The sequence below is a fragment of the Paraliobacillus sediminis genome (genome assembly GCF_003426055.1).
Genome location: NZ_QJSI01000003.1, coordinates 1153189 through 1210859, shown reverse-complemented (window position 1 = coordinate 1210859; position 57671 = coordinate 1153189). Strand labels below are relative to the sequence as shown.

The window sequence follows — 57671 nt, the reverse complement described above, 5'->3', positions numbered from 1 at the left end:
TTATCTTCATCTGAAAAATCAGCAGCACTGATTACGTCTTTTAAGTTATTGATTTTATTGTCTATTTCATCTTCAGCATTTTCCGTTTGGTTAAAATAGGCCTGTTCCAGAATTTTCACTTCTAATAATGCACGCATAAGTTCTGGGTTGTCTTTTTCAGTAACCAATTGATAGAATTGGTCATAGTAATCGTTAATGGTTTTCATTAAACCTTCTTCATCAGAAAAACCAATTGTACGATACATACCAACCATTGAATCTAATTGATCAACATATGTAGTAGCATTTTCAGAAATTGCAGCATAATCACTAGCTATTTCCGGAAAAGCTGCATACGAACTGGAAAGTTGAACAGCCTCTGATTGAATCGTAGTAATAGATTGCTTGATCAATTCAGCGTGTTCTTCGGATGGATCAGCATAAAATTGCTCTTCAGCGTACCTGGTTAAAGCAACTTGATAGTTTATTCTCTCACTATCAAGTAAGACGCTTTGAAGCTCTTCACTCTCATTTGAAGCTTGATTTTGTTGATTAAAAAAATAAAGTGTTAAACCGCTTAATACAATGATACCTATTATAGATATAACAATAATAGCTTGCATGCGACCTCGTATTGTTTTCAATATGACTCCCCCTAGAAATTTCTATAATTTTCACATAAATTATATTATAGCTATAGATAATTGATATTACAACTAGTTATAATGACCTAGTATTGAATCTGCTTAATCTTGAGTTTAATGCAAGGTTTGTGTAAGATAACAAATAAAGGATGTGGAGAGTATGAAAGATTTTTTGGCTAAAAAAGGTGTGACATTATCAGCTCGTACCTATTTTATTACTACACTTAGTTATATGGCATTAGGACTATTTTCTTCTCTTATTATTGGTTTGATCATTAACACATTAGGACAACAGTTAGAAAGTGCATTAGGTAGCATGGCATTAACAGCATCGTTACAAGAAATTGGAGCGTTTGCAATGGAAAATAAAGTTGTTGGTGGAGCGATAGGTGTAGCCATAGCCTACGGACTAAAAGCACCACCATTAGTCTTATTTTCTGCAGTTTTTAGCGGGGCATTTGGATATGAACTGGGTGGACCAGTTGGAAGTTATATCAGTGCAATATTTGCTGTTGAATTTGGGAAACTAATTTATAAAGAAACAAAGATAGACATTTTGTTAACACCTCTTTTAACAATTATGATAGGGTATTTAATGGGTAAGTTTATTGGACCACCGATAGATTCCTTTATGACAGGAATTGGGAATGTGATTAATTGGTCTACGGCACAACAACCGTTTATAATGGGGATTATTGTCGCAGTAATTATGGGCTTAGCATTAACTGCTCCTATTTCTAGCGTTGCTATTTCGCTTATGCTTTCTTTAGATGGATTGGCAGCAGGTGCAGCTGTCGTAGGCTGTGCTGCCCAAATGGTTGGTTTTGCAGTTTCAAGCTATCGTGACAATGGAGTTGGCGGATTAATTGCACAGGGAATCGGAACATCTATGTTACAAGTAGCCAATATTATTAAAAAACCGATTATTTTATTACCACCAACCTTAGCAGGCGCAATTATGGCACCTTTTGCTTCGGTTTGGTTTGAAATGACAAATAACGCTTCAGGAGCTGGAATGGGTACGGCTGGATTTGTTGGTCAGATTATGGCTTTTAATACGATGGGCTTTTCAATGGAAGTATTTTGGATGGTATTAGGCATACATATTATCGGTCCTGCAGTTATAAGCTTACTTATCTCAGAGTACCTTCGAAATAGAGGCTTAATTAAACCAGGTGATATGCGGATTGACTATGATTGAATAACCATAAAGTGTCTAGGAGGAATATGAAATGAGAGCACTTGAATCAGAAAAAGAACTATCAAATATAATAGCAGAAGAGAAAGGTAAAACAGTCCTGTTTTTTTCAGCAGACTGGTGTCCAGATTGTCGTTTTATTGAACCTATTTTACCAGAAATAGAAGAGGAATATCAGAATATCACATTTATTTATATAGATCGTGATAAGTTTATCGATATATGCGTGCAGTATGATATTTTTGGAATACCAAGCTTCTTAGCATTCGAAGATGGAGCGGAAGTTAGTCGTTTTGTTAGCAAGGATCGAAAAACCAAGGAAGAGATTGAATCATTCTTAGATAAAATTTAAAAAAATGACATAAAGACAACTATGATTAAGAACTCCTTGAAGGAGGAATAACAAATGGCAATGAATAGTATTAAAATGAAAAAGCTATTAGATGACAGATTTAATAATCCTGAATGGCGCACGTCATTTAATCGAGATAAAGATGTGTATCGAGTGGAATGGCAAGACACGCATCAAGGTATTTCCATTACAATTCCAAATGTTATCGCTAAGTATGAACAAAGTGGTGACAATGCAATTGATGAATTGGTATATCATGTTGAAGAATCACTGAAAATGATGCATGTTAAACAAGAATTAGAAGGAAAAGAAAAACAAATATATCCAGTTATTCGATCGACCTCTTTTCCGAAGAAAACGAAAGCTGGTGTGAAAATGGTATATTCAGATCACACAGCAGAAACGCGTATCTACTATGCACTTGATTTGGGACATACGTATCAATTAATTGATCAGAATATGTTAGATACAGAAGGCTGGACTTTGGAACGATTAAAAGAAATTTCTATGTTTAATGTGCGTTCTTTATCAACGGAGACAAAAGTGGATCAAGTTGCTGGTAATAATTTTTACTTTATAGCAACAAAAGATGGCTATGATGCAAGTCGGATTTTAAATGAAGCATTTTTGGAAGAAATGCGTTTAAATGCGGTAGGAGACCTAGCAGTTGCAGTTCCACATCAAGATGTTTTAATTTTGGTTGATGTACAAAATGAAATGGGTTATGATATATTAGCACAAATGACGATGCAATATTTTGCTGAGGGGCGTGTCCCGATTACGTCGCTATCATTTATATACGAGAATAAACACCTAGAACCTATCTTTATTTTAGCAAAAAATAAACCTACTAATAAAAATGAAACAAAAAAGGATGAATAAATATGAACGTTTTTTATAATGAAAAAGGGATAGGTGATTGCTTATTAATTCCTTTTAAACAGGGTGATCGTTATCAAACATCATTTGAAAAGTTTGGTGATGTCGTACGTATAATAGATACTAAAACAGAAGAAGTTTTAGGTTATAATATATTTCAAGCATCAACATACTTTACGTTGGGAAATGGTAAAATTCCTTTAACAGAAGAACTTCTAAAGACTATCAAAGATGTTTTTGCGAAAAATAATCTGACGGATTCCTTAGATATTGACCTTTCTCCTAAATTTGTCGTAGGCTATGTGAAAGAAAAATCACCACATGAAAATGCAGATAAATTAAATGTATGTCAAGTAGATATCGGTGGTGTAACAACTCAAATTGTCTGTGGTGCACCAAACGTTGAAGCAGATCAATATGTTGTCGTGGCGAAGGTTGGAGCGATTATGCCGAGTGGTATGGAAATAAAAGAAGCTAACCTAAGAGGCGTTGATTCTTTTGGAATGATTTGTTCTCAAAAAGAACTTGGCCTTCCGGATGCACCGAAAGAAAAAGGTATCTACGTATTAACAGAAGATGTAAAAGCTGGACAAGCTTTCATATTTTAAATAAGAAAAACGCAAAAGAGGATTTACTCTTTTGCGTTTTTCTTTTACGTAAAGTATTCAATTTTGATGAAAACCTGTTAAAATGAGAAATAACTAATGATATGGAAGTGTGAAAATAATATGTGGGAACAAATGAAAAACAAAATAAAACAACTTTTAGATACGGAAGAAACAATTGAGCAGCCTCAAACAAGACGGAATCATACTATTAATAATCAGGTGGAAACAAAGGTATCGTATGAATATCCTAACAACAGGAAATTTGATTTTCCTATTATTCCTGATAAACCTAAACGTGAATTTTCAAAACGTTCGTATGTTTCAGAGCCTGAAGTAAGTATAGAAAAGTATAAAGGGAAAGAGAAACAATTACCAATAGAGAAACATTTGCCAAAAGAACAAAATTTCAAGAAAAAATTCTCAGCTACAGAGGTACCTTCTCCAATCTATGGTTTTGGTAAAAGACCAGGGAAAGCAGCTGAAACAGATACACCAGCATTTTTACGTAAAGAAACAATTCATGAACAATCTAATTTAATATTTTCAACTACTGAAGATTTGATAGAAGACACCGTAGCTGATGATAAATTGTTGCATAAGGAAAAGGAAAGTATGGTGAAAGAAGAGAAACCCTATATTAAGCCTATCCCTAAAGAAGAACTTACGGGAAATCCTGATCAATTTGAACAAGTAAATGAGATAGAAGTGAACAATATTGCAGCTACAACAATTGAAAAGAAACAAGAACCAGTTGAAATCAGTGAAATTAAAAAGGTGAAAGAACGTAATTCAATACCATTCAATGTAAGAATGCGTCCGAGTGATAAAAAACGTTATCACGAAAAAAACAACCAGATGCAGCAACATACTCAAAAAAATTCGGTCCCACCACTTTATCTTTTAAACGATCCTATTAAAAGATCTGCAGATAATCAACAGTGGATTGAAGATCAAGCAGCATTATTGGAAACAACATTAAAACAATTTCATGTTAATGCAAAAGTTATTAATACAATGCAGGGACCGTCTGTCACAAGGTTTGAAATTCAACCTGAAGCTGGGGTCAAAGTAAGTAAAATAAAGAATTTAAGCGATGATATTAAACTAAACATGGCTGCTAAAGATATACGTATGGAAGCGCCAATTCCAGGTAAACATGCAATTGGAATCGAGATACCAAACGCTGATCCACAAGCTGTTGGCTTACAGGAAATATTTGAAAATCAAGCTTTTAACAATAGTTCGTCTGCATTAAGTGTTGCGTTAGGATTAGATATTGCAGGTAGTCCGGTTATTACTGATATAAAGAAAATGCCGCATGGTTTGATTGCTGGTGCAACTGGATCAGGAAAAAGTGTTTGTATAAACTCCATATTGATTAGTCTTTTGTATAAAGCAAGTCATAAAGACGTTCGTTTTCTTTTAATTGATCCTAAAATGGTTGAATTAGCACCGTATAACGGAATTCCACATTTAGTTTCACCTGTGATTACAGATGTAAAAGCAGCTACACATGCACTTAAGTGGGCAGTAGCTGAAATGGAAGAGAGATATCAAAAATTCGCACAAGAAGGTGCACGTGATATTGATCGTTATAATCAGAAAATGAAGGCACAAGAAAGAGACGAAAAAATGCCATATCTCGTCATTGTTATTGATGAGTTAGCTGATCTAATGATGGCTTCACCGCAAGATGTAGAGGATGCCATTTGTAGAATCGCTCAAAAAGCGAGGGCATGTGGAATTCATCTTTTATTAGCAACGCAACGACCATCGGTGGATGTTATTACAGGCTTGATCAAGGCAAATGTACCAACAAGAATTGCTTTTAGTGTCTCATCTCAAGTAGATTCTCGGACAATCATTGATACAAATGGGGCAGACCGTTTACTTGGTAAAGGGGATATGTTATTTGTTGAAAATGGTGCACGTAATCCTGTCAGAATTCAAGGTGCCTTTGTTTCTGATGATGAGATTGAACGTGTGACAAGTTATGTTAAACAAGTAGCACCACCAAATTATTTATTTGAACAAGAACAGCTATTGAAACAAATTGATACGGAAGAAACAGAGGATGATCTTTATCCAGAAGTATTATCTTTTGTACTGGAACAAAACGGAGCAAGTGCATCTTTGGTACAAAGACGGTTTAAGGTTGGCTATAATCGTGCTGCACGATTAATTGATTCTCTAGAGCATAATGGAATTATTTCAGCGCCAAAGGGAAGCAAACCACGCGATGTGCTAGTATCAGCAAATGATATGGACACGGAGCGTATATAATAAATCCAGTTAATCAATCTAAATAACTTGTGGAAGTTATCTTAATCTTATATGATAGAAATTGGTATATAAACTTATTAGAATGCAACGAGGGGTTAGTATCATGAAAAAAGAAATTACAAGAAAACTTAATGGTGAGATAGAAAGATTAACAAATCAGACATTTAAATTCGATGATCGTATTAAAGATGGTTGGTTTTCAGCGGTTTATTTTTTGAAAACAAAAGAAATTGCAGAAAAACTTATTCCAAATAATCAAGTAACAATGCAGTTTTTCCAGAAAAGTAATGCAGTACTCTGTGGTTCTGACGAAGCAATTGCATTAATACATACTTTTGCTGATAACCCAGAAGAGCTAGAGATCTTTTCGTTAAAAGATGGTGATAAGATAACACCTTATGAGACGGTATTAACTGTTAAAGGCCCCTATCAATCTTTTGGTTTTTTAGAAGGAATTATAGATGGCGTTTTTGCTAGACGAACATCCGTAGCAACAAATGTATATAATGTGGTAAAAGCCGCAAGAACCTCTGGTAAACAGAAACCAGTTATTTTTATGGGTGACCGTGATGATCATTATACACAACAAGCGGGTGACGGCTATGCGGCCTTTATTGGCGGATCCACTGCACAAGCAACACACGCGATGAATGAATGGTGGGGTAAGACAGGAATGGGTACGATGCCACATGCAATGATTCAAATGTTTGAAGGGGATATTGTAACGGCAGCTATCGCATACAAGGAGACGTATCCTGAAGATGAATTAATGGTGCTAGTGGATTACAATAACGATGTCATTACAGATGCTTTGAAGGTGGCGCGCGAATTTGGCAAGGAGTTAAAAGGTGTTCGTTTAGATACTTCGAATCATATGGTCGATAAATATTTTCTTAGAAATCAACATCTTATGGGAACATTTGATCCAAGAGGTGTTAATCCTGAATTGATTTTTGCATTACGACATGCTTTGGACGAAGAAGGTTATCAACATGTTAAAATTATCGCTAGTGGTGGTTTTACAGAGGAACGGATTCGTACATTTGAAAAACAAAATGTACCAGTCGACATGTATGGAATTGGTAGAAGTTTATTAAATGTCCATATTGGATTCACTGGAGATAACGTTTTATTAAACGGTAAGCACGAGTCAAAGGACGGTAGAAAATACCATCCGAATCCAAGATTAGAAAAAGTAGCTTATATTAAATAAAGTTACTACTTTTTAGTTTTCTATGGTAAAGTACAAAGTTGAGGAAATAATAAATATATACAGATTAAGCTTTTTGGAGGTTCAATTTATGACTATCTACCATTTTATTGGTATTAAAGGAACAGGAATGAGTGCATTGGCACAAATTCTACATGACTCAGGTGAGACGGTTCAAGGTTCTGATGTAGATAGCGTCTTTTTTACACAGACAGCGTTAGAAAATAAAAATATTCCAATCTATTCTTTTTCAAAGGACAATATAAAAGAAGGCTTAACTATTATAGCTGGTAATGCCTTTTCGGATGACCATGAAGAAGTTAAAACTGCACATGAAATGGGTTTAACGTTTTATCGCTATCACGAATTTCTTAGCGAATGGTTAAAACAATATACTAGTATTGCAGTTACAGGTGCACACGGTAAAACCTCAACGACAGGCCTGTTGGCACATGTATTAAAGCAAACATATCCTATTTCATATTTAATTGGTGACGGAACTGGTTTAGGACATGTTGATAGCAGTTATTTTGTTTTTGAAGCATGTGAATATCGCCGACACTTTTTAGCGTACGAACCGGATTATGCAATCATGACAAATATTGATTTTGATCATCCAGATTATTTTTCCGATGTAAATGATGTCGTTAACGCTTTTGAAGAAATGGCTAAAAACGTAAAAAAAGGAATTATAGCTTGTGGTGATGATGAATATCTTCAAGCAATACATGCTAAAGTTCCAATTCTTTATTATGGATTTTCTGAAAATAATGATTTCCAAGCTAAAAATGTTACAGATACATCAGATGGTACACGTTTTGACGTATTTGTTCGAAATAATTACTATGATACGTTTTCAATTCCGATGTATGGTGATCACAACATATTAAATGCGTTAGCAGTGATTACTATTTGTCATTATGAAGGAATGCAAGCTGAAGATATTAAAAAAATGAATACATTTTCTGGTGTCAAACGTCGGTTTACTGAGAAGAAAGTAGGCAATCAAATTTTAATTGATGATTATGCACATCATCCTAAGGAAGTTGAAGCCACCTTGAATTCCGTTCGTAAAAAGTATCCAAACAAAACTGTCACTGCTATTTTTCAACCACACACATTCACCCGAACGAAAATGTTCTTACATGAGTTTGCGGAGACACTTCAGGCTGCAGATCATGTTTACCTGTGTGATATTTTTGGTTCAGCCCGAGAAGGAACAGGGAAGTTAACTATTGAAGATTTACAAGCACTCATTACCAATAGTGAATTATTAGATATTGAAAATACAGAAGTCTTAAAACAATATCAAGATGGTGTCTTAGTCTTTATGGGTGCTGGAGATATTCAGAAATTCCAAGATGTTTATGAAAACAAACTTTAAAATTACAGGTATATTTTGATTTATATCGAATAAGTAAAGAGAAGGATTTTTTTGCCTTCTCTTTATTTATTAATTTGATAGGAATAATTTTGATGTTTATTGTGAAATTTATATAATATGTTTATAAGAATATATTTCGGGTAAATAAATATATAGACATGGTAATAGTACACAAAGAAATACATACAAAGGAGATGACAGTAGCATATGATTATTTTACTTTATATCGCAGCACTAATATTTGCAGTTGCATTTGCAGTACTTGTTGTTTATTTAGTTAAAGTATTAAAAGAAACGCAACGTACAATGTCAAATGTAGCAGATACCTTAGAAGGTTTAGAAAAACAAATGGAGGGTATAACAACAGAAACGACTCAATTGTTAAATAAAACTAATAAGCTTGCAGAAGATGTGAATGATAAGTCACAACGACTAAATACATTAGTTGATGGAATTAAAGGTATTGGTGAGACAGTACAAGGTTTTAATCAGTCCATTCGCAATGTTTCCACTAGTATTACAAGAGTTGCTGAAGAAAATAAAGAAGAAACTGCTCAAGCAGTTAAGTGGGGAACAATTGTAATGGAAATGTTCAAAAAGCGAAAAAGGGAATAATGTAATTTATATAGATTAGATAATATTTATTAGGGAGGAATTGGAATGAGTAATCAAGAAGAACAGAATAAAGGACAACAAAATGAAAATATTAACAGTAAAGATTTTTTAATCGGTTCATTAATCGGGGGTATTGTAGGTGCTTCTGTCGCATTATTATTTGCACCTAAGGCTGGTAAAGAACTGAGAGGTGAATTAAACCAAGGTGCTAGTACTTTAAAAGAACGTGCGAGCGATTGGAAAGATGTTGCATATGAAAAGGGTACTGAATGGAAAGACTATGCAAAAGAGACATCTGCACAGGTACAAAAGAACGTTACCGAAAAGTCACATGAATTAGGCGATAAATTTAAAGAAACAACTAAAACAATTCAAGAAAAGATAAATACAGCACAAGAAGATGCTGATGTTGTAAAAGAAACTGCAGAAGAAGCGGCTGAAGAAGTTGCAGAAGCAATTGATGCAGCAGCAAAAGACGTTAAAAACCAAGGTTAATATATTTAAAAAAGGGTTGTAACTAAAAAATAGTTACAACCCTTTTTTTGATGGAATAGATATATTCTTACATAATTCCAAGCTGATTTTCTCTCGGGCAATCACTTTCAACAGCGACAGATCAACACTGCAATTATAAAGAATAAAACGAGTACGACTTAATCTAACTTGCTTATCACGCTCTAAAAATCCACTACGCTTTCCGCAGGCACGTCTTCAGCTAACTTGGAAGAAATACACTTCCAAGTGGATCTTCAGATCGCGCTGTTCCTGCAGGAGTCGTAGTGGATTTTCATCGCTAGTCAGTAATTTGTTTATTGATGAAGTTGCAACATCAACAAAACAGTATCAGGCCTTTTCGAATAATATTCATATAACTAAATGCTGTCATAAGCGTAATAAAACTTTAGGAGCCAATAGGAAAGCGTATTGTGTATTACTTTTATGTTCTGTCCAGCGAAGAAAGCAAATGGTCGACTCTCCAGTGGGAACAGCACGGGCTGAAGATCCACTTAGTAAAGCGTTTTTACTAAGTTAGCTGAAGTCGTGCCCACGGAAAGGGAGACCATTGGCTTACGTAGCGTGTCTAAAGTAATTGATTTTTGTTTGTGATAAGAATGGTACGTCGCAGTTTTCAACTACTGCGACGTTTTAAAAGTGAAAACTGTAAAAGTGCTTTAATAATTAATTGTAATCTCGTCATTTGGTTCTAGTGGTTCAAAGAAGGTTGTTGCTTGACCATTCTTCTTAATATCCACACTACCTTTTACTTTTGATAAATCTATAGAAATATGCCGAAATATATCTTGGAATATAAAGGCGCTTTCTTCTGTTGGTTTAAGTTCTAATTTGTCCCCGTGATGCAGAAGGTCATCTATATCTCGTTCTTTGTGTTGTTGGAAAATGCGAAGTGCTTGTTTTTTTAATAGGACAGATTCACCATTATATGTTACCGACATTGAGTTATATAATTCAATCGATAATGCATGCAATACATTTTCTATAGTGGGAACTTGTCTCTTCACAACTTCGAGTTTACTTTCAGATTGTAACACTGTCTTGCTCTTTGCTACTTTACCATTAAGAAGTATCTTGGTTGAGAAATCCGGCAACTCTTTTGCTTTCCCATCAATGTAGATTTTAAAAGTATATAGTTCACTTAAAATATCTTGTTTATTGTGCTTAATTAAAAATTCTTCTACGGTTTTTGATTCAATCACATTTACTTTATCGTGATCTTTTAATATATAATCTAGATTTTTTCTATCCTTATTAACTTCAATTGACGGTTTTATCTGATGTTTTTGTTCATTTAAGTAGACAGTAAAAGTATTTATTTCACCAACTAATTCTTCAATTGTAACAATAGGTTCCTTTCCATCTTCACCTTTTTCAACATACAGTGTATCGCCATGTTTAATTGGTTCTTCTATCGTGATAACTTGTCCATTTAATAAAATAGATGGTGCTTTGCCATAGGTACCTGGCAAGGTAATGCTCTGACCATTAAAGCTGATGATATATGCCATACCAGGCCGACCGTATAATTTATCAATGTGAATTCCAGCAGCTAGCAAACAATCACCGACAGTCAGCTGTTTCATGTCAAATAAACGAACGGCTCGATCATTAACGGTTACACTAATATAATGAACCGGATTTTGTTTTGCCGCAATTGCAATTCCAATTGGCGTAATGAAAGCAGGGCCAGCAGGAACTTTATCCGCGAATTTTAAAGTAGGAATAGCGTCAGTTCCCCGAATAGCAATCCGGTTTTCTGGTAATTGTAATTTTTCTGCTAATTTATATGTCAAATTTGGTGTTAAACTACCACCTCCAACTAACATCACTGCTTTAGGTGCTCGTGTATTTAATTCTAAAATTTCTTGTGCGATTGCATCCGCGAGTTTTTCAATTGCACCATCTATTGCTAATGCAAGTTCATCAAAAAGAATTGTTTCTTCAAAACCTAAAATATTAGTAATAGTGGATTCCCTTTTCTCAGTAATTTCCTTTTTAACACGTTCTGCTTCTTTAAAGTCTAATAAATAGTGATCACTAATTGCTTCTGTTATCTCATCACCTGCACGTGGAACCATTCCAAAAGCTGCTATAGTACCACTATCAGTCAGAGCGATGTCACTTGTACCAGCTCCAATGTCAACTAAAGCTACGTTAAGTCTTCGCATAGAATTGGGAATTAGCACATTAATCGCAGCAATTGGTTCAAGGGTTAGTGCTTCCATCTCTAAATCTGCACGCTGTAAGGCCGATATTAATGATTCAACTACTACTTTAGGTAAGAATGTAGCGATAATGTCAACTTCAGCCTTATTCCCTTGTTGGTCGATAAGCGAGCCTATAATATCATTATCTAATTTATACTGTATTACGGAGTATCCAACACAATAATAATGTGTGCTTAAATTATCGGCTTCTTCCAAAGCTAAATCATATTGAGCTTGTTGAACAGCACTGAGCTCCAAAAATAGAATATCTTCTTTTTCTATTAGAGGGTGCTGATCGATATTTTTAGTAATTGTAGTACGTTTTGTTTTAAGCGCTCTCCCAGCAGCCGCAACGCATGCTTTAGTAAGCTTAATATTATGCTTTGTTTCTAGTGTTTCTTTGACTTCATGGATTACTTTTGCAACAGCTACAACATCGTGTATTTGTCCATCTAACATCGAACGTTCCTCATGTTCTTGCATGACATAATCAATTAGTTTGTATTGCTCGTCTGTTTGTTCTAAAATTAATCCAACTACAGAACGCGTTCCAATATCTAATGCAAAAATATACTCATTCATAAATTTAATCCTTTCTATCATGGTTACATGTGTTAAAAGATAAAGAATATACTAAATATTTAATCATAATAATGACAAGTATTAAAATATTAGCTATAATTGTCTCTAATTACAAAATTACTTATATCTATTATAACGCGAAATTAAAACAGGGGGTAGTCCAATTGAGTAATCAAGAACTCGACCAATTAAGACAGGAGCTTGATCAAGTAAATTTAGAAATACTTAATTTGATCAATAAACGTGCAAAACTTGTTCAAAAGTCTGGACAGGTGAAGGAAATACAGGGTGCAAATCATAGTTATGATCCAGTTCGTGAACGTGATATGCTTGAATTAATTAAAGAAAATAATAAGGGACCTTTTGAAAATGCAACCATAATTCATCTTTTTAAAGAAATTTTTAAAGCCGGTTTAGATTTGCAAGAAGATAATCATAGTAAAGCGCTACTAGTTTCTAGAAAGAAGAAACCTGAAGATACTATAATTGATATTAACGGTGAAAAATTTGGGGATGGTAAGCAACATTTCATCTTTGGTCCTTGTGCGGTAGAAAGTTATGAGCAAGTTGCCCAAGTTGCAGAACAGATTAAACAGAAGGGTTTAAAGCTAATACGCGGGGGTGCATTTAAACCGAGAACATCTCCATACGATTTCCAAGGTCTAGGTTTTGAAGGGTTAGAGATCCTAAAGCGTGTAGCAGATGAGTATGGTTTAGCAGTTGTAAGTGAAATTGTAAATCCAGCAGATATTGAAAAGGCGTTAGACTATATTGATGTTATCCAAATCGGTGCACGTAACATGCAGAACTTTGAATTATTAAAGGCAGCAGGTGAAGTTAATAAACCTGTCTTATTAAAACGAGGAATGTCTGCTACGATTGCGGACTTCATTAATGCAGCAGAATACATTAACTCTAGAGGTAATGGGAATATTATTCTATGTGAGAGAGGTATCAGAACTTATGAGACAGCAACTCGTAATACGTTGGATATAACGGCTGTTCCCATTTTAAAACAAGAAACACATTTACCGGTTATGGTTGATGTAACACATTCGACAGGGAGACGGGATCTATTAATTCCTGCTGCAAAAGCTGCTCTAGCAATTGGAGCTGATGGTGTGATGGCAGAAGTACACCCTGATCCAGCTGTTGCGTTATCCGACGCAGCACAACAAATGGACTTTGAAATGTTTGATCGCTTTATGAAAGAAGTAGCGAATTATAAATAATAAAATGGCCCTCTTGTTATATTTTAATCAAGAGGGCCAAACTTTGTTAAGAAGAGCTATTTTTTTCATAACAAAATAACTAAAAATTTGATATAATGTAACATATACATGTGATAAATATTTAATACATAGTGTATCATTGCGCAATAACATATAGTAACGTATGATTAAATGAAAAGAGTCAAGCTAATCAAAAGGAATATACGGAGGTAGATTTTAGATGAATATAACAATATATGATGTAGCAAGAGAAGCGAATGTATCTATGGCAACTGTTTCACGGGTGGTTAATGGTAATCCGAATGTAAAGCCAGCGACACGAAAAAAGGTATTGAACACAATTAAAGAATTAGGATACCGACCTAATGCAGTAGCTAGAGGTCTCGCAAGTAAGAAGACAACAACTGTAGGCGTTATTATTCCTGATATCTCAAGTATTTTCTTTTCTGAGTTAGCAAGAGGTATTGACGATATAGCAAATATGTATAAATACAATATAATTTTAAGTAACTCTGATCAAAACGTAGATAAAGAAATAAAACTAATTAACACAATGTTAGAAAAGCAAGTAGACGGTATTGTATTTATGGGTGGAAAAATCACAGAAGAACATGTAGAGCAATTTAAAACATCTCCAGTACCGGTAACGTTGGCAGCTACAATAGATCCAACAGAAACAATCTCTTCGGTAAACATTGATTATGAACAAGCTGCTTATGAGGCAACTAAATTTTTAATTGATAATGGACATGCTAAACCCGCTTTTGTCTCTGCTCTTGAGGAAACACCAATAAATGAATTGAAGTATAAAGGGTATGAACGAGCATTAATAGAATCAAAACAAGAAGTAGATCTATCATTTGTAATTAAAGGTGATTATACCTATGATTCTGGAATAGAAGCAGCAGAACAATTTGTTGCTATGAAAGTTAAGCCAACTGCAATCTTTGTCGCTTCTGATGAAATGGCATTAGGTGTTATTCATGGTATTCAAGATAAGGGCTTAAGTGTGCCAGAAGATATTGAAGTAGTTGGTTTTGATAATACACGTCTTGCGACAATGGTCCGACCTACTTTGTCTACAATCGTCCAACCAATGTATGATATTGGAGCTGTTGCAATGCGTTTGTTAACGAAATTTATGAATAAAGAAGAAGTTCAAGAAACGAATGTAATTTTACCACACCAAATTATCGAAAGAAACTCAACAAAATCAAAATAATGCCGATATATAAAATATCAAAATGCAAATCCTTGGCATGAGGTTAATTCATCCAAGTTTGTACGTAAGTTAGGGAGAGAGCATATGAAAAAAAGAGATATTTTAACCCCAATTGGCATAACTTTAGGTTTTATGATGATAATTTTTGGTATAATTTCGAGTGGTGGAACTAGTGGATTTGTTTCGTTTATCCAGGTTGCCTCTATTATCATTGTGTTAGGTGGTTTAGTTGCTGCTTTATTGATTAATTTCAATTTGGATCAAATAAAACTCACTGGTAGTGTATTAAAAGAAACTTTCAACAGGAATGAACAGAATCTCGGTGATCTAATTCAGCTATTTGAACGATTATCGGAAAGAGCAAGACGTGAAGGATTGCTAGCACTTGAGAATGAGCTAGAAAGTGTAGATGATCCTTTCATTAAAAAAGGTGTTCTATTAGCGATAGATGGTATTGAGCCAGAAGTAATTAATGATATTATGAATGCAGAGATTACTGCAATGGAAGATCGGCATTTAAAGGGACGAATTATTCTTGAAAAGGCCGGAGAATATGCACCAGCTTGGGGAATGATAGGTACATTAATTGGTTTAGTGCTAATGTTAAATAACTTAACCGATCCGACAACACTGGGCCCTAATATGGCTGTAGCTTTATTAACAACTTTTTATGGATCTGTTTTAGCGAATCTAGTTTTCATACCAATGGCAGGTAAACTAGAAATAAAAACGGATGAAGAAATATTCATGAAACAAATTGTTATAGAAGGTGTAATCGGTGTTCAATCTGGTCAGAATCCACGGATTCTAAAAGAGAAACTAAGTGCATTTCTATCTGAAAATATGAAGAAAAAACAAGAAGAAGGAACAGATGAGGGTGCGGAGGATGTAGCTAATGAAGCGTCGTAAAAAACGGATAGATAAAGGCTCACCGAAGTGGATGGTAACCTATGCCGATTTGGTAACGCTCATCCTTGTATTTTTTATTTTACTATTCTCCATGTCACAAATTGATCTAGTTAAATTTGAAGCTGTTGCAGAATCTTTTCGTAACCGTATGATTTTTGATACATTTCCATCTACTCTAGAAATGGATAATCCGACGGAAAATTCTGAACCTCGAATTGAAGATGAAGGTGCTGAGGATACTAAAAATAATTTATCTGAATCAGAAACGGAAGTAATTGATACGAATGAGCAAACCAACAGTGAAATTATCGAAAATCAAGATACACTGGATGAATTATTAGCTGAAATTCAATCCTTTTTAAACGAGAATGATTTACAGAATACGATCACAGCAAATAGAACGGATCAAGGTGTTGTTTTGATTTTACAAGAAAGATTTTTATTTGACTCAGCTGAAGCGGAAATTAAATCCACAGGTGAACCGTTTCTAGATAAAGTAGGTATATTACTTGAAAATATACCTAATAATGTAAGAGTCGAAGGTCATACAGATAATCGTCCAATATCGACTTTACAGTATCCTTCAAATTGGGAACTTTCTGGTGCGCGAGCAAGTAGTGTCATTCGCAATATCATTGCATCGAGTGGTTCAGATGAGAGCAGATTTATGGCAGTTGGCTATGGAGATACAAGACCAATTGTTGAAAATAATTCTGAGGAAAACTGGAGTAGAAACAGGCGTGTTGAAATGGTTATCTTAGAATTAAATCAGGATTTTGAATAAAATTTAGTAATGGCTTCGTCTCTATAGAGATGGAGCCATTTTATCTATGCAAAAAAAGAATTCGCAGTGTGACACTGCGAATTCTTTTTTTTCTTACAATCAATCATTATCATCTTCATTGGATTCACTTTGATCTGTTTCTTCTTCATTATTGTTTTCTTGCTCTTCTTCATTATTTTCATTGTTCTCCTCATTATCTGCAGAAGTATCATCTTCAGGTTGTTTCTCGTTTTCAGGTTCCGGTTCTGGCTCCGGCTCAGGCTCAGGCTTCGGTTCCGGTTTTGGCTCACTGAAGTCGCCAACCACTAAATCTTTTGAAGAAGCGGACTCTTGACCGTAGTAATCAACAGCTTTAATATGGTAAACAGCTTTTGTATTCCCAACATTTAGTTTCGTTTCAGTTGTACTACCAACGAGCTTGAAATTGCTGTCTGGATCATTAGCACGATAAATACGATAGCCAACAACATCATTACTTGATGATTTGTTCCAAGTCAATGCACTTCCTGATTTAGAGACAGAACTTGGTGCGTTTGGTGCTTTATCATCATTCTTTATATCCTCAGTACTAGGGATTTTAACACTGGAACCAAGTGCACTGCTATTTGGTAATAGAGTTTCAGTAATATTACTTAATTTATCAAAGTCGTTCTCTTTCAGCCAATCTGGATTAAAGGAGACACCATTTTCATTTGTGAATTCTTCTGGTGTATTTTCTCCAGCAATAACCGCTTTTCCATTCAACATCACATAACTGCCGCCAATTAGGCTGTTATCTTTTTCGGTTGGAACAAATTTCGAATTGTATATATCTGATCCCACTAAGCCTAAGTCACTACATATACTAGTTGGCAAAAGTCCAGATGTTTTACAATAAGAGCTTGATACGATACCGTCTGGACGCGCAAAATTATTACTAGGAGCCATAAGATCTGGATCGATTTCGGTGGCGAGATTAACGAGCTGTGCCCAAAAAACTTGATTACGTCCACTATAGCCATCTGTTAAAGGTTGATTATAATCATATCCCATCCACGTTCCTACGGTTACATTTGGATTGGTTGCGACAAACCAGGTATCTTTATAGTTATTACCTGTTCCTGTTTTACCTGCCCAATCTACCCCTGGGTTGCTTAAATTTGCTCTTGCTGTGGTAGCGGTACCCTGTGTTACCACGTCTCGCATCATATCGATCATAAGGTAGTTTGTCTGTTCACTAAATACGTTTACTGACTCACTTTCATGTTGATAGGCTACTTCACCCTCGCCTGACTCGATTTTTTCAATAATAAATCCATCAGTAAAGTTTCCGTTGTTCCCAAATGTCGCATAAGCATTTACATTTTCCTCAACACTAGCTTCTGTTGTACCAATTGCTAGTGAGTTGTAGGTTGAGTCTGGAATATTACTAAAGCCCATTTTTTTGTAATACTTCTCGATAGGATTCACACCTATATCTAATATATCTAGAAATACTCTTGTTGCTGGAACATTGTATGACTGTGTTAATGCTTGTCTTGCGGTAACAAGTCCAGCATATCTTTGAGAATAGTTTCTTGGAAATTTTTCATCAGTTGGTAAGTCAACATCTGCAATGATTGATCCAGGTTGAACCGTTCCTTCTTCCATTCCTGGTGCGTAATCTATTAATGGCTTTGCAGTACTACCAATAGATCTTTTTACATCAGTGGCATAGTTTTTATTTGATATATCAAAATCTCGTCCGCCAACAAAGCTAATAATTTTACCAGTAGCATTATCAATTAATACACCACCAACTTGTACAGGTTGAACAAGTGGTTCTTCTTCACCAGTTTCTTCATTAGTAGTCATGATTACTTTTTGCGTATTTTCATTTCTTGCAGTTTTTTCTGGACCATAGTTATTGAAATTAGCTGCAAGATCTTGATGTGCATCAAAGATTTCCTTGTTAATCGTCGTATGGATTTTATAACCACCTTGACTCAATTCTCTTTCTGCTCTAATTTGATACTCTTCGTACAATACTTCATCTAGTAAATCTTCTGCTGTATAACCATCTTCTTCTGCTAATTGTGTTGTTAATATTTCTGTCGATCTATCCTTAATTAGATTTGTTAAATAAGGATATTCCGAAAAACTTGTTGGTGTCGGTTCCGCTAAGTTAGCGACAATATCATATGCTAGTGCTTCTTCATAATCTGCTTCACTTATATATTCTGCCTCGAGCATTCTTGAAAGAACGGTTTTCATTCGATCCATACCTGCTTGGAGACCATCTTCATCTTTTACCTGTCCATTATTAGTAAATGGCGTATAAGTAATTGGACTTTGAGGAAGTCCGGCTATAAACGCTGCTTGTGCAATATTTAAATCTATTGCATCTATATTAAAAATACCTTCCGCTGCTGTTTGAATACCGGCAATATTTCGACCGTTAGCATTTCTGCCGTAAGGTACAATGTTTAAATATGCTTCTAAGATCTCGTCTTTCTCTAAAAATCCCTCTATGCGCATTGCTAACAAGATTTCCTTTGCTTTGCGTTCAAAAGAAACTTCATTTGTTAATATTTGATTTTTGATAATCTGTTGTGTTAACGTACTTCCACCAGACTTTGTTGCAGAATTAGTTACTTCTTGAAATAGTGCACGGAATATTGCTTTTGGAACGACACCATTATGTGTTTCAAAGTAGCCATCTTCTGTTGCAATAATGGCATTTTTAACATTCTCTGATACTTGATCAAGGGTAACTTCTTCCCGATACAAATCAGAACTAACCTCACCCATATAAACCTCATTTGCAAAATAAACTTCTGAAGTTTCAGAGTAATTGTAAATGTCTTCTCTCATATCAGCTTCCGCTCTTACTGGTTCGTCTTTAACTAAAGAAGCAAAATATCCTGCTCCGAGACCACCGGCAAAAAAGAACCCAATCACACCTATAACAATGAAGAAAAGAGTGATGTTCCAGACAACATCATAACTAATACGCGATACACGCTGGACATCTCCTTTCTTCCACAAACTTGTAATGGAAATGTATAATTTATGAAAAAAATGTTTAAAATCCATAATAAGACCTCCTAAAATTCCAATCTATATTATAGCATAAATGTTTTATATTGAATTAATATGTCCAAAAGTTTTATGCTTTCTCTTGCAAATGTAATAAATCTGTGATATTAATGTAACACAATCAAAAATAATTAAAACAGTGAAAGAGTGAAGTAATAGGATAATTCCCTGTCAAAGAGAGCTGACGTTTGGTGTAAGTCAGTACACAATTACCTTATGAATTACGTTCTGGAGTTTCTTCTATAATAGAAGACGGTGCTATACCATGCATCGTTATGTAATGAAGTGGCAACGTTTTGTTGCAACGAGGGTGGTACCGCGAGTATATCTCGTCCCTTTCTTAGGGATAAGATATGCTCGTTTTTTGTTTGCAATTATTTACTAATGAGGAGTGAGAGTTATGGATATTTTAACAGATTTAAAGGAACGTGGATTGGTTCAACAAATGACAGATGAGCAAGGGTTAGAAAAGCAATTAAAGGAAAATGTAGTTACCTTATACTGTGGATTTGATCCAACTGCAGATAGTTTGCATATTGGACATTTAGTTCCAGCACTTATGTTAAAAAGGTTTCAATTAGCTGGGCATAAACCGATTGCACTAATTGGTGGAGGCACAGGCATGATTGGGGATCCAAGTGGTCGATCAACAGAACGCCAGTTAAATGATGAAAAAACGGTTCAACACTTTAGTAACCAAATCAAATTACAGTTAGCTAATATTTTAGATTTTGAAAAAGAAGAAAATGGAGCCGTGGCTCGTAATAATGCAGAATGGCTTGGCAATATGTCGTTAATTGAATTTTTAAGGGATACAGGTAAGCATTTTAGTATTAATTACATGCTAGCGAAAGATTCCGTTCAATCTCGTTTAGAAAATGGTATTTCGTTTACTGAATTCACCTATATGATTCTTCAATCATTTGATTTTTTAAACTTATACGAGAAAGAGAATTGTACCTTGCAAATTGGTGGAAGTGATCAATGGGGAAATATTACCGCTGGAATGGAATTGATTCGAAGATCTAGAACGGAACAAGATGAAACAAAAGTATTTGGTTTGACTGTACCTTTGATTACAAAAGCAGACGGTACAAAGTTCGGTAAAACAGCTGGTGGTGCTGTCTGGTTAGATCCGGACAAGACTTCTCCTTACGAGTTCTACCAATTCTGGATTAATACAGATGATCGTGATGTAATTAAATTTTTAAAATATTTTACTTTCTTAGAGATTCCGGAAGTTGAAAAATTAAAGCAAGAATTAGAAACAGCTCCAGAAAAACGTGTGCCACATATTCGATTAGGTGAAGAAATGACCACATTAGTCCATGGAAAAGAAGCATTAGCCCAAGCGCAAAAAATTTCTAAGGGATTGTTTAGTGGCGATATTAAAGCATTAAATGGTAAAGAAATAGAACAAGGGTTTAAAGATGTACCGACAGTGGAGTTAGTGAAAGAAGAAAAAGCATTAATAGATCTTTTAGTTGAAGCAAAAATAACACCATCAAAACGCCAAGCACGCGAAGATATACAGAATGGTGCAGTTTACATTAATGGCGAGCGGCAACAAGAGTTAACTTATAGTCTAGATGAAAAAGATCGTATTGATGATACATTCACAATTATTCGAAAGGGTAAAAAGAAATATTTTTTAATACGATTCAAGTAATAATAGGAATCACTATTCATTTTAGAATAGTGATTTTTTTTATATATGAAGAAATAAATAAGTTAATACATTGTTTATTGTGTAGAATGTTATAATAAAAGTACTGATAAATAAGCCTTATAGGTAAGATAATATATTAAATTATAGGGTATAGATAGATAACGAAAGGGTGTTAAATGATGAAAAAAGTAGCTGTATTGACTTCTGGTGGTGACTCACAAGGAATGAATAGTGCCATACGTGCTGTTGTACGCACAGGTATTGCAAAAGGTTTTGAGATGATTGGTGTGAAAAGAGGATTTAAAGGTTTAATGGAAAATGATTTTATAACATTAGGCACACAGGATGTAAGTGATATTCTTTATCGTGGAGGGACATTTTTGCAATCTGCACGTTCAGAGGAATTTAAAACAGAAGCTGGACAAAATAAAGCAATTAATAACTTAAAGGAACAAGGAATTGATTCGCTTGTTGTTATTGGAGGAGATGGTAGTTATCGCGGCGCGCAGGCACTTACCAAACGTGGAATTAACACATATGGTTTACCTGGAACAATTGATAATGACATTCCTTTAACAGATTACACGATTGGATTTGATACTACGTTAAACGTGGTTACAGATGCAATTAGTAACCTAAGAGACACAATGAGTAGTCATGAACGTGTCAGTGTAATTGAAGTAATGGGTAGAAGTTGTGGTGATATTGCTCTTCAAGCTGGAATATCAAGTGGGGTTGATGCTGTGTTAATTCCTGAGCATGACTGGAATATCGAGGAAATTTCTAATCAACTTACTAGTGGTTTTCAAAGAGGGAAGACACATAGTATTGTTATGGTTGCAGAAGGCGCTGGAAAAGCTGAGGAAGTCGCTCGTTTAATAAAAGAACATTCAAAATTAGATACAAGACCCACTGTTCTTGGTCATATCCAACGAGGTGGCACTCCAACAGCATTTGATCGCTTATTTACAAGCAGAATGGGGCATAAAGTAATTCAATTGATTGAAGAGGATATTACTGGTGTTGCTTTGGGAATGGAGAAAAATGAAATCACGTATCACACGTTTGATGAAATTTTTAATGCTGAAAATGTAGTGGATGAACAGTTATATCAAATTTTTCAAGATTTAGTTTGATGGAAGGATTTTAATGATCGCAGATAAATGAATAGTAAAAGGCTCACCAAATCTTTGGTGAGCCTTTTGTTAACAAAAAGTATCTTTTATTTTGGGTACAGACAAGCCGAACATTGGGCGGAGGAATAATGCTACAAACGTTCCTGCCAGTGCAAGTGCTCCCCATATATAGCCGTGTAAACTAAATGATGCAATACCACCAAAGTAAGCACCAATATTGCAGCCAAAGGCAAGGCGGGCACCATACCCCATGAAAATGCCGCCTATAACAGACGCAGCGGCGTTCTTACCAGTAATTTTAGTGAACTTGAAAAGACCACCTGCTGCTGAAGCTAGAAATGCGCCTAATATAACACCGAAATTCAATACAGTTGTTGAATCGGCAAAAATTGAAGCGTCGAGTGATGCAGCATTTGCACCTTGCCAATAACCCCAGTTTGCAACATCAAAGCCAACAAATTGCGCAACTTTTGATCCCCATAGAGCAAAAGCTGAAGTAATTCCCCAAGGCGTACCTCGAGTCATTAATGTTATAGCATTTAATACTGCCAAAACAATTGCGGCAGTAAATAATGGCCAAGAACCACGTAAAACACGTTTCCAACCTTTTTCTGAAGGCACGGGAGCCATTTTAGGTGGCTTTCTCTTTTTCTCGACTACTAAGGTAATCCAAGCAATTAGTCCGAATAAAGCAATCGATACTATCCAGGCGCCACCATAGCCTAAACCTGTAGAGGTTGCAAGTGAGATAGGTTCAAATGCCGGTAAGTCTTCGGTCCAAAATGGTAGATGATAAGCACCAATTGTGGCACCAACAATGAAAAAGAGTAGTGTGATAAACATAACAGATCGACCGCCACCTAGTGCGTAAAGTGTACCAGAAGCACAGCCACCGCCTAGTTGCATACCTATACCAAACAGAAATGCGCCTACCAAAAGACTTACGCCAACAGGTGAGACATAACCGGAGACAGCCTCTCCAAAAAATGAATAACCAAAAGCTAGAATTGGAGCAAATAATGTAACGGCAACGGCTAGCATTAACATATGTGCACGTAAGGATTGCCCGTTACCTACAGAAGCTAATCTACGGAATGCTGAAGTGAAACCAAAACGAGCATGAAATAATGTATAACCAATTAAAAGTCCTATTACAAGTAATAAAGGTTGAACAATATTTTGCGTAGCCATCAGATAAATCATTAATAATGCTGAAACAATTAATCCGGCAACTATTAACTTAATCTGTGGCTTATTTAAACCAGCACCTTGTCTTTCTACTGGATCCTTCACATCATTAATAGGTTGAACATTTGTAGCTACTGTATCCATAAAAACACCCTTTCCCGATAAAATTAGTAGTAATTACAATTGTTAATACTATCGGGCATTATGTTAGGAGTCAAGAATCTTAACTCATAAATAAGGACATTCACTCATTATGAGCAAATGTCCTTATTCGAATGCTTGATTAACCGGTGGATGTTTTCTTAGTTGTCTCCGTTTTTCTTTTAGCTGGTGTGGCTTTTTTCTTGCCTTTTTTCGTTCTATTTAGAGATTTTTCTAATGCCTCTTGCAGATCAGTAACATTGCTTGGCTTTTTAGGTTCTTTGGCAGTAGAAATTTCATCACCATCTTTTTTCTTTTGAATAAGGTCTAATAAAGCGGTTCGATAGTCATCGGTATATTTCTCTGGTTCAAAATTTGCTGTTAGTTGATCAATTAACATTTTTGCTGTTTCTAATTCCTTTTTAACAACTGTTGCTTCTTCAGGTATATTAGGAACCTCTTGAAAGCTCCGAACTTCGTCTGGATAGTGAATAGTCTCCATTACTAAAGTATTATTGTAAATTCTTACAACTGAAAGCTGCTCTTTTGATCGAATTGTAATTTTTGCTAATCCTATTTTTTCAGTATCTTTTAATGCTTCCCTTAAGAGAGCATAAGCTTTACCCCCACCATCATCAGGTGATAAATAATAACTTCGGTCAAAATATATTGGATCAATTTCCTCTAACTTCACAAAGTCTACTATCTCAACCGATTTATCATCTTTGTCATCTTTAATCGATTCAAGATCCTCATCTTCTAAAATAACAAATTTATTTTTGGTGTACTCATATCCCTTAACAATATCATCATTCCCAATTTCTTTTTCACAGACGGGGCAAATTTTTTCATATTTAACCGGAGACTTACATTCCTTGTGTAGATTGCGTAGTTTCACATCTTTGTCCTCAGTTGCAGAGTGTAATTTAACTGGAATATTTACTAAGCCGAAACTTATTGTTCCTTTCCACATTGTGTGCATTTTATCACCTCTCGGATATAGTTTTTGCATCCAACTCATAATAATTCAATTATTAGAAAGAATAATATGGAAGGGAGGAGATACTAATGTGGAAACCGATGCTTCCGACACTAGTTGAAGAACCGCCTATAGATAAAAAGTGGTTATATGAAGTGAAATATGACGGTTTTCGTTGTGGTTTGGCATGGGAGAAGAAAACTGTAAAGCTTTGGAGTCGCAATGGCAATGACTTAACTGCTTCTTTTCCAGAGATAATTAACTGGTGTAAGAAAAATCAATATCTTGTTGAAGATCAGTTGCCATTATTTTTTGATGGCGAAATTGTAGTATTACGGACTGAATTTCAATCCGTGTTTTCCCTTGTTCAACAACGTGGCAGATTAAAATCAAAAGATAAAATCAAAGTTGCTAGTCAAAGACGTCCTGCCTCTTTGATGGTCTTTGATATAATTCAATTAAGAGGAGTTCCGCTAGAATCAAAAAAGTTAGCGGAACGTCGTAAACAGTTAGAAATAATAGCGAATAAGTTAGAGATATCTAACTTTGTTTTTAACAGTAGGGTTAACCTTGTACAATCTTTTAAAGAAATAGAAGAAATAACGGCAACTGTAATGCTGCATCAGAGTGAAGGGATTATAGCAAAGCAGAAATCAAGTACATACATAACAGGTAAACGTACTAAACATTGGCTTAAAATCAAAAATTATCGCATCATTCAAGGGATTATATCTGGATGGAACATAGATAATGACTATTTTGAATTGAAAGTGTTTAAACAAGATCAATTAGTACAGCTAGGAAAAGTTAAAAATGGATTTTTAGACGATGATAAGAAGACAGTGAAGGCATTTATTCAAGAAAACGGTAAAAAGACTAATGGATTCTTTTGGGAAGTTACTCCTAGCGTATGTATCGATATTAACTGTTTAGAAGCGGATGATGGAGAGATACGTGAACCGTCATTTCGACAGTTTCGTTTTGAATTATCACCAGAAGATTGCACGATTAATAGCGTTCAAATTGGATTAGCACAATTACCTGAAGAGATTGAAATAGCAAAGCCTGATAAGTTGCTTTTTCCAGATGTGAATAAACAGGTTTACCTTTTGTATTTGCGGTTTATCGCACCTTTTATCTTACCAAAACTAAAAAATAAAAGATTATCGATGATTCGTTATCCTGATGGTATAAAAAAGCATTCTTTTTATCAGAAACATCTACCTGACTATGCACCAGATTATATTCAAACAGTTAATGGGGAAGATAATAAAGAGGACATTTTATGTAATGATTTAAGAAGTTTACTTTGGTTTGGAAATCATGCATCCTTGGAATTTCATATTCCATTTCACACAATAGATTCAGACTACCCAGATGAGATAGTATTTGATTTAGATCCGCCTTCTTTAACGGAATTCCCGTTGGCAGTAACTGCAGCCCAATTAATTAAAGAAATGGTAGAGCATCAAGGTTTTATCCCGTTTGTTAAAACGTCGGGGAGAACAGGACTCCAAGTTCATATTCCAATGAAACCAAAGAGTATGTCTTTTACCGAGACACGTATTTTTATGGAAGCAGTTGCAAACGTTCTTGTCGATAATTACCCGAAACTATTTACGATTGAACGTCTAAAAAAGAATCGTGGTAACCGTTTATATATCGATTATGTACAACATGCACCTGGTAAAACGATTATTGCGCCATACTCACCAAGAGCAACAAATGAAGCAACAATAGCCACACCTTTAAACTGGAACGAAGTAAATGAGCAGTTAGATCCGAAAGCATTCACAATGAAAACAATTCCTAAGCGATTGCTAGAGAAAGGTTGTCCATGGGAAATGAAATAGGAAACACGTATCAGTTAGCTTTCGTCTAAACAAAAGTTAATCTAATACGTGTTTCTTTGTCACAATTTACTATGCTTCATTAGTAATCAAATATTTTGTTAGTGCAGATGAAGCGGATAATGATGATAATAAACTACTTTCTATAGAGAGCTCATCTGTTTTTGTTGTTACGTATGAGTCAACTAAACTTAGGTTGTTCGTTAAATCTTCAAGACGTTGTTGTTCTGACTCTGAGCTCGTTTCATCTACTTCTGATTCATAACTGCTAACTTGTGATTGAAGTCTTTCCTTAGCTTCTGTTAAAAGTTGAAGCTGTTGAACTTGAAAGCTTGTTTGTAAAAAAGTTGAGAGTTCATCTGAAGCTGTTATAGCTGAGCTATTACTGTAATTATAATAATTCGTCTCGGTGCTTTCTTCATTTAATAGTACGTTAGCCAGTTCAGCATTAATACTTGCAAGCTCTTCTTGTATAGTCTCAAGCGTAGTTTCATCTATTGTACTTGTTTTCTGCGTTAATAAGTCAGTACGCGTTTGTAATAAAGTATCAAGAGAAGAAGTTGAACTTGCTTCAGTAGCTCCTTGCAGGTAAGAAGCAAAGTTACTTATGGAAGTAAGATCAGTATTACTTGATGAAGTGCTTGATTCTGACATAGTCGTGTTTGCGGCTAGAGCTGTATACAAATTGGAATAGGCCGTTGATAAGTTACTTATGTTAATTGACATTCTTGCACTTCCTTTCATTAGACTGAATTATTCAAGCATATTCTATCAAGTCAATGTGTCAGTAATAAGTTAAAATAAATTTTCATAAAAAAAAGCCCTAAAACATTGTTTTAGGGCTTTCATACTAAATATAACGTATTAACGTGAGTAGAAATGAACGTAATGCAAAAGCCTTGTTATATCAATGGTTGAGCGGTTATTTTTTAGAACTGGCCGAAAAAGTGGCCGAAACCTCATTCATAGAAGCACTAAACATATCAACAATCTCTCTCTCGGTTTCTTTGAATGTATGGCCGTATATATCCAGGATCATCATAGGAGTGTTTCCAAGTCGTTCAGCTACATATTTGACACCTACGCCTTGATTGATTAATAAAGTGGCGTGTGTATGCCTTAATCCATGTGGTGTGATAGCGTTTATGTCAGTACGTTTAATGCAACGTCTTAGAGCGTACAGAATTGATGAATCGGTGTATGCTTCTCCAGTCTGAAAAGAAATGAAAATATAATCATCATTCTTTAATTTTTTACCAAACGATAACTTTGTTTCTTTGCACCATGTTTTGTATAATTGGAGTTGGTTAATTAGTTTGTCATCAATTGAAATAGTTCTATAACTGTTATTTGTTTTAGGTGTTCTAGCACCTTTATTATCCCTTGTACGCTCCACTGTGAGCGTTTTTTCTTTTATATCAATATTACTCCACTTCAAACCAAAAGATTCTCCACGCCTTAAACCTGTGTATGCTAAAAGCAATAAAATAGTATAGACAGTTATGTTCTCATTTTCCTTAGCATCCCTTAAAAGAATGTGCAATTCCTTAGCGTATAAGAAATTCCCTTGTAATTTATCGTCATCTTGTAAGTTCTGATTTATCGTTATTTTTGTGAAACGATTACGAGGTAAGATTTCATCATCTACAGCAGCGTTAATCCCTATTTTAAATAACCTATGAAATAACTGAACGCTGCTAGGCTTGTAGGATTTAAGCAGTTTATTAATAAATACACGTTTGTATGTGGTTTTATCTAGATCGTGTAATTTATAATGACCCAGTAACGGTTTAATAACAATTCTTATGGCCATTTCTCTTTGTTGTTTAGAAGTTACCTTCCAATCACTCTGATGAGTTTCAAACCATATATTAAACCACTTGCTAATTGTTAAATTACTATGGTCTATTTCCTTTATAAATCCATTAACTGTTTTGGATTTCACTTCTAATAAAGAGCGGTAAGCTTCTTTCTCACTAATGAATCCTCTTTTCTTCTTCTCTTTCCATTTCCCTGTGTAATCTTTATAACTATGGCGGTACATCCAACGCTTTTCATCTTTAGCATTGAGATAATAATACAGTTCAGGATCTTTTTTTGACTTTTGTAATTTAGTCATTTTACCTTTCCTCTCACAGCATGGCAGGCTTAGATAAAGGAAGGTTTGTTTGAAAGGATAAGCGGTTGTGAATTCATACGGAAATTCCGTATCAGTCATTTAAATTAGTCTGAAAATAATGCTTCAATATATGAATTGATAAGTTTATTTTGTTTAATAGAAATTGATTTGCCTTTATAAGTAATATTATCTTTTGATAAAAAAATATTAAGGTCCAAATGTAAGTTGTGTTTCTTTGAAATCTTTCTTAGATCTCCAATAAGATTTAAAACCCACTCTGAGCGATAAGTAGAATTTGAAATTTGGTCTCTGATCCATTTAGGAGTAATTTTTTCATCGACTTCTAGTAAATTATCGTAATCTTTTTCCAATTGCTTTATATCATCATTTATGACATCTGAAAAATCATCATTAATTGTCAATTCATTAAGTACTTCATCAAGATTTGAATAAAACCACTCTTGCATCTCTAAATCAACATCTGATGTGTCTATATATCCAGCTTCTTTAAGTAGTTTGTTATATGGAACACCTAGTCCCTTTGCTAATTTCTTTATTATTTCTGGTTTAGGTGTATTTCTCTTATTGTTTTCTATCTGAGATATATAAGGGTGAGAGAGATTCCCTAATTTTGCAACATCTTTTAAAGATAATTTTTTATCTGTTCTAATCTTTCTAATCTTTCCACCAAAATCAGACACATTCACACCTCCATTTATTTGTATATATTTAGTATAATAAACGAATTTAACAATTGCAACAAAATCATTTAAAAAACTGTTGCAAATGATAACCTTTTGTTATATACTATTATTAACTTCAAGGGGAGGTGAAAAGTTTTGATTATAGTAAAGCCTAAAAACCCAACAGAAATTAGGATATTAATTGCAGAAGGTGGAAACAGTTTAAGAACATTTGCTGAAGAAATTGGTATTTCTCACCCTTATGTATCACAAATCTTAAATTTCAAAAGAAACCCTTCACCTGTAGCAGCTGCAAAGATTGCTGAAGGGCTAGGTTTAAAACTTGGAGATATTTTTTTAATTGAAAGTGTTGCAAATGATAACCTAGTTAAAGAAATTTAGTGAATGTCCTTTATTTTAAAATTTTGAAATCACTCTCTACGATTTAAAATTCAAAAAAATTTAGGTGTGATAACACTAGTTAGACAAATAAACAAACACGCTTCTTCTCTCAAACAGAAATGTCAGAGAAACAAAGAAATCTAGCTAGTGAGAGAATAAAAAATTACATGAAAAGAAGGAGGAATAAACAATGATTCAAGAAAATTGGGTGGTATTCACAGCTGACGATACAAGGTTTGTTTTCGATATGAACCAGGTGTCTAAAATTGAACGTGAATTACGAAAAGAAGGAATGCCTTATAGAACTATTTACTACAGAGATAATGAACCAATTAAATACGTTGAGGGCAAAGGTTATGAAGTAATGACCAATGAAGAAGTATCAGCAATTATTATTAGTGCGCAACCCAGCAATTCAGAAGATAAAAAAATACTTTCATTAGATGACCAAGACAAAGATTTTGTATGCCATGATCCAGAAGGTGTTTTAGAAATCACAAAGACACTTGAAGCGGCTGCAACAAAAGAAGGACCTTATATTATGCAGGTCACTGATGAAAAAGGAACAAGGCCATATGAAGCCAGTAGAGAAGAGTTCTTGGACCACTATATTAATTGGTCTATTGATCAACTTTATTGCCTTGTGGATCCAGAAGAGTAGAAAGGGGTGAAGTAAAAGGTGATTCCAGCACAAATTAATGTAGAGGTGAATGAAGAAGAAATTAAAGAATATATCCAACAAAAAATTAATCAGCAACTTACAGATCAACTTCATTTTGTAGATATAAATAGACTAGTGTATATGACTAGCTTATCGAAACGGTATCTTGAAGATGAGTTTTTACACAAACCTAGTGTCAAATTGCTAGAAAGACGTAAAAACGAAAGAGGAAAGCGTATATGGCTCTATCCTCAAGTCTTAGAAGCAATAAAATCGATTATGGATAGTGATTGGTAATTAAAAATAAGCATGGCAGGCTTAGGTAAAAGAATTTATTAACTCGTACCAAATTGATACGAGTTGTTAACAACCGTACGCAAATTGAGGATGGTTGAAGGAATGAATCTAGCAATCTATTGAGAGGGGAAACAAAATGAAAAATACGAACATGAGTCAATTAATAGAGTTAGATTGTAATACTGGGTGCACGTTGAATTCCTTAACAGAAATGGAAGGTGCATTGATGTTACTGGATGATCTTGTTGCAGATATGAAAGATCATCCAGAAGCAGCTGCTTCTTACGTAGCGGAAGGAATTATTACTAAGAAATTATCAGCTATTAATTTAGCGTTGAAAACGTGCCTTTATGATAGTCAAAAGGAAATTAACTCAGCTCATAAAATTGTACAACAATTAGTTGATAACGACAGGAGAGCAGAAGATGAAAGCAATTAAAGATTTATATCCAATCTACCGCAGATTATTTAAAAAAGCTGTAAGAGAAATGCTAAATAGCGATAATAGAAACCTTGCTCACAAGTCTGTATTTAATGGGGTTAGAATGTTTAATTTGATGCCTGATTTATATTCTAACAAAGATGAAATGCATAAATTCAATGTGGCAGTTGGAATAAAAGATGCAGTTGGTTTTCTTACACCTACTGAATTTATGACTATCTTCCCACCACAAAAAGAATATGACGGTCACAAATACGATTGTAAGGACTACTGGAGCACTATGCAGGAAGTTAACAAACTAGATCTTAATACACCTATTGCAGATCAGATAGACCCTTTAGAATTTATGTTTGAATATCACAATTGGGATATACACCACTTCAATGTAAAAGTATTAGGTTGTTTAAGTAATCTAAGGCAATCAAAAGGTCAATTAGACCTTATGGAAGAGTTTATGGCAAAACAAGGTATGAAAACACCAAACACATTTAAAAGCGGTTCAGGTGACACGTTATATGTACGAAATGGTAAGCCAGAGGTAATAAGCAGTGTTCAATCCAAAAAACTAAAGTTAGTCAAATAAAAGAGGTGAAACAAATGAAATCACTCAGAAAAATAAACGATTACTTTTCGAGACAGATCAGTTCCACCCAGAAATGTTGTATTTCTATATTTCGATTATGTTCATGTTATTGATAAGTGTTTTAGCGTTGGTAGCGCAATTTACAGGGTGAAGGAATTAGCGTTCCTGATCCCGTTGTTTATCAATAACTATTTGTATGAATTATACAGAAATACTTTTGGGAGTGCAAGTAGGTTACTAATTAATGATTATCATGGTCCGAAGAAAAAGTCAAAAGAACTTTTGTAAAAAAGGTTAATTTTTTCTCTAGTTGAGATTATTAGGCATGTTAACCCTGCAAGATAGCATAAAAGTGCTCCTCTTAAGTCAGAGCCATAGTTAATTGTTTCTATAGTGAGTTCATTTAAATTCCCCATGAATTCTGAAGAAGCGTGTTCGACATCAGGTGGAGAAATACTTTCATCTAAAGGGCTAACATTAACTAATGAAAATAGCGGATCAAAAAGTTCTGAAGCTATTTCTGTGAGATTAACATAACCAATCTGTAAGTTTATGGCGATTAATGTAAAAACCATAGAAACAATAAAAAATAATTTATTGATATAAAACACCCTTTCTACGTTCTAAGCATCATAAAGATATATACGTATGTTTGTTTTTAAAGTTTCACATATTCATAGAAAAATATAAATGGTCTATTAAAAATTCAAGAATATTGAGAGGTGAGGTGATTTGGCAGATGTACAGAAGGAGAAGGGTTTCACACAAGTAGCTAATCAAATTTTTGAAGAAATAGTTACTAGAAAATTAAATGCAAGTCAATTAGATATTATTATGGTCGTTTGGAGATACACTTACGGTTTTCATAGAAAAGATCATGAATTGTCAGTTAGTTTCTTTGTTAATAGTACAGGACTATCCAAGAAAAATGTAAAAAAAACATTGAATGATCTACTTGAAGCACACGTATTAATCAAAACTCAAAATCATTCCTTTCATCAAACCAGAAAATTAGCATTTAATAAAAATTATGATGAATGGTTAATTGAACGCAGAAATATTGAGGGTACCAATTCTACCCCAGGTGTCGAAATGGTACCCTCTAGAGGGGGTGAATTGGTTACCTCTAGAGGGGTGCAATTGGTACCCCAAGAAAGAAAGAGTAAAGAAAACTATAAAGAAAAAATATACATGGATTTTCAAATCCATGGCGATTCCTTTTTAAAAATTTATAATGATCGATTTGAAGAGAAGTTCAATAAGCAGCATATGAGAGTTACACCAGAACAAGAATCTACGATTTATGATCATTTAGAAAAAATGAAATCAAAAGTTGATATAGAAGAATTTCAATCTATTGTAGATCTACACTTTAATAGCCTTCCTAAAAATAACAATGGAAATTTCTTATACTTTATTAGTGTTTTTCTTAGGCATTTAGGAGAGATAAAGAAGGAGAAAGAAACTATCTGGGATTAATAAAACACCTTAGAAAGGAGGGACGTTCTTGTCTAATAATTTAAAAGGTTATATCAGTGTTGATTTTGGTATAGACACAGTTTTTTTGCTTCATAAAGTACATGGCCGTTTTACTGAAATGGAATTAGATAAAGGTGATTTAATCTTGATAAAAGCACCTTTTAAAAATGAGGAGTATATGACTTTAGAAAAGACATTTAATACATTATTCAATGATCTAGAAAAATATGAAGGATACCTGGCTAAAGTAACTATAAATCCAGATACAACTAGCAAATTGGATCACAAAAATAAAATGTATAACATTAAACAATTGTTTGAAGATGTTTCGGCCAAAAGGCTAACACATGAAGAAGCTTCAGAAATAGCAATGAGGTGGGAGTCCGCTTATGAGGATTGCGAAATTGATTAATAAATACTGGGATCTCCAGGAAGAAATAGATACAGAATTAAAGAGAACTTTGATGATGTTACAGAAAGCTACTAATAAGCAGGTGATGTTTAAATGTATGAGTGGTTAAAGACTTTTAAAGAAATACAAGAAGAGATAGATGTTCTTGTAGGGGAAATATACCAAACAGAAACAGAATTAAAGCGCTGGGTAGTAGGTGATCTACAAAATGTAAAACTAAAGTGGGAAAGCAAAGGTGCACAGGTTGAAGAGTATCTGAAGAAACAAATGGCCGATCTTTTCCATAAAGAAAAAGAAATGGACGAACTTATTCGTTTAGTTAAAACATTCAAAGGACTAGATAACCAGGTTCTTAGATTGAAATATATTGATGGTCTAACCTTAGAATTAATAGGAGAAGAATTAAATTATAGCACTCAATATATTGGTCAGGTACACGCTGAATTATTGCGAAAAATTAAGGGGATATGAAATGTACGAATCACTTGAAAAATTTCAATTGTTGGAAGAAGAAATAGCCTATCTCGAATTTGAACTTAATCGAATTAAAAGGGACTTGAATCAGGATAGTAATTGCAGATCAATTCAAGAGAAGTCAAAACAAATAACAGACGATCTTATTTCTAAGAAAGAGCAGCGTGATGAAGCTATAAATCTACTAAATAAGTTCAAGGGTCTTGAAAATAAAATATTGTACGGCAAATACGTTGAAGGAAAGACGTTGGTAAGAATAGCTAAGGAATTGCATTACAATGTCAATTGGATCTATCAAAAACATGTTGCACTGATAAGAATGATTAAGTTTGCTGAATTAATGATCAAGGAGGGTGAGCAGTGGAGGAAAGCACTAGACTAATAGATTTGTATGGTCATTCAGTTGGTACATTGCACAAAGATAAATACATTATGGTTTTACTATTCGCAGATGATAATCATGGAAAGATAGTTTGCACCATTCCAAATGAATGTATGTTGTACCGTGGCTTTAAACGTAACGCAAGGTATCACTTGAAAGTTGAGTTAAAAGGAAAATCAAAAATCGTACCAAATGGAACTAGTTTCACAAAAAATACTTTGATTGTGAAAAGTGCGAAATTAATATAAGCCCCCCTATCAAAAAACTATTTTTTTCAGCTCGGGGAGATAGGTAGGGGGGAGTTACGCATCTCGCTAGACAAAATTCAAAAAAATAAGAGGGGGGTCAAATGGAACGTAATCTCGAGTTAAAAATCAACCAATTAAGTAAAAATAAACGAGAAAAGATAGATTTGCTTTTTAAAAACTATGATATTGCAATGAAGGGAAATAACCAAAATAAAAAACATGAATCTACCAAAGAACTAGCTGAAGCGGTTCATCAAGTTCGATATGGAAGGTTTATGGTACCAGCAAATCAAAAGGGATCTTGGATTGATAGAGTTAAAAAAATAATGAAGGGTGGTGAGTAATAAATGAGACGTTTTGAAACTGCTGATAGTAGAAGAATGGAATCTAGAGAAATGCAAGAGTTTGGAAAGCTAGTTCAAAAAAGAGCAAACGCTTGGAGAAAAGCTAATCCAGGCAAGATGGAAGCTACTAAAGAGCAAAGAAACAAACTTATTAAGAAAATTAATTCAGTATTAAAAAAAGCGAATTAGTAAAAAGCATAGGTTGTTCTAGCCAACAGCCTATGCTCACATAAAAATAAACTTACAAGGAGAATTATGAAATGAAAACATCAAATATACAAGTACGATCTGCATTTGCAAATTATTTAGTAGGAAATATTAACGAAGGTGAAGCAAGGTCATTGGGAGTAAATATTAAAGGTGGAAAAGCCTTGGTACCTAAAACCATTGCTGATGAAATTATAGGTTATGTGAAGCAAGAAAATATCTTACGTAAATATGGAAAAGTTGTAAAAGTTGATGGTAATAAGGGTTACCCAGTGCTAACAGGAAAAACGACTGTTAATATCAATTCAAGCGAACGCGAAACGAACGAAATTGAGGTAAATAGTATAGGGTTAACTGCTGAATTGTTATCTCCAGTTGAGTTCGATTCCATTTCAAGAATCAAGAAAAAATTATTAAAAACTTCACCTGTAAGTGTAAGTGATCTGGTTATTGAAGTAATAAAGCAAGAGTATCTGGAAAAAGAAATTGATTACATGATTAATGGTACAAGTGCAAAAGCTACAAATACAGGTTCATTGCTCAATAAAGCAAAGGTTTTTACACCAACAGCAACCGAACCAGTGTTAATCATTAAAGAATTGAAAAACACTCCTACAGGAAGAGTTATGAATAAATCAAGGTGGATACTCAATAAAGCCGCTCTTAAGCATGTAGAGGACTTGACACTCCCTAACGGTGAGGCGGCACTCAAAACAGTTGATACGGTAGACGGTGGAGCAAAATACTTATTACTAGGCTATTCAGCTGATTTAGTTGAAACGGTGAAAGGTTCAACTGATACAACAGCAGTGTTTTATTTTGGAGACCTATCTTCTTTCACTATTCAAGAAAATGCAGAAGGTTTAGAAGTTGAAACTTTGTATGAAAAATACGCTAACTTGAATGAAATTGGATTCAAATTGTACAACCTTCTTGACGGTAAATTAATTTATTCAGACCTGGAACCTACTGTTTATAAATTGGAGATTTAATTGTTTAATAGACTGCCTTTAAAGGCAGTCTATTCTATAAGGAGGGTAAATGTATGAAAGTCATTGAAAAGCAACTGCTTGCGCTTATGAGAGAGCATATTAGTATCACTAACAAGCCAAGGGTTATTTGAATTCGCAACTGATGAAAGAGAAAAACAATTAAAATTAACTTAGGGAGAGTTTATCACTAAAACATAATAAATCTGTTTCTTCAGATTGTAATATTTAAGATTTAAAGAACGCCCAGAGATTGATCTTAATGCTTTTTAATAAGATGTAATAGTGAATTAGAAATCGTTTATTAACGGTCTCTTTTCTTTCTCAGTCCAAAGGAATACTTGTGCATTTCTTGAACCATCGTCAATTTGTCGATTCGTTATGCAGGAATCTGCTACTTTTTGTCGAATAGTTAATAATAAGTAACTATTTGATGGAGGTAATATTATGAACGTAAAAGGTCTTTTAGAAAGAGTATTTGATAGAACGATTAAAGAAAATGCAATAGAGATTATGAATCAAAGAATACCAAATTGGAAACCAGATAAGAAGAATCCTAAAAAATTAGAGCTAAAGGAGGATTTTCTATCTCTCGTTCAGTTCATTAAGCCTGATGAAATTGAAGATTTCGTGGAAATGGCAGTTATGTCAAAAACAATTGGACTGCCTGCGTATACATATAAATTAAAAGGTTTAGACTTCTTGTTAGAAGATGAAAACCAAGAAAACGATTTATCAGAGACGGAAGTTATTGATTTTAATAATGTACTTAATTACCCTTTTAAAGGTAAATATTTATTCACTATTGAAGAAGTATCAGATACTTCAACAGAGCTGAATATGACTATCAGACTAAAAGAATATGCTGAAGTTTGGAGAAGTGGCGGGGTAAGAAATATAGACACGCTTACCGCAGTTTATAAAATAAATGTTATTTTGAGTAAGCAAAAATGTATAGTTACAATTTTCACAGGAAATCATACTGTACAAGACGTAATCAGTGAGTTTCTTGCATTCGTTCTGAAATGGCCAATTCAAAATTATAGAATAACTGAAATTACTAATCAGTCATATCAAATTGGTAATGCTAGTTTTAAGGCAGCATTATTTCTTGACTTGATATCTAATAGGTTGCAATCTAAGGGTATTTTATCAAAATTTAAAGAAATTAAGTTCAATACTAGAAATACTAGGCATAAAAATGAAGGAATTAGAAATGTAACTATAAATGGAAAAAACCTACTATCATCACAGTTAGCCTGTGAATACATTACTTTAGGTAGCGACATTCTATCGTTTAAGGTTGATATGACATTTGAAGACCTTGATTTTTCTGCATTATTTTTTTTGAAAGGAAATAATCTCGATATCTTAAAAATTGTTGTTGTTGGGCAACATGATGATAATTTTAAACAAAGGGTTGTTGATATTATTCAACAAGAATATATTGATATGTGTAACAATGGAATGATTGACATAAATTCAACAAAAAGTATTTTAGATCAAATTTATGAGAAGTTTACGAGTGGCGATAAATCAACTATTGAAGCTATACAATTATCGACCTTAAATATTATTGACTTATTAGCAGGAAATCTTGACAAGTTTGATTTTAAAGATGAAAATGTTATAGATATGATTGGAAGCTTATATTTTGAGTATAAATCTATTTTAGATAATGTCGGTTACGATGAAATACATGAAAATTTATATAAATTAAAAGAACTTTCAGGAATTGAAGAAGAAACTGAATTTCAAATTTATGATTATGATGATAACTTAGACGAAATTATAGATGAAGATATAAATGAGGATCTAGAAGAAGAAAGATCACAAAATTAGACTTTAAAGTATGGCGGGAGGGCTATGTATGTATTTACTTGAAAGTGACTGTATTATATATAAGGTAAATAAAGAAATTTCACTAGATAAATGTGAATACATCTTACCCTCTGAAAAATTGGAGATAGAAACAAAAAACTCCAAGTATATTAAATTTGTTTTTTCTTGGATTGATCCAATTAGAGCTCGTGAAAAGATTATAGCAAAAGATAGGAATAGACTGACGTTGATATATTTCTACAATAAAAAAATAATTTCTTGTTTTGGTAGTTCGGAGAGTCAAATAGGATTTGTAATTAATAAATTTGAGAGAATATTAGGAATAAAATTAGAGAAAATTGATGTCTTTAATAATTACAAAATAAAAATTAAAGCCGAACTGATTAACTTACATTTTTTTAATGATAATTCCATTAATTTAGAAAGCGAGGATTATACTCAAAAATTAAGTGTGAAGAATGCAACAGAAGCTAATCTAAAACAAATATTTTATCAACATAAAATAACATTATTAACATTTAAAGTTACTGATGATGTAAGGGGAGTTTCTTACTTTTACGTAGACAGAGGTTCAGTTGTATCTTTTCCTGATCTTATGAAAGAGGACGTTGCATATGAAATATTGCAAAGGCATTTTACGTTTCTTAAATAATTGGTGGCCGATAGGTATTCTACTTATTCCATTCGTAATATTACCGTTCATAGATTTGACAAGTATCACAAAACAAAATTTTGATAATTATAAAGAAAAAATAGAATTTATTAGTTGGACATTCGCTTCAATTATGTCATTAGTTTCCTTCTCAACATTATTTTTAGCGTATATATATGAAAATAAGTTAATAGCAGCTTCAAAAAATTTCAAATCAATTTTAACACCCTATGTTTTAACAACAGCTGAATTAAGAAGTGCTATAATTGATTATCAAAATAGTACTAGTTCTAGTAGAGAAGGTTTAATAAGGATTATCTTTGGAGGTTTTATAGTAATATCTTTTTTTTCAATGTTAATTTGGGGAGCGGCTCTTGGAGTATATACAAAATATCAATTTTCATTATACATTGATTTGACTGCTGAATCAGTACTAGTGTTCGGTATTTATATATTTTATATTATACTTATATTTATTTTGTTGTTCTTATCGATAGCAATCAAGCTGATTATTTTAAATAAAGATCCATTGGGCAAAGGTTACTTACCTATGTCTAAGTCAATATTTAATGTAAAGTTTTTAGTTGAAAATAAAGCTGACATGAATGAATTTTTTATGAAAAATCCTATTAGACTAGAGTTATTTAAGAATGTAAACAAAACAAGAAGATCTACATACGAAGTGATTTTTCATCTTCCTATATACATTGCAAACTTAAGGTATGTTATAAATATTTATAATACTGAGAGTGAAAACATTGTTACTTTTTTTGGGAAAACAAAAAATGATATTGAAGAGGAAGAGATAGGTGGGAAATACTTTTATGTAGTAACTAATAATTTTGAAGAATCTCTATATGATAGCTTGTTAAATGATAGCGGTTGTTATGGTGTATGTAAGATCTACGACACAAATTATAATCTTATTACTAGATACATACTATCGAGAAAGTTAAATAGTCAAATTAATCTAGAATTTATTTTTTTAAAAACCCTATTTACTAATATTTCAAATGATCAAGACTGGAATTTAATTAAAAATAATGAAAATGTAAATAACTTCACTAAGTATCAAAATGAATCTGGAAGAATAGACTAAAGTATTTAAAAAGTGATTCAACAAACATTTACTATCAATTCAAAAAGAAGCAATAACAATTAAATCAAAATCAAGCTTACTTGATCTATGTCTAAAAAATTGATAGAAAGAATCACCAGGGTACCGTACTTAATTAGCGGTACCTTTTCTTTTACAGTTCAAGGGTAAAATAGAAGAAAATTCGTCAATTTGACGATTCGCTATGCAGGATTTTCTAACTTTTTGTCGAAAAGGTAATTAATAGAGGGAGGTGCAAAACATGGGTAAAATGAGAGTAACTTTTGAATTGGTTAATGGTAAAAGTCATCTTTATAAAATCGATAGTGATTCAGATAAAATATACGCTCTAATTAACAATAGTCCAGATGGTTGGATTGAGCTAAACGAAGATGGAGAAACACATTATATTAAAGAAGGATCTATAGTTAGAGTTAGAGTTGAATCGGAGGCTGAATATAATGCAAAGCAAGAGAAAAGCCAAAGGGAGACTTCAAAGGCCATAAGTGAAATGAATTTCTAAGAGGTATGAAATTGATTGCCCCCCTGTCCTATAAAGATTTAGAGAGAGAGGTTTTAACAAATGGCTAGAAGCAAGTTATTAGGAGATGTTCTAGATCCAAGTGTGAATATAGAGAATATCTTATTTAGGTTAAAAGTTATATTAAGTGACTTAAACAATAGTTACATAGATCGTTGGATTCGAGGAGAATTAGAAGGCTATAAAGAAGTTGACGAGCTTCCAGAATATCGAAAGACTGAAGGTGTAGTAATGGGTACTTTCTTTGTTAATAACAGCGTAAAGTACACTAATTCCAATGTGCCACTAGAGATACTAATAGATAGTCAAAAAATTAAGGGTATAAAGACGCTTCATTTTCATGATAGTATAAATTCGATTCAAGAGCATGTAAACCGTGATGATAATTCAACTTTCGAAAAAATAATTCCTACAGCATTTTGTCACCACATCTCAAGTTATAGTTTGCAAATAGGCAGTATGAAGGTTAAAGCTTCACATACAGTTTTTAGCGGAATTATTTCTAGTGTGAAATCAAAATTAGTAGAGATAATCATGGAATTAGAAAAACAATTTGATAATATAGATGATCTCGATATAAGTCCACAATTAGATAGTCATAAGGTAGATACTAAAGAGGTAACTTATAATATTGAAAAGATAATATTTGGCGATCCAATTTCTATTGGAGATGGTAACAGAATTGAGAAATCTGATATAGGTCATATCGTAAATGGTAAAGAATGAATATTAAAATAGGTGATAAGAACAAAATTAAAAAGTCCCATATTGGCCATAAGTTTAATCAAAGAAGCAATGTTGACAAGGAGAAGTCCTTTGCCGCTAGACACCCTGTATTAATTTCAATGATTATTACATTAGTAGGAGGATTTATTTACTTGTTTTCATTCTGGGAAAGCGTAATAGCTAAAATTGAGAGTGTTTTTAAATAAACTGGGTACCGTGATTAAATTGCGGTACCTTTTTCATTTATCTAAGCCTGCCATGCTATAAATTATTAGCCGAAAAAGTGGCCGAAAACTGGCCGAAAATACATACAATTTCCTGCATTGTTTTGCAATATACCATAAAATAGAAAAAGCCTTGAAACGTTGATATAACAACATTTTCAAGGCTTTTTTGCATTCTTTATTCAGTCTATCACGATTAACGTGAGTAGAACTCGACGATAAGTGGTTCGTTAATTTCAGCAGGTAGTTCAGAACGCTCTGGTAAGCGAGTGAATGTACCTTCCATTTTGTCTGCATCGAATGAAACGTATTCTGGAACGAATGCGTTAGCTTCAAGAGCTTCTTCAACGATGTTTAGTTTTTGAGATTTTTCTCTTAAACCAATTACTTGACCAGGAGCAACACTATAAGAAGGAATATCAACACGACTTCCGTCTACAGTTATGTGACCGTGGTTTACTAATTGACGAGACTGTCTACGCGTACGCGCAAGACCTAAACGATATACAAGGTTATCTAAACGAGATTCTAATAGAATCATGAATGTTTCACCATGAATACCTTTCATTTTTCCAGCTTTGTCAAATAGGTTACGGAATTGACGTTCGTTAACTCCATACATAAAGCGAAGTTTTTGCTTCTCTTGTAATTGTAAACCATATTCAGAAAGCTTTCTGCGTTGGTTTGCACCGTGTTGACCTGGTGGGTATGGGCGTTTATCTAACTCTTTACCTGTACCAGTTAATGATATACCTAAACGACGAGACTTTTTCCATACAGGACCTGTATAGCGAGACATTGAATCTTCTCCCTTTTTTATATTAGATTTGCATAAAACAAGACAGAGTGTTCCATAATCGCTTGCCATTTTGTTTTCATGTACCATCGCTCCAGCAGCAGAGAGTTACACGATACACCTTACTTTTTCAGAAGATAAGGAACAAAATGTACAAGTCGGTGGTTCACAGAGGCTACCTTTTTTACACAAAGTTCATTATATGATTTTTTATACATGAAGTCAATAAAAAGATAACCATTATTCTGCGTATGAGAAATTTGTCCTATTTTATTGGTAGGAATATAGTAAACTTTCCTTTATAATATAAGATATCAGAATATTTAATTGTCATGTTTTGTAGTTGTCGCTCCTATAACACTTTGTCTAGATCCATATTAACTTATTATAATAGGATAGGTGAGAAAATGAAACGTAATCATTCAGTTTCCGAAGAGAGAGTTGAGAAACTATTTTCAAAAGAATTGATTTCTAGCATGCACAATCAAGAAGAATTATTAAATAAGATGGTAACAGAAATCAAACAACTCACACTTGCTAGTCATGTCGAATTATATTTGTATGATGATTGGAAAGATGACTTTGAACTTGTAAAAATAGCCTCAAATGATGAAAAATTATTCAGACGATATTTAATTTCTGATGGTATATTAAAGAAAGAAGAAAATAAAAGATATCATTCGGAGTTTAATATTTACAATGGACAAGAGACTTTTAGGCACCAATATGATTATCCTGCCTTTTTAGTAGCGTTAAATGATAATGATAGTAAAGTGGGATATATGTTGATTTCATTTGAAGCAGCATTCGATGATAACGACAATTTTTATTGTTTTTTAGAAAAAATCGCTTCAGAGATAAACGCCCTATTAAATGGATTAGATGATTATTCACAGACGATGGAACAGGCGAGTAAATATGAATTAATGTACAGGGTGACGCAAAAGTTTCATTCGACTATGAATACAAATGATGTGTTAACAGAAATTGTTGATGCTATAAAATATATATACCCGGATTTCAGTTGTAATTTATTTTTATCTCGTGATTATCAAAGTGATAAAAAATTACCTGTTAAAGAATTAATATATAACGAAGAATTTGCTGATAAATTAAGTGTGAAAGCATTTTCGACTGGAGAAATTAAAATAGAAGTGGATAAAAATAAATCGCGTTTGTTTGCACCATTGCATGGTAAACAAGGTACTTATGGTGTGTTGCAAATTACCGCCTATGATATTTCCAAGTTCCCAGAAAGTGATGTTGAATTCATAAGGCTCTTGGCAAATACAGCAGGTAATGCATTAGAGAATGCACAACTTTACCAACAATCGAATCAGTTAATAGCTGATCTACAATTAATAAATGAGATATCACATAAGTTAAATTCTAATTTACGTTTAAATGAAACAACATTATTTATGAAGCAACAATTAAAGGAATCATTTCATGCAGAAGAGATTGGTTTTGTTTTATTAAATGAAGAAGTGAGGAAATATCAAATTTTGCAAGAATCAACAGCTTTTTTTGATTCAGCAGATGCAAAGATATTTATAGATGAAATGGTGGAAATATTGAAAGAAGAACAGGATGCTATTTTTATTGGGGATTTTACGGCTAAATATCCCAATCGATCGTTCGGTTTAAAGGCAGTAATGGTTATGCCAATGATCCAGTCAGACCAGTTGAAAGGTGCAATTATCATTTTACACCCAAAACCATACTTCTTTTCATTTGAAAATTTCAAGTTAATAAAATCGATTGTCCATCACTCAACACTAGCTTTTGTTAACTCCATGCTGCGTGAACAGTTGGAGAATCTAGTTATCACGGATTATTTAACAAAACTGTATTCACGTAAGTATTTAGATGAAAAATGTAAGCAACATTTGGAAACTGATACAAAAGGAATATTCTTATTGCTTGATATAGATGATTTCAAGCAAGTCAATGATACGTATGGTCATGATGTTGGCGATGAATTGATTATCCAAGTTGCTAATATAATTATGGATGAAATAAAAAACGTAGGTTTTTCAGCTAGGTGGGGTGGTGAGGAATTGGCAGTTTACTTACCTGAATGCAACTTAAAAAAAGGCATGGAAGTTGCTTCTACACTTGTTAAAGTAATTGAAATTAGTAGCCATCCTAAGATAACGGTATCGATAGGTATAGCTTGTTGGGATCAAAACAATCCTGAAAATATGAATAATATTTTTGATAGAGCGGATCGATCTTTATACGAGGCGAAACGTCTTGGTAAAAATGGAGTAGCTAAAATCTAAAAGAAAGGCCTTATATCAGATGATATAAGGCCTTTCTTTTAGATATAACGCTGCATAACTGCAACAAATTTTTCGAGGTATTCTTGATCAAGTTGATCAAATCGATCTAGGTGTGGGCTGTCAATATCTAATACACCTATCACTTCTTCATTTACTATGAGTGGAACAACAATTTCGGATTGGCTTGCTGCATCACATGCAATATGTCCTGGGAACGCATTTACATCTGCAATTCTTTGCGTTTTACGCTCGCTAACCGCCGTGCCACAAACACCTTTCCCAACTTTAATTCTCACACAAGCTGGAAGTCCTTGAAATGGTCCTAAAACAAGCTCGTTTTCTCTTAGTAGATAAAAACCAACCCAATTTATTTCTTTTAAAAACTGATTTAATAGTGCTGTTGCGTTTGATAAATTAGCTATTAAATCTTTTTCATCTTCTATTAATGCTTCTACTTGCTTAAGTAAAAGTTGGTAGTCTTTTTCGCGTGATAGTCTGTCCTTTTCAACAGTATACATATAATTCATCCCCCAATATGGCTTTTTCCTATAAAAAATAGTATAGCTTACTGGGATGATGTAAGGCAATTGATATGAAAGAAAAAAGAAGATAATGTCATTATGTTACGTATAGGAGAGAAGAAAATAAAGAAAAATGTCAATTTGATAAATAATTTGATTTTTTTTAGCAAAACAGACGTGTAACATGGTATCATAAGATTAATACATATTATTTTAATAATTTGGTAATTTATTGCATGAGCTATTGTGAAATATGAGAAGACTTTTATTAATATAGATTGTTATTTGTTTAAGGGGGATTAACATGGTGGCCTACATCATAGGGGTTATTCTCGTTGTAATTGCATTGGTAATTGTGGGTTTAATATTACGAAAACGCATATATGATGAAGTAGATAAGCATGAAAGCTGGAAAATGGATATCATGAACCGTAATGTGACAACGGAATTACAAAGAGTGAAAAGTCTAAACTTATCTGGAGAGACACAGGAAAAATTTGAAGGTTGGAAAGTTAGTTGGGATCAAATCTTAACGAGAGAACTGCCGGATATTGAAGAGTTCCTGTTAGATGCTGAAGAAGCAGCCGACAGATTTCGTGTTTCAGAAGCTAAGAAAAACTTGAAAACTGTAGAACAAGTTCTACAAAAAATTGAATTAACTATTGAAGAAATGTTTGTTGAGCTAGATCAATTACTTGATTCTGAAAAGCAAAGTCGTAAAGAAGTTGAGGAAGTACAACCACAGATTAAACATTTACGAAGAGAACTATTGCAAAATCGTCATCTATACGGAAAAGCTGAAGTTCGGTTTGAAGTAGAAATTAATGCATTGCAACAACTGTTAGATCGGTATTTTTCTGCCATTGATTTAGGTAATTATTTTGAGGCAAAACAATTTGTTGAAGATTTAAAAACAGATTTAAATCAGTTAACAATAAAAATAGAAGAGTTTCCGATCATTTATAAAAAATGCAATCGAGAATTACCTGAACAAATTCGTGAACTGTTAATAGGTGTAAAAGAAATGAAGGAACAAGGTTATCGAATTGAACATTTGGGTTTTGAAAAAGAATTAATTAGTTACCAAAATGAATTAGAAAAATGCGTAAAACAACTGGAAAATGGTGATGTTGAAGAAATTCCTGAGTTATTGCTATCATTTGATGAAAGAGTTAATGAAATTTACGCTTTATTAGAGAAAGAAGCACAAGCAAAGTCTTATATCGAAAAACATCTTATTAATTTCAAAAAATTAATAGAGGAAGTAACAGTTGACTTTGATGCAACAAATGAAGAAGTAGAAATTTTACAACAGACCTATTACTTAGAAGAAAGTGATCTAGAACTATATTCGAATCTAGAAAAATGGATCCATCAATTACAACGACAGCTTGAACAGATGGAAACAGATTTGAAAAGTGAAAAACTGACATATGTTGCACTTCGTGATCAATTAGAAACAAGCTATAAGGACTTGCAACAGTTGCAGGCGTCTCATCAAGATTTCAAAGAACAAGTCCGTACAATCCGTAAAGATGAGTTGGAAGCCAAAAAGAAAGTTGCGGAACTAAAAAGGAATTTGTTTGATACAAACAAAAAGCTGCAAAAGAGTAATATACCAGGAGTCCCGACATTTTTGTGGAATAGATTAGACGAAGCGACAACAAAAAGTAATCTTGTAATGGAAAACCTTTCAAAACAACCACTTGATATGGGCCAAGTACAACATGTGTTAATTGAAGCAGAAACTTCTGTACAAACAATGATTGAAGATACTAATTTGTTACTTGAACAAGCATACTTAGTTGAAACAGTTATTCAATACGCAAATCGTTACCGTAGTAAATATCCATTACTGGCTGTAAAGTTGGCAGAATCAGAAAAACAGTTTCGAGAGTATGCTTATGAAGGTGCACTTGAGACAGCTGCAAATGCTTTGGAAGAAATTGAACCAGGTGCATTAAAGCGTTTAGAAACATTCATACAAGTGCCAAGTTAGAGAGGGAAATTAAAATGAACATCAAGAAATGGCTGGTTATAGGACTTAGTAGTACAGCAATAATTATTTGGGTGTTGTTTTTCATGATTTTAATTGGAAGAGATGCTCCAGAATTAACTGCTAAACAACACACAACTGCTGTTCGAGAAGAAGTTGCTCTAAGTAGTCAAACCAATAGATTTAATCAAGTAGATCAACCTAAAAGCGAGCAAACAGACATGTTAGATGAAAGTATGGATTTTGAAGAGAATAGAGAAGATCAACTTGCAAAAAGTACAGCTATAGATCAAGAAATATTATATGATTTCGAAACAGGTAATGGTGTATCTATTGATGCATTGTTGGCTGCTTTAAATATCGGAGAAGAATAAATTAGTAAGTTCTTGTTTTATGATGCCCCTTGCTATGGCTAGTAAGGGGCTTTTAATTGCTCTTTTTAAACGAATCGTTGTCTTTCCAATGTGGACGAACTATGTTAAGATATTTCAATGCAAAAAGGTAAATAAGGAGACTCACAATGATTTATTTTGATAATAGCGCTACAACAAAGCCATATAAAGAAGTATTGGATAGTTTTAACCAGGTTTCAAAACAATTTTATGGTAATCCATCGTCCATTCATCGTTTCGGTATTGAGGCAGGAACATTGCTACGTAAAGCACAAATACAAGCTGCTTCTATTCTTTCTGTTGATCAAAGTGAGATTATTTTCACTTCTGGTGGAACCGAAGGAAATAATACTGCAATAAAAGGGATTGCTTTAGCACATCAAAATCATGGAAAGCATATAATTACAACACAAATTGAGCATCCTTCTGTTATGGAAGCTTGTGAATCATTAGAAACATTAGGCTTTAAAGTTACCTATTTACCTGTTAATTCCGAGGGGATTTTAGAAATTGATGATGTGAAAGCAGCTCTAACAAAGGAAACAATCTTAATAAGTGTGATGCATGTTAACAATGAGTTAGGAACAGTTCAGCCAATTAAGGCTATTGGACAACTTGTAAAAGATATACCTACTACCTATTTTCATGTTGATGATGTTCAAGGATTCGGAAAAATCCCTTTGCACTTAGCGAATAGTGGGATTGATTTATGGACTATTTCCGGTCACAAGTTCCATGGTTTAAAAGGAACCGGATTATTATATGTAAAAAAAGGTACGCACCTTTTCCCGTTGCTTCATGGCGGCCACCAACAAATGAATTATCGGTCTGGCACCGAGAATTTGGCTGGGATAGTCTCTTTAGTCAAAGCAATGCGTCTAATTAAAGAGAAGGAAGAAACGGATCATACGCACATATATAAACTAAACAAACAATTACGAGATGAGTTAGAGATGATTCCTTCTATTAAAATTAACACAGTAGAAAATCAAGCACCACATATTTTAAATATTTCAATACCGGGTTATAAACCTGAGGTAGTGATTCACGCATTAGGTGAGCGAGATATATTTATCTCAACTAAATCAGCATGTTCATCGAAAAAACCAGATGAAAGTGCAATTTTAAAGGCTGCAGGTTTTTCTCATAATAGAACGACATCAGCACTGAGGATTAGCTTGTCTTATCAAAACACGAAAGAAGAGGTCGAACTATTTAGTAGATCTCTAAGAAAAGTGTTACAACAATTGAGTAAAGTAATGGGGTAGATAAAATGTTATATGACCATATATTAATACGCTATGGCGAGTTGGCTTTAAAAGGTAAAAACAGAAAGATTTTTATATATCAACTACATGAAAATATAAGAAATAAACTACAAGGATTTCCCAAAATAACAATTAAAAATGCGCGGGATCGTATGTCGATTATGCTGAATGGGGAAGATCCGCAGAAAATAATGGACAAATGCAAATATATTTTTGGAATTCAAAGTTTGAGTATAGCGATAAAAGTAGAAAACGAACCCGATCAAATTAAAGAAGCAGCATTATTTGCTTTAAATGAAGCGGAAAGTGTTAAAACGTTTAAAATAACCACGAAGAGGGCAAATAAAGATTTTCCGATTGGTTCTCAAGAGTTTAATCATGTTGTAGGTTCACATTTATTAACGAATACGGAAGATTACACAGTCGATGTGCATCATCCTGATGTAGAAGTGCATCTTGACATTCGCAATGACGCCACATATATCACATCGCAAAGAACAAAAGGTGCTGGTGGATTACCAGTAGGAACTGCTGGTAAGTCATTGTTACTATTATCTGGTGGTATTGACAGTCCAGTTGCTGGTTACTTAACGATGCAAAGAGGTGTACATGTAGAGGCTATACACTTTCATTCACCTCCATTTACAAGTGAAGCAGCAAAACAAAAAGTGTTGGATTTAGCAGCTGAGTTAGCAAATTACGGTAAGAAAATAACTGTTCATATTGTCCCTTTTACGACATTACAACAGAAGATCCATCGAGAAATACCTCACGGTTATTCGATGACAGTCATGCGAAGAATGATGATGCTTATAAGTGAAAAAATTGCTAAAAGAGAAGGAATCTTATCGATAACAACAGGAGATAGTTTAGGACAGGTTGCGAGTCAGACGATGGAAAGTATGCACGCTATCAATGATGTCACGCGCTATCCGATATTACGTCCTTTAATTGCAATGGATAAAGATAAAATTATCACAATTGCTGAGAGAATCGGCACGTATGGTATTTCAATTCGTCCATTTGAAGACTGTTGTACAGTATTTGTACCTAAAGCACCTAAAACAAAACCAAAGCTTGATAAAGTGGTTTATTTTGAGGAGCAAATGGATGTAGAAAAAGATATCCAAGACATTCTAGATAATATTGAAGTAATCACGATATCTACTAATTCAAAAGAGACGGATCCCATGACAGATCTGTTTTAAATAAACTACACGCAAATTTAGGTGATAGATGAAACAACTACCAGTTTTTTTTTAGTATTGATTTCTCCTTTGTGCACATTCTATAGATGTACCACAGAGGAGGTGAAGAAGTCATGGCAAGTAACAACAACAGTTCAAACAATTTAGTAGTACCAGGCGTTAGTCAAGCGTTAGACCAAATGAAATATGAAATTGCGCAAGAGTTTGGTGTAAGTCTTGGAGCTGATACTACTTCTCGTGCTAACGGTTCAGTTGGTGGAGAAATCACTAAGCGTCTAGTTCAAATGGCCGAACAACAAATGAGCGGACAATCACAACAATCATAATAATAAATGGCATAAACATGAGTAGTGCTCAATCTGAGCACTACTCTTTTCAATATCACAAAAATTTGATATCTTTTATATAAGGAACTTCTCTAGAAATCATCCTATGAGCTATTTAAAAATGGAGCAAGGCAATCAGAGGGAGAATCAGTTAATGGGTACATTATGGTATGGTGGTACTATTTATACAATGAAAGAAGAAGGAGAAATTGTAGAAGCTATTTACACTGAAAATGGTGAAATTATTGCAGGAGATCAAATACATATTTTAAAAGAGAAGTATGCGATGTTTATTACAGACTATCAAGATTTAAAGGGGAATGTGATGTTTCCAGGTTTTGTTGATAGTCACTTACATATTATTGGACATGGTGAAAAAATAATTCATTTGGATCTATCAAAGATGACTAGTCCAGAACAAGTATTAGTTGCTGTTAAAGAGCGTATTCATGTATTAGATGAGGGTGTCTGGCTGATAGGGGAAGGTTGGAATGAAAACCAATGGGAAGACCCACGTGTTATAAATAAAACAGAACTAGATGAAATTACTACAAATCATCCAATTATGTTAACGAGAGTTTGTCGACACGCTATAATTGCTAATTCGAAAGCAATGGAATTAGCAAATGTGGATAAAGAAGTCATGGATCCACAAGGTGGTAAAGTCATCCGTGATAAATCTGGAGAGTTAACCGGTTACTTTTTGGATAACGCACAGGATATGGTTAAACAAGCTATCCCAGATATTTCAGAAAAAGAATTAAGGAATTTAGTTACTACTTCAGTTGATGATTTATTGCGACTAGGATTAGTGGGTGGGCACAGTGAAGATCTGGCCTACTATGGTGTCGATAGCTTTCAGAAAACATGGCAAGCATTTCACGCAGGGATAGATGGAATGGCTCGAAAGTTTCGCGCACATTTACTTGTTCATCATGAAGTAATTGAGGATATGGATGAACAAGGTTTAGGGTATGGTTCTGGTAATAAGTATGTCTCGCTTGGTGCAATGAAGATTTTCTCTGATGGAGCGTTAGGTGGTCGAACCGCTTGGCTGCAAGAAGCCTATTCAGATGATAAAACAAATTATGGTATCGCTATCCATAGATCAGAAAATATTGAAATCCTAATCAAACGAGCACGGCAACTAGAAATGCCCATTGCAGTCCATGCGATAGGGGATCAAGCTATTTTAACAATTGCAAAACTACTTGCAAAATTTCCGTTGAAAAATGCTAGAAGAGACCGTATTATTCATTCTTTAGTAATAAATCCTGGTGTCATAAATGCACTAAAACAAATAAATGTAGTTTTAGATATACAACCTACATTTGTAGCTTCCGATTTCCCGTGGGTGATTGAAAGATTAGGAAAAGTACGAGCAAATAATTCCTATCCATGGAAGACATTTTTACAAGAAGGAATTCCTTGCGCAGCAGGATCAGATGCACCAATTGAAGAGGTTGATCCTTTATTAGGTATTGAGGCATTTGTCTTACGTAAATCAAGTTTAGATGGTGCTATTTATAATGAAAAAGAACAACTATCTATTTATGAGGCAGTTTCCTTATATACGAAAGGTAGTGCATATGTTATTAATCACGAACACGATCGTGGTATTATTGCGTCAGGTTATGTAGCTGACTTTACAATATTTGATCAGGATCTATTTAAGGTGGACAAGGAATCAATTCGAAATATTAAAGTTGAAAAGACAGTAGTGGATGGAACAATTGTGTATCAGCGTAAATAACAAAAAAACAGCTATGTAGCTGTTTTTTTTGGTTTCACTTATACATATAAGCTATATTATAAATATAGTTGTTTTAATCGATCGAAATAACTGTTTTGCGATAATTGTAGCGTTTGAATTGTTTTACTGCTCATTGAAAATGAAATATCTCTAATATTACGTATGGAATAGGCTTCATTGTCTAATCCAATAACAGGATAATCATTACCATCCTGCAGTATTTCTAATCGTAGTTTCTTATTTTCTCCTAATACTAATGGAGACCCTAATGTTCGATATTTATTATTGTTTATTGAAGCAAGTTCTGTTACTTGAAAACAAGAGATATTAGGGTCTACAATAGCCCCTAAAACAGACTTATTGTACCCGGTACTACCAGTTGGTGTAGCTACAATTAAGCCATCTCCCCTAAAACGTTCAAAGTAACTATCGTTAATGTAGACATCAATCACAATTGTTTTAATAATAGAAGACCTTACACTAGCTTCGTTTAAACAATAGAATGGAGCCTCACCATTTATGGAGACTTCGATAAGCGGAAACTTTTGTACTTTGGTGTCCATAGAAGTTAGTGCGTTGAACATCTCTTGGACAGACTCTAGTGAAAAGTCCTCATATAGACCAATCTCATTTCCGATAGATAAACCAACATATAAGCAATTATCAAGAAAACCAGTATGACGAACACCTTGTAAATATGTGCCATCATCCCCGATACAAACGATAATATCTGCATCTTGATAATTTTTTACAATTGAAAATCCATTCTCATCACTAGCTTGAAATAATTTTATTAAATTGTCTTTTGAAACGCTCTCTTTTGGATAATAAAAATAAATACTTCTATTGCTTGGCATAAAATTCCTCCTACATGTAACTACTATCTATTTTACTTATAGCCATTTTCAACCAATTTTAAACACGTTATATGGTTTAGGATATTGTTTGATCGCCATACTGTTACTATGGAGGTGTTTTAGAATATGATTGCCATAATAATAATTATCTTAGTAATTTCACTTATACTAATAATTGTAATGAGCCTTTTTATTAATGTAAAACTTAATATGACATGTAGCCAAGAAACAATTGCAGGTACTATCATTATACATATAGCGGGAATAAAAATATATGATAGAGATATCGAAATAGCCTTAAAAGAAGTATTAGAGGACGTAAATATAGATTTATCAGAGTCAATACGATCATTTGTTAATCAATCACAAGAAAAAATAGCACCTCGAATAAAGTTTTATCAAAAAAAACAACGATTTCAAAAAGTGATCAGAAAAAGATTGAAAAAAGTCACGATTCATACCTTTAATTGGGAAACTACGATTGGTACTGCTGAAGCAACTAGTACAGGAATATTATCTGGACTTTGTTGGACAGTAAAAGAATGTATTGGAGGACTTTTAACGCAATTTGTATTGATGAAGAATAGTCCAGAATTTAAAGTAACACCGTTGTTTCAACAAAGATTAGTTGAGTCAGATTGTACATGTATTTTTTCTATGCGACTAGGTCAAGCTATTTATACCATGATGCAAATCGGAAAATGGAATAGAAAAGTTACCAGTCAACAAGATTGAAACTGTATGAGGAGGCAATTATATGACTAATCCACATCCTATTGAAGGACTAATGTCAACAGCAATGGAAAGCTTAAAAGCAATGGTAGATGTAAATACGATAGTAGGTGAGCCTATTGAGTCACCAGATGGAAGTATTATTATCCCAATATCAAAAGTAGGCTTTGGTTTTGCCGCTGGTGGTAGTGAATTTGGAAAAAGTGAATCTAAAAATGATGAAGAAGATTCTAATAAAAGGCCGTTTGGAGGAGGTAGCGGTGGAGGTGTTACTATAACTCCTGTTGCCTTCTTAGTAGCAAATAAACAAGGTGTAGAAATGATCCATTTAGATCAACAGACACACCTATATGAAAAATTAGTAGATGTTGCACCACAAGCACTAGAAAAAATAAAAGATATGCTTTCGAATAATGGAAAGTCGAAGGAATCAGATAAATAATTATATTGCTAGACATATCACGAGAATGCCTTCATAATATTGATGGCATTCTTTTTTTACATATTATTAGAGATAAAGATTGGACTTAATTGGATTTTAGATAGGAAGGAAGAGATTTATATGGCTCAGGAAAATGTCGAAAAGCATTTTAAACTATTAGATGAAATGGTTGAATATATACAAGAAAAAATGAATGTAACGTATATTGAAGGATTGACAATCGGTTTAGAGTATATTGTTACGGAAGTAGCTCCATCTAGTATAACAAAGGAAGTTCAGGAGAAAATAGATAAAAAAATTAAATTCTTCACTTTTGAAGCATTAAATAAAGAAGAAATTCGCAAGGTTATACAGTTAACGATTTTAAAAGGTATGAAAGGCGCAACACAACAGCAACATTTAATCACGCCAGATACTGTCGCGATGTTTATTGGTTATGTCGCCCAAAAATTAATAGGATCAAAAGAAAAACTACGCGTTTTTGATCCAGCTTCAGGTTCAGCTAATTTATTAATGGCAGTATTAAACCAATTAACGATGAACAAACAAGCTTACGGAAGTGAAATTGATACGACACTCATTCAGTTAAGCTTAATGAGTGCAAATTTACAACGGACTGAAGTAGAGTTTTTCCATCAAGACAGTTTGCAACCATTTTTACTAGAACCAGTTGACTTAATTGTATCTGATTTACCGGTAGGGTATTATCCCGATGATGTTAGGTCAAGTCAATTTAAGTTGAATGCAACAAAAGGACATGCTTATTCGCATCATCTTTTAATGGAACAAAGTATTCATTATACAAAAGAAGGCGGCTATTTACTTTTTGTAATACCTAATTTCTTATTTGATAGTGATCAAGCAGACAAACTACATGTTTATTTACAACAAGAAGTACACATTATTGGTTTGTTACAGTTACCATTAAGTATATTCCGTGATGAAAATCAAGCAAAAAGTATCTTGATTTTACAGAAAAAAGGAGAAGCTACGAAGGCACCAAAAGAAACGTTACTTGCACAGTTACCATCTTTTAAAGATGTACGTGCTACTGAACAAATTGTTGAAAAGATGAATCAATGGTTTAAAAATGAAGGATATTAATTGTTAGAAAATAAGAAATTCGACCTGGAAACGCTAACAATGTAGGTTCATGTTGCAATTTGACTGCAGACTTAGTTAGAATAGTATTGGATGTATTAAAAGATAATAATGTGAGTTGAAAGGAATGGATTATTTTGAGTAACGTATTAGCAATTAATGCTGGTAGCTCTTCATTAAAATTTCAATTGATCGATATGCCAGAAGAGAATGTTTTAGCAAAAGGTTTAGTAGAACGAATCGGAATTAATGATTCTGAAATAACTATTGAATTTGGTGATGAAAAGGATAGTACAATAACGGATATTCCTGATCATGAAGAAGCAGTTAAACTACTGTTAGAAAAATTAAAGGCATCCGGTGTGATTAAGTCACTTGATGAGATTGATGGAATTGGTCACAGAGTTGTTCACGGCGGAGAACGTTTTACTGATTCAGTACCAATAACTGCTGAAGTTATTAAAGAAATTGAAGAAGTATCAGAATTAGCACCACTTCACAACCCTGCTAATCTAACAGGTATCCGAGCATTTATAGATATTTTACCAAACGTACCATCTGTTGCTGTTTTTGATACGGCTTTTCATCAAACAATGCCAATGCAGTCTTATTTATATAGCCTTCCATATGAATATTATGAAAAGTATGGTATTAGAAAATACGGATTTCATGGTACGTCACATAAGTATGTCTCGGAACGAGCAGCAGATTTAATGGGTGTACCTGCTGATCAGTTACGTCTTATTTCTTGTCATCTAGGTAATGGTGCAAGTATTGCGGCAATTGAAAATGGTGAATCAATTGATACATCAATGGGCTTTACACCGCTTGCTGGTGTAACAATGGGGACGCGTTCTGGTAACATTGACCCTGCATTAGTTCCATACATTATGGACAAAACAGGAAAGTCAGTTAATGAAGTATTACAAGTACTTAATAAAGAAAGTGGTATGTTAGCATTGTCTGGTTTTTCTAGTGATCTACGCGATATCCAAGAAAAAGCAGAAAGTGGCGATGAACGCGCAGAACTTGCACTTAAAATATTTGCAGACCGTATTCATAAATTCATCGGTTCTTATGCAGCTAGGATGAAGGGTGTAGATGCTATCATCTTCACGGCAGGTGTAGGTGAGAATAGTGCGGAAGTCCGTCAGCGTGTATTAGATGGTTTAGAGTTTATGGGTGTTTATTGGGATCCGGCATTAAACAACATACGTGGAAAAGAAGCATTTGTAAATTACCCGCATTCACCAGTTAAAGTTATTGTTATTCCAACAAATGAAGAAGTAATGATTGCAAGAGATGTTATGCGTTTAGGATAACTATAGTTAAAGCTAGTACCAGTTGAGTATTCAACTGGTACTAGCTTTTTTTTATGCTAATTCGTCTTCTTCGTCTATTTCAGCTACACGTACTACTAACACATCACATTTTGCATGACGGGTAATATTTTCTGAAACGCTTCCAATTAAAAACCGTTCAACTGCATTTAAGCCAGTCGCGCCACAAATTATTAAGTCAGCTTGAAACTTTTTGGCCACTTGTTTAGGAATACGTACTTTGGGTGACCCATAATCAAGATGAATTTCAACATTTCTTACGCCATCAGCGATTGCTTGATTTTTATATTCCTCTAATAAAGTATTTGCGTATGATTCTGATCGATTGATTAACGACTGATCATAAGCTTCAGCAGAGGAAATTGTTTTGGTATCAACAATATGCGAAATTATAAGTTGCGCATCGTTTCGTTTTGCAATTGCAATAGCTTTTTTAAATGCTTTTTCGGAAGCTTTAGAACCGTCGACAGCTACTAAAATATGTTTGTATTCTGTTGGCATTATCAAACACTTCCTTTCATTGATCTACCTATATTATAACATGTTTTGCCCAACCAGAACATAAATATAAAATGGAATTAATCTGAAAAAAACGTATAATTAGATAAAAATAGTGTGATCATGTACGATAGTAGGTAATAACAAGATTGGGTGAGGGGAAATTTTAAATGGGGCATGCTTTCATTACTGCTGGCAGCAAAGGTTTAGGTAGACAAGTCACCGAACATTTTCTTAAAGAAGGACATAACGTAACGATTACATATCGCTCTGATCAAATAAAAGCAGAGGAACTATTACGTGATTACAAGGGGCTACAAATTGTAAAAGCTGATGTAACGTCAAAAGTTGAATTAGAAAATGCAGTAAATAAAGCGGTAAATAAATTTGGAACCATTGATTATTTAATTAATAATGCGGGCCCTTTTGTATTTGAACGGAAAAAGTTAATGGATTATTCAGAAGCTGAATGGGAGCTGATGCAAAAAGGTAATCTAGATGCAGTCTTTCATTTATTAAAATTAACAATTCCTGCAATGCGTCAGCAAAAATTCGGTCGTATAATCAATTATGGTTTTCAAGGAGCTAACACTGCAGCCGGTTGGATAAATCGATCAGCATTTGCAGTTGCGAAAGTTGGTCTCGTTTCATTAACAAAGACAATAGCATTTGAAGAAGCAGAAAATGGTATTACTTCTAATATGATTTGCCCAGGGAATATTACAGGAG

Annotated in this window: 59 protein-coding genes and 1 other annotated feature (2 of these 60 only partly in view); of the genes, 46 read left to right on the top strand and 13 right to left on the bottom strand. The window is 33.8% G+C overall.

Annotation, left to right across the window (positions count from 1 at the left end):
- A protein-coding gene (locus D2K60_RS18910) for a methyl-accepting chemotaxis protein (RefSeq protein WP_117170639.1) crosses the window boundary here: on the bottom strand, positions 1 to 623 show its 5' portion. It extends 1606 nt beyond the left edge of the window; only the first 623 of its 2229 coding nucleotides appear in the window; its start codon is at positions 621 to 623; its stop codon lies off the left edge, out of view.
- 160 nt (positions 624 to 783) lie between these two features.
- Here D2K60_RS18910 and D2K60_RS18905 point away from each other — a divergent pair, with 160 nt between their 5' ends.
- The 9 genes from D2K60_RS18905 (at position 784) to D2K60_RS18865 (ending at position 9647) form a co-directional block, all read left to right on the top strand.
- The gene (locus D2K60_RS18905; protein ID WP_117170637.1) at positions 784 to 1824 is read left to right on the top strand and encodes a PTS sugar transporter subunit IIC; all 1041 of its coding nucleotides are present in this window, start codon (positions 784 to 786) and stop codon (positions 1822 to 1824) included.
- Positions 1825 to 1855: 31 nt separating this feature from the next.
- Positions 1856 to 2173 carry a thioredoxin family protein gene (locus D2K60_RS18900; protein WP_117170635.1) on the top strand — a complete coding sequence of 106 codons (318 nt, stop codon included), beginning with the start codon at positions 1856 to 1858 and terminating at the stop codon, positions 2171 to 2173.
- A 54-nt stretch (positions 2174 to 2227) separates the two neighbouring features.
- A complete protein-coding gene (locus tag D2K60_RS18895) occupies positions 2228 to 3055 on the top strand; it encodes a DUF1444 domain-containing protein (RefSeq protein ID WP_117170633.1) in 828 nt (275 codons plus the stop codon).
- A gap of 2 nt (positions 3056 to 3057) precedes the next feature.
- A complete protein-coding gene (gene ytpR / locus D2K60_RS18890) occupies positions 3058 to 3660 on the top strand; it encodes a YtpR family tRNA-binding protein (protein ID WP_117170631.1) in 603 nt (200 codons plus the stop codon).
- Positions 3661 to 3792: 132 nt separating this feature from the next.
- Positions 3793 to 5943 (top strand): DNA translocase FtsK, encoded by a 2151-nt coding sequence (locus D2K60_RS18885; protein WP_338048376.1) that lies wholly within the window; start codon positions 3793 to 3795, stop codon positions 5941 to 5943.
- A 103-nt stretch (positions 5944 to 6046) separates the two neighbouring features.
- Positions 6047 to 7156 (top strand): nicotinate phosphoribosyltransferase, encoded by a 1110-nt coding sequence (locus tag D2K60_RS18880; protein ID WP_117170629.1) that lies wholly within the window; start codon positions 6047 to 6049, stop codon positions 7154 to 7156.
- Positions 7157 to 7244: 88 nt separating this feature from the next.
- Positions 7245 to 8537, top strand: coding sequence for a UDP-N-acetylmuramate--L-alanine ligase (gene murC, locus D2K60_RS18875; protein WP_117170627.1), 1293 nt, complete (start codon positions 7245 to 7247; stop codon positions 8535 to 8537).
- 207 nt (positions 8538 to 8744) lie between these two features.
- Positions 8745 to 9152, top strand: a complete 408-nt coding sequence (locus D2K60_RS18870) for a DUF948 domain-containing protein (RefSeq protein WP_117170625.1) — start codon at positions 8745 to 8747, stop codon at positions 9150 to 9152.
- A gap of 45 nt (positions 9153 to 9197) precedes the next feature.
- On the top strand, positions 9198 to 9647 hold the full coding sequence (locus D2K60_RS18865; protein WP_117170624.1) for a YtxH domain-containing protein: 450 nt from the start codon (positions 9198 to 9200) through the stop codon (positions 9645 to 9647).
- A gap of 677 nt (positions 9648 to 10324) precedes the next feature.
- Here the strand turns inward: D2K60_RS18865 and pilM are convergent.
- On the bottom strand, positions 10325 to 12457 hold the full coding sequence (pilM, locus tag D2K60_RS18855) for a cell division protein FtsA (RefSeq protein ID WP_117170620.1): 2133 nt from the start codon (positions 12455 to 12457) through the stop codon (positions 10325 to 10327).
- Between the two features lie 164 nt (positions 12458 to 12621).
- Here pilM and D2K60_RS18850 point away from each other — a divergent pair, with 164 nt between their 5' ends.
- The 4 genes from D2K60_RS18850 to motS all read left to right on the top strand — a co-directional run bounded on the left by D2K60_RS18850 (position 12622) and on the right by motS (position 16604).
- Positions 12622 to 13689: a bifunctional 3-deoxy-7-phosphoheptulonate synthase/chorismate mutase gene (locus D2K60_RS18850; RefSeq protein WP_117170618.1), complete on the top strand. Its 1068-nt coding sequence runs from the start codon at positions 12622 to 12624 to the stop codon at positions 13687 to 13689.
- Between the two features lie 220 nt (positions 13690 to 13909).
- Positions 13910 to 14911 (top strand): catabolite control protein A, encoded by a 1002-nt coding sequence (ccpA, locus tag D2K60_RS18845; RefSeq protein WP_117170616.1) that lies wholly within the window; start codon positions 13910 to 13912, stop codon positions 14909 to 14911.
- Between the two features lie 84 nt (positions 14912 to 14995).
- Positions 14996 to 15820 carry a flagellar motor protein MotP gene (motP, locus tag D2K60_RS18840; RefSeq protein ID WP_117170614.1) on the top strand — a complete coding sequence of 275 codons (825 nt, stop codon included), beginning with the start codon at positions 14996 to 14998 and terminating at the stop codon, positions 15818 to 15820.
- Positions 15807 to 16604, top strand: coding sequence for a flagellar motor protein MotS (motS, locus tag D2K60_RS18835; RefSeq protein WP_117170612.1), 798 nt, complete (start codon positions 15807 to 15809; stop codon positions 16602 to 16604). The genes motP and motS overlap by 14 nt, the downstream gene beginning before the upstream one ends.
- 99 nt (positions 16605 to 16703) lie before the next feature.
- Here motS and D2K60_RS18830 read toward each other — a convergent pair whose 3' ends face one another.
- Entirely contained in the window at positions 16704 to 19658 is a 2955-nt protein-coding gene (locus tag D2K60_RS18830) for a transglycosylase domain-containing protein (RefSeq protein ID WP_117170610.1), read from the bottom strand.
- A 133-nt stretch (positions 19659 to 19791) separates the two neighbouring features.
- Positions 19792 to 20001, top strand: a binding site (T-box leader).
- Between the two features lie 60 nt (positions 20002 to 20061).
- Here D2K60_RS18830 and tyrS point away from each other — a divergent pair.
- Entirely contained in the window at positions 20062 to 21330 is a 1269-nt protein-coding gene (gene tyrS, locus D2K60_RS18825) for a tyrosine--tRNA ligase (protein ID WP_117170608.1), read from the top strand.
- A gap of 179 nt (positions 21331 to 21509) precedes the next feature.
- Positions 21510 to 22466: a 6-phosphofructokinase gene (gene pfkA / locus D2K60_RS18820; RefSeq protein ID WP_117170606.1), complete on the top strand. Its 957-nt coding sequence runs from the start codon at positions 21510 to 21512 to the stop codon at positions 22464 to 22466.
- Between the two features lie 69 nt (positions 22467 to 22535).
- On the opposite strand, the gene D2K60_RS18815 is transcribed toward pfkA, so the two are convergent.
- Together D2K60_RS18815 and ku are read right to left on the bottom strand one after the other, a co-directional pair.
- Positions 22536 to 23798: a YeeE/YedE family protein gene (locus D2K60_RS18815; protein WP_117170605.1), complete on the bottom strand. Its 1263-nt coding sequence runs from the start codon at positions 23796 to 23798 to the stop codon at positions 22536 to 22538.
- Positions 23799 to 23937: 139 nt separating this feature from the next.
- On the bottom strand, positions 23938 to 24777 hold the full coding sequence (gene ku / locus D2K60_RS18810) for a non-homologous end joining protein Ku (protein ID WP_117170604.1): 840 nt from the start codon (positions 24775 to 24777) through the stop codon (positions 23938 to 23940).
- A gap of 86 nt (positions 24778 to 24863) precedes the next feature.
- Between ku and ligD the strand changes: the two genes are divergently transcribed.
- Positions 24864 to 26627 (top strand): DNA ligase D, encoded by a 1764-nt coding sequence (ligD, locus tag D2K60_RS18805; RefSeq protein WP_117170603.1) that lies wholly within the window; start codon positions 24864 to 24866, stop codon positions 26625 to 26627.
- Between the two features lie 69 nt (positions 26628 to 26696).
- Here the strand turns inward: ligD and D2K60_RS18800 are convergent, their stop codons facing one another.
- The 3 genes from D2K60_RS18800 to D2K60_RS18790 form a co-directional block, all read right to left on the bottom strand.
- Positions 26697 to 27350 (bottom strand): hypothetical protein, encoded by a 654-nt coding sequence (locus D2K60_RS18800; RefSeq protein WP_117170602.1) that lies wholly within the window; start codon positions 27348 to 27350, stop codon positions 26697 to 26699.
- 196 nt (positions 27351 to 27546) lie between these two features.
- Positions 27547 to 28743, bottom strand: a complete 1197-nt coding sequence (locus D2K60_RS18795; protein WP_117170601.1) for a site-specific integrase — start codon at positions 28741 to 28743, stop codon at positions 27547 to 27549.
- A gap of 104 nt (positions 28744 to 28847) precedes the next feature.
- Positions 28848 to 29444: a helix-turn-helix domain-containing protein gene (locus tag D2K60_RS18790; protein WP_162880793.1), complete on the bottom strand. Its 597-nt coding sequence runs from the start codon at positions 29442 to 29444 to the stop codon at positions 28848 to 28850.
- Between the two features lie 138 nt (positions 29445 to 29582).
- On the opposite strand from D2K60_RS18790, the gene D2K60_RS18785 reads away from it, so the two are divergent.
- The 5 genes from D2K60_RS18785 (at position 29583) to D2K60_RS18765 (ending at position 31811) form a co-directional block, all read left to right on the top strand.
- Entirely contained in the window at positions 29583 to 29828 is a 246-nt protein-coding gene (locus tag D2K60_RS18785) for a helix-turn-helix domain-containing protein (RefSeq protein ID WP_117170599.1), read from the top strand.
- 190 nt (positions 29829 to 30018) lie between these two features.
- Positions 30019 to 30489 (top strand): hypothetical protein, encoded by a 471-nt coding sequence (locus D2K60_RS18780; protein ID WP_117170598.1) that lies wholly within the window; start codon positions 30019 to 30021, stop codon positions 30487 to 30489.
- 18 nt (positions 30490 to 30507) lie between these two features.
- Entirely contained in the window at positions 30508 to 30786 is a 279-nt protein-coding gene (locus D2K60_RS18775) for a hypothetical protein (RefSeq protein WP_117170597.1), read from the top strand.
- Positions 30787 to 30922: 136 nt separating this feature from the next.
- Entirely contained in the window at positions 30923 to 31225 is a 303-nt protein-coding gene (locus tag D2K60_RS18770; RefSeq protein WP_117170596.1) for a hypothetical protein, read from the top strand.
- Positions 31212 to 31811 (top strand): hypothetical protein, encoded by a 600-nt coding sequence (locus tag D2K60_RS18765; protein WP_117170595.1) that lies wholly within the window; start codon positions 31212 to 31214, stop codon positions 31809 to 31811. The genes D2K60_RS18770 and D2K60_RS18765 overlap by 14 nt, the downstream gene beginning before the upstream one ends.
- Before the next feature lie 251 nt (positions 31812 to 32062).
- On the opposite strand, the gene D2K60_RS18760 is transcribed toward D2K60_RS18765, so the two are convergent.
- A complete protein-coding gene (locus D2K60_RS18760; RefSeq protein WP_162880792.1) occupies positions 32063 to 32422 on the bottom strand; it encodes a hypothetical protein in 360 nt (119 codons plus the stop codon).
- 121 nt (positions 32423 to 32543) lie between these two features.
- Here D2K60_RS18760 and D2K60_RS18755 point away from each other — a divergent pair, with 121 nt between their 5' ends.
- The 13 genes from D2K60_RS18755 (at position 32544) to D2K60_RS18695 (ending at position 41203) form a co-directional block, all read left to right on the top strand.
- Positions 32544 to 33290, top strand: coding sequence for a replication protein (locus D2K60_RS18755; RefSeq protein WP_117170593.1), 747 nt, complete (start codon positions 32544 to 32546; stop codon positions 33288 to 33290).
- Between the two features lie 28 nt (positions 33291 to 33318).
- The gene (locus tag D2K60_RS18750; protein WP_117170592.1) at positions 33319 to 33702 is read left to right on the top strand and encodes a hypothetical protein; all 384 of its coding nucleotides are present in this window, start codon (positions 33319 to 33321) and stop codon (positions 33700 to 33702) included.
- Positions 33703 to 33795: 93 nt separating this feature from the next.
- Entirely contained in the window at positions 33796 to 34173 is a 378-nt protein-coding gene (locus tag D2K60_RS18745) for a hypothetical protein (protein WP_117170591.1), read from the top strand.
- Between the two features lies 1 nt (position 34174).
- Positions 34175 to 34558: a hypothetical protein gene (locus tag D2K60_RS18740; RefSeq protein WP_117170590.1), complete on the top strand. Its 384-nt coding sequence runs from the start codon at positions 34175 to 34177 to the stop codon at positions 34556 to 34558.
- Positions 34537 to 34806, top strand: coding sequence for a hypothetical protein (locus D2K60_RS18735; RefSeq protein ID WP_117170589.1), 270 nt, complete (start codon positions 34537 to 34539; stop codon positions 34804 to 34806). The genes D2K60_RS18740 and D2K60_RS18735 overlap by 22 nt, the downstream gene beginning before the upstream one ends.
- Positions 34807 to 34907: 101 nt before the next feature.
- On the top strand, positions 34908 to 35150 hold the full coding sequence (locus D2K60_RS18730) for a hypothetical protein (protein ID WP_117170588.1): 243 nt from the start codon (positions 34908 to 34910) through the stop codon (positions 35148 to 35150).
- A 3-nt stretch (positions 35151 to 35153) separates the two neighbouring features.
- Positions 35154 to 35339, top strand: coding sequence for a hypothetical protein (locus D2K60_RS18725; protein ID WP_117170587.1), 186 nt, complete (start codon positions 35154 to 35156; stop codon positions 35337 to 35339).
- 71 nt (positions 35340 to 35410) lie between these two features.
- Positions 35411 to 36349 carry a phage major capsid protein gene (locus tag D2K60_RS18720; protein WP_117170586.1) on the top strand — a complete coding sequence of 313 codons (939 nt, stop codon included), beginning with the start codon at positions 35411 to 35413 and terminating at the stop codon, positions 36347 to 36349.
- 444 nt (positions 36350 to 36793) lie between these two features.
- Positions 36794 to 38188: a hypothetical protein gene (locus D2K60_RS18715; protein WP_205418622.1), complete on the top strand. Its 1395-nt coding sequence runs from the start codon at positions 36794 to 36796 to the stop codon at positions 38186 to 38188.
- A 28-nt stretch (positions 38189 to 38216) separates the two neighbouring features.
- Positions 38217 to 38840 (top strand): hypothetical protein, encoded by a 624-nt coding sequence (locus D2K60_RS18710; protein WP_117170585.1) that lies wholly within the window; start codon positions 38217 to 38219, stop codon positions 38838 to 38840.
- Positions 38803 to 39939, top strand: coding sequence for a hypothetical protein (locus D2K60_RS18705; RefSeq protein WP_117170584.1), 1137 nt, complete (start codon positions 38803 to 38805; stop codon positions 39937 to 39939). The genes D2K60_RS18710 and D2K60_RS18705 overlap by 38 nt, the downstream gene beginning before the upstream one ends.
- A 259-nt stretch (positions 39940 to 40198) precedes the next feature.
- Entirely contained in the window at positions 40199 to 40459 is a 261-nt protein-coding gene (locus tag D2K60_RS18700; protein ID WP_117170583.1) for a hypothetical protein, read from the top strand.
- 60 nt (positions 40460 to 40519) lie between these two features.
- Positions 40520 to 41203 carry an AbiTii domain-containing protein gene (locus D2K60_RS18695; RefSeq protein WP_117170582.1) on the top strand — a complete coding sequence of 228 codons (684 nt, stop codon included), beginning with the start codon at positions 40520 to 40522 and terminating at the stop codon, positions 41201 to 41203.
- Between the two features lie 420 nt (positions 41204 to 41623).
- Here the strand turns inward: D2K60_RS18695 and rpsD are convergent, their stop codons facing one another.
- The gene (rpsD, locus tag D2K60_RS18685) at positions 41624 to 42226 is read right to left on the bottom strand and encodes a 30S ribosomal protein S4 (protein ID WP_117170580.1); all 603 of its coding nucleotides are present in this window, start codon (positions 42224 to 42226) and stop codon (positions 41624 to 41626) included.
- A 404-nt stretch (positions 42227 to 42630) separates the two neighbouring features.
- Here rpsD and D2K60_RS18680 point away from each other — a divergent pair, with 404 nt between their 5' ends.
- Positions 42631 to 44508 carry a sensor domain-containing diguanylate cyclase gene (locus D2K60_RS18680; RefSeq protein WP_240335350.1) on the top strand — a complete coding sequence of 626 codons (1878 nt, stop codon included), beginning with the start codon at positions 42631 to 42633 and terminating at the stop codon, positions 44506 to 44508.
- Between the two features lie 38 nt (positions 44509 to 44546).
- Here D2K60_RS18680 and D2K60_RS18675 read toward each other — a convergent pair whose 3' ends face one another.
- Positions 44547 to 45026, bottom strand: coding sequence for a GAF domain-containing protein (locus tag D2K60_RS18675; RefSeq protein WP_117170579.1), 480 nt, complete (start codon positions 45024 to 45026; stop codon positions 44547 to 44549).
- 307 nt (positions 45027 to 45333) lie between these two features.
- Between D2K60_RS18675 and ezrA the strand changes: the two genes are divergently transcribed.
- From ezrA to D2K60_RS18645, 6 genes are all read left to right on the top strand, one after another.
- On the top strand, positions 45334 to 47028 hold the full coding sequence (ezrA, locus tag D2K60_RS18670; protein WP_117170578.1) for a septation ring formation regulator EzrA: 1695 nt from the start codon (positions 45334 to 45336) through the stop codon (positions 47026 to 47028).
- Between the two features lie 14 nt (positions 47029 to 47042).
- Complete coding sequence (locus D2K60_RS18665; RefSeq protein ID WP_117170577.1) at positions 47043 to 47399, top strand: hypothetical protein; 357 nt, start codon at positions 47043 to 47045, stop codon at positions 47397 to 47399.
- Positions 47400 to 47545: 146 nt separating this feature from the next.
- Positions 47546 to 48685 (top strand): cysteine desulfurase family protein, encoded by a 1140-nt coding sequence (locus D2K60_RS18660; RefSeq protein ID WP_117170576.1) that lies wholly within the window; start codon positions 47546 to 47548, stop codon positions 48683 to 48685.
- A 5-nt stretch (positions 48686 to 48690) separates the two neighbouring features.
- The gene (gene thiI, locus D2K60_RS18655; RefSeq protein ID WP_117170575.1) at positions 48691 to 49893 is read left to right on the top strand and encodes a tRNA uracil 4-sulfurtransferase ThiI; all 1203 of its coding nucleotides are present in this window, start codon (positions 48691 to 48693) and stop codon (positions 49891 to 49893) included.
- Positions 49894 to 50006: 113 nt separating this feature from the next.
- Positions 50007 to 50219 carry an alpha/beta-type small acid-soluble spore protein gene (locus tag D2K60_RS18650; RefSeq protein WP_112181622.1) on the top strand — a complete coding sequence of 71 codons (213 nt, stop codon included), beginning with the start codon at positions 50007 to 50009 and terminating at the stop codon, positions 50217 to 50219.
- A gap of 154 nt (positions 50220 to 50373) precedes the next feature.
- Complete coding sequence (locus D2K60_RS18645) at positions 50374 to 51972, top strand: amidohydrolase (RefSeq protein ID WP_117170574.1); 1599 nt, start codon at positions 50374 to 50376, stop codon at positions 51970 to 51972.
- A gap of 56 nt (positions 51973 to 52028) precedes the next feature.
- On the opposite strand, the gene D2K60_RS18640 is transcribed toward D2K60_RS18645, so the two are convergent.
- The gene (locus tag D2K60_RS18640; RefSeq protein WP_117170573.1) at positions 52029 to 52829 is read right to left on the bottom strand and encodes an NAD kinase; all 801 of its coding nucleotides are present in this window, start codon (positions 52827 to 52829) and stop codon (positions 52029 to 52031) included.
- Positions 52830 to 52955: 126 nt separating this feature from the next.
- On the opposite strand from D2K60_RS18640, the gene D2K60_RS18635 reads away from it, so the two are divergent.
- The 4 genes from D2K60_RS18635 to D2K60_RS18620 all read left to right on the top strand — a co-directional run bounded on the left by D2K60_RS18635 (position 52956) and on the right by D2K60_RS18620 (position 56426).
- On the top strand, positions 52956 to 53564 hold the full coding sequence (locus tag D2K60_RS18635) for a DUF2953 domain-containing protein (protein WP_117170572.1): 609 nt from the start codon (positions 52956 to 52958) through the stop codon (positions 53562 to 53564).
- A gap of 22 nt (positions 53565 to 53586) precedes the next feature.
- Entirely contained in the window at positions 53587 to 54003 is a 417-nt protein-coding gene (gene ytfJ, locus D2K60_RS18630) for a GerW family sporulation protein (RefSeq protein WP_117170571.1), read from the top strand.
- Between the two features lie 120 nt (positions 54004 to 54123).
- On the top strand, positions 54124 to 55107 hold the full coding sequence (locus tag D2K60_RS18625; protein WP_117170570.1) for a class I SAM-dependent methyltransferase: 984 nt from the start codon (positions 54124 to 54126) through the stop codon (positions 55105 to 55107).
- Between the two features lie 134 nt (positions 55108 to 55241).
- Complete coding sequence (locus tag D2K60_RS18620; RefSeq protein ID WP_117170569.1) at positions 55242 to 56426, top strand: acetate kinase; 1185 nt, start codon at positions 55242 to 55244, stop codon at positions 56424 to 56426.
- A 51-nt stretch (positions 56427 to 56477) separates the two neighbouring features.
- Here D2K60_RS18620 and D2K60_RS18615 read toward each other — a convergent pair whose 3' ends face one another.
- Positions 56478 to 56945 carry a universal stress protein gene (locus D2K60_RS18615; protein WP_117170568.1) on the bottom strand — a complete coding sequence of 156 codons (468 nt, stop codon included), beginning with the start codon at positions 56943 to 56945 and terminating at the stop codon, positions 56478 to 56480.
- A 167-nt stretch (positions 56946 to 57112) separates the two neighbouring features.
- Between D2K60_RS18615 and D2K60_RS18610 the strand changes: the two genes are divergently transcribed.
- A protein-coding gene (locus D2K60_RS18610) for an SDR family oxidoreductase (RefSeq protein ID WP_117170567.1) crosses the window boundary here: on the top strand, positions 57113 to 57671 show its 5' portion. 188 nt of this gene lie beyond the right edge of the window; the window shows 559 of its 747 coding nt (coding positions 1–559); the start codon lies at positions 57113 to 57115; the stop codon falls past the right edge of the window.

Bases quoted from the DNA above. Each gene is read 5' to 3' on its own strand.
- D2K60_RS18905 (WP_117170637.1), top strand. From the start codon at position 784: ATGAAAGATTTTTTGGCTAAAAAAGGTGTGACATTATCAGCTCGTACC.
- D2K60_RS18900 (WP_117170635.1), top strand. From the start codon at position 1,856: ATGAGAGCACTTGAATCAGAAAAAGAACTATCAAATATAATAGCAGAA.
- D2K60_RS18895 (WP_117170633.1), top strand. From the start codon at position 2,228: ATGGCAATGAATAGTATTAAAATGAAAAAGCTATTAGATGACAGATTT.
- ytpR (WP_117170631.1), top strand. From the start codon at position 3,058: ATGAACGTTTTTTATAATGAAAAAGGGATAGGTGATTGCTTATTAATT.
- D2K60_RS18885 (WP_338048376.1), top strand. From the start codon at position 3,793: ATGAAAAACAAAATAAAACAACTTTTAGATACGGAAGAAACAATTGAG.
- D2K60_RS18880 (WP_117170629.1), top strand. From the start codon at position 6,047: ATGAAAAAAGAAATTACAAGAAAACTTAATGGTGAGATAGAAAGATTA.
- murC (WP_117170627.1), top strand. From the start codon at position 7,245: ATGACTATCTACCATTTTATTGGTATTAAAGGAACAGGAATGAGTGCA.
- D2K60_RS18870 (WP_117170625.1), top strand. From the start codon at position 8,745: ATGATTATTTTACTTTATATCGCAGCACTAATATTTGCAGTTGCATTT.
- D2K60_RS18865 (WP_117170624.1), top strand. From the start codon at position 9,198: ATGAGTAATCAAGAAGAACAGAATAAAGGACAACAAAATGAAAATATT.
- pilM (WP_117170620.1), bottom strand. From the start codon at position 12,457: ATGAATGAGTATATTTTTGCATTAGATATTGGAACGCGTTCTGTAGTT.
- ccpA (WP_117170616.1), top strand. From the start codon at position 13,910: ATGAATATAACAATATATGATGTAGCAAGAGAAGCGAATGTATCTATG.
- motP (WP_117170614.1), top strand. From the start codon at position 14,996: ATGAAAAAAAGAGATATTTTAACCCCAATTGGCATAACTTTAGGTTTT.
- motS (WP_117170612.1), top strand. From the start codon at position 15,807: ATGAAGCGTCGTAAAAAACGGATAGATAAAGGCTCACCGAAGTGGATG.
- D2K60_RS18830 (WP_117170610.1), bottom strand. From the start codon at position 19,658: ATGGATTTTAAACATTTTTTTCATAAATTATACATTTCCATTACAAGT.
- tyrS (WP_117170608.1), top strand. From the start codon at position 20,062: ATGGATATTTTAACAGATTTAAAGGAACGTGGATTGGTTCAACAAATG.
- pfkA (WP_117170606.1), top strand. From the start codon at position 21,510: ATGAAAAAAGTAGCTGTATTGACTTCTGGTGGTGACTCACAAGGAATG.
- D2K60_RS18815 (WP_117170605.1), bottom strand. From the start codon at position 23,798: ATGGATACAGTAGCTACAAATGTTCAACCTATTAATGATGTGAAGGAT.
- ku (WP_117170604.1), bottom strand. From the start codon at position 24,777: ATGCACACAATGTGGAAAGGAACAATAAGTTTCGGCTTAGTAAATATT.
- ligD (WP_117170603.1), top strand. From the start codon at position 24,864: ATGTGGAAACCGATGCTTCCGACACTAGTTGAAGAACCGCCTATAGAT.
- D2K60_RS18800 (WP_117170602.1), bottom strand. From the start codon at position 27,350: ATGTCAATTAACATAAGTAACTTATCAACGGCCTATTCCAATTTGTAT.
- D2K60_RS18795 (WP_117170601.1), bottom strand. From the start codon at position 28,743: ATGACTAAATTACAAAAGTCAAAAAAAGATCCTGAACTGTATTATTAT.
- D2K60_RS18780 (WP_117170598.1), top strand. From the start codon at position 30,019: ATGATTCAAGAAAATTGGGTGGTATTCACAGCTGACGATACAAGGTTT.
- D2K60_RS18770 (WP_117170596.1), top strand. From the start codon at position 30,923: ATGAAAAATACGAACATGAGTCAATTAATAGAGTTAGATTGTAATACT.
- D2K60_RS18765 (WP_117170595.1), top strand. From the start codon at position 31,212: ATGAAAGCAATTAAAGATTTATATCCAATCTACCGCAGATTATTTAAA.
- D2K60_RS18745 (WP_117170591.1), top strand. From the start codon at position 33,796: ATGTATGAGTGGTTAAAGACTTTTAAAGAAATACAAGAAGAGATAGAT.
- D2K60_RS18740 (WP_117170590.1), top strand. From the start codon at position 34,175: ATGTACGAATCACTTGAAAAATTTCAATTGTTGGAAGAAGAAATAGCC.
- D2K60_RS18730 (WP_117170588.1), top strand. From the start codon at position 34,908: ATGGAACGTAATCTCGAGTTAAAAATCAACCAATTAAGTAAAAATAAA.
- D2K60_RS18725 (WP_117170587.1), top strand. From the start codon at position 35,154: ATGAGACGTTTTGAAACTGCTGATAGTAGAAGAATGGAATCTAGAGAA.
- D2K60_RS18720 (WP_117170586.1), top strand. From the start codon at position 35,411: ATGAAAACATCAAATATACAAGTACGATCTGCATTTGCAAATTATTTA.
- D2K60_RS18715 (WP_205418622.1), top strand. From the start codon at position 36,794: ATGAACGTAAAAGGTCTTTTAGAAAGAGTATTTGATAGAACGATTAAA.
- D2K60_RS18710 (WP_117170585.1), top strand. From the start codon at position 38,217: ATGTATTTACTTGAAAGTGACTGTATTATATATAAGGTAAATAAAGAA.
- D2K60_RS18705 (WP_117170584.1), top strand. From the start codon at position 38,803: ATGAAATATTGCAAAGGCATTTTACGTTTCTTAAATAATTGGTGGCCG.
- D2K60_RS18700 (WP_117170583.1), top strand. From the start codon at position 40,199: ATGGGTAAAATGAGAGTAACTTTTGAATTGGTTAATGGTAAAAGTCAT.
- D2K60_RS18695 (WP_117170582.1), top strand. From the start codon at position 40,520: ATGGCTAGAAGCAAGTTATTAGGAGATGTTCTAGATCCAAGTGTGAAT.
- rpsD (WP_117170580.1), bottom strand. From the start codon at position 42,226: ATGTCTCGCTATACAGGTCCTGTATGGAAAAAGTCTCGTCGTTTAGGT.
- D2K60_RS18680 (WP_240335350.1), top strand. From the start codon at position 42,631: ATGAAACGTAATCATTCAGTTTCCGAAGAGAGAGTTGAGAAACTATTT.
- D2K60_RS18675 (WP_117170579.1), bottom strand. From the start codon at position 45,026: ATGTATACTGTTGAAAAGGACAGACTATCACGCGAAAAAGACTACCAA.
- ezrA (WP_117170578.1), top strand. From the start codon at position 45,334: ATGGTGGCCTACATCATAGGGGTTATTCTCGTTGTAATTGCATTGGTA.
- D2K60_RS18665 (WP_117170577.1), top strand. From the start codon at position 47,043: ATGAACATCAAGAAATGGCTGGTTATAGGACTTAGTAGTACAGCAATA.
- D2K60_RS18660 (WP_117170576.1), top strand. From the start codon at position 47,546: ATGATTTATTTTGATAATAGCGCTACAACAAAGCCATATAAAGAAGTA.
- thiI (WP_117170575.1), top strand. From the start codon at position 48,691: ATGTTATATGACCATATATTAATACGCTATGGCGAGTTGGCTTTAAAA.
- D2K60_RS18650 (WP_112181622.1), top strand. From the start codon at position 50,007: ATGGCAAGTAACAACAACAGTTCAAACAATTTAGTAGTACCAGGCGTT.
- D2K60_RS18645 (WP_117170574.1), top strand. From the start codon at position 50,374: ATGGGTACATTATGGTATGGTGGTACTATTTATACAATGAAAGAAGAA.
- D2K60_RS18640 (WP_117170573.1), bottom strand. From the start codon at position 52,829: ATGCCAAGCAATAGAAGTATTTATTTTTATTATCCAAAAGAGAGCGTT.
- D2K60_RS18635 (WP_117170572.1), top strand. From the start codon at position 52,956: ATGATTGCCATAATAATAATTATCTTAGTAATTTCACTTATACTAATA.
- ytfJ (WP_117170571.1), top strand. From the start codon at position 53,587: ATGACTAATCCACATCCTATTGAAGGACTAATGTCAACAGCAATGGAA.
- D2K60_RS18625 (WP_117170570.1), top strand. From the start codon at position 54,124: ATGGCTCAGGAAAATGTCGAAAAGCATTTTAAACTATTAGATGAAATG.
- D2K60_RS18615 (WP_117170568.1), bottom strand. From the start codon at position 56,945: ATGCCAACAGAATACAAACATATTTTAGTAGCTGTCGACGGTTCTAAA.